Origin of the sequence: Pokkaliibacter sp. CJK22405 (assembly GCF_046614695.1) — a bacterium.
GTDB lineage: Bacteria > Pseudomonadota > Gammaproteobacteria > Pseudomonadales > Balneatricaceae > Pokkaliibacter.
Window position 1 is genome coordinate 57,672 of the sequence record NZ_JBKKHQ010000019.1, and the last position, 57,671, is coordinate 115,342.

Genomic DNA, 57,671 nt, shown 5'->3' on the forward strand with positions numbered 1-57,671 from the left:
TCCCTTGGCAAACAACTGGGTATTTCTGTGGTGGCGGAGGGGGTTGAAACCGAGGGTCAGGCGAACTGGCTCACAGAGCATGGCTGCGACATCGGTCAGGGCTGGTATTTCGGTAAGGCGATGCCGTTGCCGATTTTTATTTCCTGGTTAAAAGAGCGGGGGTAATCATGCCGCAATGGGTGCATTCGCTTCAGGATTTTATGAAAAAGCATCCCCTCTGGTGGGGCTATCTGGTGCCCTGGTGGGTGCTCATTCCGCTGGCTGCCTGGCTGCTGTATCAAAGCGCCATGCACAATGGCCTGATGCAGGTGGAACAAACGGAAGAAGATCAGGTCGTGCGTGATCACATGCTGATCAGCTCACAACTGGGGCGGCTGTCTGATGATGCGGTACTCCTGGCGAATAATACCCGCACTGTTCTTCGTGACACTGACGAGGCAGATCCGCAGCTGCGTGAGGCCCGACTGCAGGCGCTGTATGCCGACTTTATGCAGGCCTATCCCCAGTACATGCAGGCACGCTGGATTACCCCGGATGGTATGGAAAGGGTGCGCGTTGACCGAAACGGTGCAGAGGTGAGCCCTCGGCCTGAATCCATGCTGCAAAACAAGGCCACGCGATACTACGTGCGCAAAGGGCTGATGATGCCGGAAGGGCGGATCTATCTGTCGCCGCTGGATCTGAACGTTGAAAACGGAGAGGTGGAAAACCCTCACCGACCCACCATGCGCGCGGTCACACGGGTTCCTGCTGATGCTGAAACCAGCCAAAATACGGATCGTACCTCCATGGCCTTTGCCAGTGAGATAAGCATGGCAGAAACGCCGGAAACGTCGGAAGCAACGGATGCCGTGCAGGACTCAGGCATTGTGGTGCTCAATCTGGATGCCAGTCAGATACTGAATGACCTGCGCCAAACCTCCTCCAGCATGCTTCTGAACGGTGATGGTTACTGGCTGGTGTCGTCTGACCCGGCGAAAGAATGGGGCTTTATGCGGGGTATGAAAGATGAGCGGATCCAGACGGAGAACCCGTCGGTCTGGCGGCAGATTCTGCGCAACGGCAATGGCCAGTTTATTAACGATGAGGGGTTATGGACTTTCCGGGAAATAACGGCAGAAGGGAACGCTCGGGTTCTGTCTTCCAGCGTTCCTTCCATGTATGTGGTTTCCCTCAGCCGGGCGCCGCTGGTATTGAGCGGGATATTGTTGCCACGTTATCTGGCCATCGGAATTATTCTGCTGGGCGCTATTACCTTGCTGAAAATATTCCTGATGCGCAGTAACTATCGCAATATACGCAAGGGTGAAGAACTGGAAGTGCTGAATGAGGATTTGTCCAAAGCACTGCTGAAACTGCAGCTCTCCCAAAAAGAGCTGGTGCAGGCAGAGAAGCTTTCTTCACTTGGGCTGATGATTGCCGGTGTCGCCCATGAGCTGAACACCCCCATTGGTGCCTCCATGCTCTGTGTGAATACGCTTTCTGACAAGCTCAGTGAGATTAAGGAGCATCTGGATGATGGCGGTATTCGCCGCTCGGAGCTGGAGCAGTTTCTGTCCCTGCAATCGGAAGGGCTGGAAATGGCGGATCGCAACATTAACCGCGCCGCCTTGCTGATTCGACAGTTCCGTCAGGTCGCGACTGACCGGGCCAATGCCGACCTGAACTCGTTCCAGCTGGATGAGCTGGTGCAGGATCTGACCTCCCTGATGCATTCGCACTGGAAGAACACGCCCCATATTGTGCAGGTGAATGTGCCTCCCGGTATTACCATGTTCAGCTGTCCGGGGCCGCTCGGGCAGGTGTTGCAGAATCTGATCCACAACGCACTGCTGCACGGCTTTGATAAAAAGGATTACGGCACGGTGGAGATCAAGGCGCTGCCTATGTCGGATGGTCAGGTGGATCTTCAGGTGACCGATAACGGCTGCGGGATTCCCGAGGCGGATTACGAGCGGGTCTTTGACCCCTTCTTTACCACACGCCGCGCCCGTGGCGGCACAGGCCTGGGCCTGCATATTGTTCATCATCTGGTGACAGAAGTGCTGGGCGGTAAGATCTGGCTCAGCGCGGGTCGGCAAGGGGTGGGCACAACGGTACATATACGCTTGCCGCTGCGGGTGAACCTCCCCGATAACGTTCCGCAAGGCGCCCCGGAACCCTGGCGTCAGGCCACTGCTGTGCACTAGCCAGAGAGAAATTTTTAGCCTTGTTACGACGCCGGTCAGGCTTGCCCTTAGCGACCGGCGTTTTCTTATCTCCCCTTTGGTACAGCCCCGATGGTTACTGGCTGTCAGCGTTTTTAGCTGACGTGATTTTCCCCGCAATAAAGTTTGCAAAAATAGTGAACTACTCCACGCGATTGGACACTTAGGCAACAGGTGTTAACCCGTAATGGCTATCACTGATACTTAGCCCGTGTTGTCGGGCGAGTAGGTGAATTCGGTTCGCGCCAGGATGCGTGAACGCAGGTATTGACGCCAAGCGGTTCAGACCGCCTGGCCGCAGATTAGCCTATTCAAGAAAAACGAAAGCAATAATAACGAAAGCAAGGACACAGCCTTTGCCCGGGCTGTAGTGAGTTTTTTGCGCGACCTTCAGGAATTGAGGTAACGATGGCGAATATAAATAGTGCGTTGATCCATTCGGCTGCCGCCCGTGCGCTGCAGGCCCAGCAACTGACCCAGGGTCATGAGGCGGGTCAGGTGCAGCAAAAGCCTGCGGGCTTTAGCACGCAGCAGATGTTTGATCTTATAGGTTCTGCGCACATTACTAACCGCGAAAAGCTCGATGGCATGCACTATGTGCATAGTCAGGCCCAGCCGATGACCGGCCCGATGCGCCATGCGCTGACCCAGTTTATTGACCACATGACCAACACAGTGGCGTTGTCCTCGCAGGACAAAGCCGAGCTTCGCCTGCTGCTTAAAGCCATGGTATCTCAGCACAGCCTGATCGGCGGGGGCGCGCAGGCCAAAGAAACGGCCAAACTGCAGCATCAGCTCATGGAAAAGCTCAAGCCCTCAGAGCATGAACGCTCGCAGGACAAGGGCTTTAATCTGCTGGCGGAATTGCCTCTGGATAAATTTCAGAAGATTGCCTCCAGGGAGTATCTGGACAGCGACAGCCTGAATGCATTGCGTAAGGCGTCATCGAGTCTGGGGCATTCGCTGGATGATAGAACTCATAAGGATTTGAATGATCGCGATAACTTCAAGGCCGCCATGCGCTCCTTGCCGGGGGATTCCTCGATGGCGAACTCCCGCTCGCTGATGTCCATGAGTTCACTGGGGACGCTGGGGCAAGCGAATGATCCGGCTGCGGTTCAGCGTCAGTGGCAGGGGGTGATGGCGGCGCTGAAAAAGCTGCCGACGGAACCCGCCGAGATCAGTAAAGACGGCAGAGAGCTGCCACCGGGAGAGTCGCCCAGCCATGAGCGCTCACTACGCAGCAGCTTTTTGATGAATGCACTGCATCATGCAGCTCAAAAAAATCAGCTGGGTACGGTGCTGCCGGGGTTGACGGGGGCCATTCTTGAACTGCCTAAGGACCAGGCTGCAGAAGTACTGGCCGAGGGCGTCAGCATTGCCAGTGAAAGCCCACGTACCCATGCGGATCTGCTGAATCACCTGCCGCGTGTGCTGAATGAGAATTTTGAGCCTCATCATCGCCTGATGATCATGAGCGAATATCCCGAGATTGAGGACAATGCCAATCTGGCGGGCGCCGCCATGCTGGCGGCAGGCGGCGGTAACCCGGTTAATGATGTCCAGCAAACCGTGACGCAGTTTGCCAAACAGATGCTCTCTGACTTCAATGACGTACCTGCCGAGCATCAGGGTAATGCAGCGGTGTCACTGATGAAGCTTGCCCATAAAGGTTATCAGGTGAACCTGATGGCCATGCCGGGGAATCGTTCTCCTGAGATGACTCCCGCTGAGGTCGCAGGGGAAGTCGCACCGCAGCTGCGCCAATTGCCTGCCGCGCAGGCATTGAAGGCATTTGCTCAGGTGCGCGATGCCATCATGCATATCCCGATGGCCAGTGATCAGAAAATGCTCGCCGCGCGTGACCTGCTGCTTAGTCTTAAAGACAGCAGCGTACCTGCGCATCAGCGTATCGGACTGCAGTTGCCTTTCATGTCCAACATGGAAAGCATCGAGCAACGCATCGCGGTATTCCTTGAGACGATGGAAACCGCCAACGCCGTTGAAGACCCCGGCCAGCGGGCGCAAACCGCACAGAGCATCCTGCAGCATTTTAAATCCCTGAATCTGGATCACACCCGACAGGAGCCGCACGATCAGCCACAGTACAAGCCTGCGCTGGACTCAATGATAGGCCTTGTCAGTGGTCTGCCGGATAAAGAGCTGACTCCGCAGCTGACGGATGCGCTGGCGGATGTGCAAAACTTCCAGTACGAGTGCAACGAGCAGCAATTCCACGAGGTGTTGGATATTAAAAAGCGGGCGTTGGAGGCGGGCCTGGACGGTGGTCGTATCATGCCGCAGTTCCGCACCCGCGATGCTGATGATTTCACCCTGAGCCGTGCTTATTCCGCCATGGCCAACCTGCAGCGTCAGGCGCCACAGATTATCCCCGATTGCCTGATGCCTTCGTTGCACATGATTGAGAACGTGCAGCGGGCTGACATGGTGACGCGTAACCTTGCCGAGCAGGTTCAACTGCTCTCGACCGTCCCCATGGCGACGCTGATGGACCCGCAAAACCAGCAGGCAATGGCGCTCTCCTTTGCCCTGACCCGGGTGATGCTGGAACAGATGCCGGATAATGTCGCAGAAGTGCGGGACCGTGGGCTGGCGGAGGTAAACCGCATGATGCACCAGTCCATCCCTGATGAACTTCGCCAGAGCGGCGAATTTGCGAATACCCTTCTCAATATTTTAGGGCAGTTCAACCTTACGCCCTGAGGGCTGTAGCGCCTGAAAACATTAGCGATAGGGCCGTAACCCTGGGTTTTTTTAACCCTCGGGTCCTCTGGCTTTTCACTCTTTCAACCCGGCTTAGGCCGGGTTTTTTATTGCCTGCGATCTGGCATTGGGCATTGCCTGGCTACAACTTTGGTCATGGAATGTGCTGATATTTCCATATATGGTGTTACGGCATCCATATATGGATTGATCTGCCTTTTGCTCTCCCACAAAATTCTCACCATGACAACGGAGTCGTAACCGTGAGTTCTGAGCCAGTAATAAAAACACTAAAGGTGCTGGAGCTGCTGTCCGGGGAAATGAAACCCCTTAGCATGATGGATATTGCCCGCAAGAGTGATATCCCGCCTTCAACCCTCTCTCGCATCATGGCCACGCTGGAAGCAGCGGGGTATGTGCAGCGCAATGCCGGACGGGAATACCTCTCGTCGTTCGAGATTCGCAAAAGCCTGGGCTTGTCTCAGGCCTATGATGCGCAGCTCGAGTGGGCGCTGGAAGAGATCGTCGATGCCACCGAGCAGTCGGCGGAAGTGCTTCTCTACGAGAACAAACAACTGGTTTGGCATGCCAAACGCGAGCACAGCGAAATGGCGATCAAGCTGCGTGCCCACAAGGGTTTTCGCCGTACGATCCATGAGCTGGATGCGCCGTCGAGGCTGTTCCTCAGTGCTTACGGCTGGAATCACATTGTCCAGCATCTGGAAACCGATGCCTTCTTCACCACCGGGCTTGAGCGAACCTTTTTAAAGGCGCTGGAAACCCGTCAGCTGATCGATAGGGTTGATCCTGATCAGGTGGCCTTTGATGAAGTGGGTAACGTTCGCGGTGTTCGCCGCTTTGCCAAGCTGGTTCGTGATGTTCAGGGGCGCCCGTTGCACCTGTTATGCATTGCTGAGCCGGCCATCCCCAAACTGGATATGCAGGCTCATATTCGTCATCACGTGGAGGTTCTCGACCGGGTCAGTGACCGACTGGGAGAAACCCTCCGCAAGCTCGCAGGGGAGCAAGCACCATGAAGCCGAACATTCTCTTCATTATGGCGGATGATCACGCCTCAAAAGCGATCAGCTGTTACGGGCAGGGCATCAACCACACGCCGCATATTGACCGTATCGCCAATGAAGGGATGCGTTTGGATCACTGCTATGTGACCAATTCCATCTGTACCCCCAGCCGTGCCAGCATCCTTTGCGGTACCTATAACCACGTGAACGGCGTGGTGACGCTGGACTCCAAAATCAACAAACACCTGCCGAACGTTGCCAAGCATCTGCATACCGATGGCTACCAGACGGCCATGATCGGCAAATGGCATTTGGGGGAAGGTTCTGACCATGAACCCTCCGGCTTTGATTTCTGGTCCGTCGTGCCAGGGCAGGGCGAGTACTTTGACCCTGAAATGATCGAGATGGGCGAGCATATTCGTGTGCCGGGTTATGCCACTGACATCATCACCGACAAATGTCTGGACTGGCTCAAAGCCCGTGATGAGAGCAAGCCATTCTTTATGATGTGCCACCACAAGGCGCCGCACCGTTCCTGGGAATACGACCGCAAGTACGAAGACCTCTACACCGAGGATGTGAGCCTGCCGGATACCTTTGAGGACGATTACAAAAACCGGGCGAAAGCCGCTGCCGCCGCGAAGATGAAAATCGACGGCGACATCACCTACTTTGATCTGGGGCTGGTGCAGCCCGAAGGCGGCAGCGAGATTGGCGAGCCTTCCTTCGTGGGTTCATCGGATCGCAAGATCCCGACGCCGAGCGATCTATCCACCTTCAAGCTGATCGATAAAGACACCGGTGAAGTCTTCCGTTTTGAAACCCAGCAGCAACTGGCGCACTTCAAATACCAGCGTTATATCAAGCGTTACCTGCGCACCATTGCCTCGATTGATGACAACGTCGGCCGCATGCTGGATTACCTCGATGAAGAGGGCCTGACCGATAACACCATCGTCATTTACACCTCGGATCAGGGCTTTTTCCTTGGCGAACACGGTTGGTTCGACAAGCGCTTCATGTACGAAGAATCCTTCCAGATGCCCTTTGTGATCCGCTATCCGAAGGCCATCAAGGCTGGCACGGTGTGCAGCGATATCGTCTGCAACGTCGACTTTGCCCCGACCTTCCTCGATTACGCCGGTAGCACCGTGCCCAACTACATGCAGGGCGCGAGTTTCCGCCCGCTGCTGGAAGGCAATACTCCTGCCGACTGGCCACAGGTGGCGTACCACCGCTACTGGATGCACCGCGACCAGCACCACAACGCCTATGCCCACTACGGTGTGCGTAACCAGCGCTACAAGCTGATCTACTGGTACAACGACGGTTTTGATCTGCCCGGCACCAACCCCGGTGGCGAGAAGCCGGAGTGGGAACTGTTCGATTGCGAAAAAGACCCGCTGGAACTCTTTAACTGCTACAGCGATCCGGCCTATGCCGGGATCGTTCGCGAGCTGACGGATCTGCTCAATTCCAAAATGCGCGAGATCGGTGACGTTCCGGCCCACGCCTGATGCTGTGCTGCCCGGTCAGGACGGCCGGGCAGAATGACACATACCCGGCGGCAGCGCCGCTTCTATAAATCCAAGAATGAGGTATTCCCATGTCATATGAGTCCTATGAGATCGCCCCTGAACAGACTCGCACTCATACCGGTTTGCGCCGTCTGGGCAAAATCAGCCTGCTGTGTGCTGCCATGCTGGGTGCCAGCGCCAGTCAGGCTGCTGATTACAGCCTGATGATGGCAACCACGACTCCTGAAGGTTCGCCCTGGGGCTCGACCCTGAGCACCTTTGAAAAGCTGGCTGAGCAGTACACCAACAACAAGGTGGATATCAAAATCAGCTTTGGCGGCGCTCTGGGTAATGACACCCAGCTGCTGCAGAAAGCCCAACTGGGTTCCACCGTGCAGGGCGCGCAGTCTTCCGGCGCTCAGCTGGGTTCTGTGGTGCCGGTAATCCGTAGTTTTGATGTGCCGTACATTGTCGATAACGTCGATGATGCCATGGGTATCTTCTACAAAGAGGGTCACCTGCAGGGCAAGCTGGTTGATGACCTGCAGGCGCTGATGGCGAAGAAAAACCTGCGTCTCCTGTACGCAACGCCCTTTGAATTCCGTGGTCTGCTGACCAGCAAGCCTGTCGTTAAGCCTGCAGATATGGATGGCATGAAGTTCCGTGTGACCCCAAGCCGGGTTGAGCGCGGCATGATCAGTGATCTGGGCGCCGGTGCCAACACGCTGGGCATCTCAGAGGTCTACACCGCACTGCAGACCGGTACGGTCGATGGTCTGGCAATTCCGCCGATCACCGCGGTGTCCTTTGCGCTGCAGGAAGTGGGCAAGAACTTCAATATGCTGAACTTCCAGCCGCACCCTTCCTTTATGCTGGTGAATGCCCGTACCTGGAACAAGCTGCCCAAGGATGTTCAGGAACAGGTGCAGAAAGCGGCGGATGATGCGGTCGCCCAGACCCGTGGCAACTTTGACAAGGCGCTGACCGACGCGATTGCCAAAATGAAAGCTAACGGTGTCACTGTCCATGAACCCAGTGCTGAAGAAAAAGCCGCCTTTGCGGCCAAAATTACGGATTCTGCAGTGAAAACCGCCACTGATGGCTTCAATGACGATGAAACTGCGTTCTTTGAAGCACTGAAAGCCTCCCTGAAAAAATAAGCTACGCCCCTGAGGTACAAGCGGGGGCCGAACCATTCGGCTCTCGTTGTTCTGCCTTGGCCCTGAGGTGAGTTATGAGAGTATTACGCCTGCTAGAGCGCCGCTTCGAAGAGTTTCTGTGTTCTCTCATGATGGCGGGCATCGCCATTTTGCTGAACCTGGAAGTCATCCGCCGCTATGTATTCAATTCCCCCTCCTCATGGAGTGATGAGGTCTGCCGGACCCTGATGATCTGTATCGTGTTTATTGGTGTGCCCTGGGCTGTGAAAACCAATAGCCACGTCATCATTGACCTGATCCCGGTATCGAATCGCAAACTGCGCGGCTTTTTTGAGATTCTCTCGAAAATCATCTTCATGGTGTTCTGCGGCTTCTTTATTACTTCCTCTGTTTCTGCCATCGAATTTCACCACATGCTTGGCTCCGAGACGGAAGGCTTACAGCTGCCGTACTGGATTATGCTGATGGTGCTGCCACTGAGTTTTGGCCTGACGATTCTGCGACTGCTGCAAAGCATCGTGGAGAGCTATCGCCACACCATGCAAACGCCTGCGTCTGATGCGGAGGTGCAGCCATGAGCGAGTTGCAGGTTGGCCTGATCGTCCTGTTGTTCTTTGTCCTGATTTTCTCGCTGGTGCCCGTTTCGATTGCCCTGGGCGCCGTGCTGCTGGTGGCGTTTTATGCCATGGGCCTGGATACCATCGATATGGCGCTGGATGCCTATCAGTCTCTCGACAGCTTCCCGCTGCTGGCGATTCCGATGTTCGTGCTGGCCGGAACGCTGATGTCCACTGGCGGTGTGGCCAAGCGTATTCTCAATCTGGCCGATGAGTGGGTCGGGCATTTGCCGGGCGGTCTGGCGATTGTCACGGTGTTTGCCTCGGTTCTGTTCGGCGGCTTGTCTGGCTCAGCGCCGGCAACCGTGGCGGCCATTGGTTCGATTACTATTCCTGAGATGATTCGTCAGGGCTATTCCCGTGGCTTTGCTGCCGGTATTACGGCCTGTGCGGGTGTCATCGCCATTATCATTCCGCCTTCGAACCCGATGATCATTTATGCCGTGACCCAGCCCGGCACTTCGGTATCGTCCATGTTCCTCGGCGGCATTCTGCCAGGCATTCTTTTTGCGATTGGCATCATGGTGCCTGCCTATCTGGTCTCGAAGAAGAATAACTGGGGCGGACAGCGTGAGAAGGGCTCCAAAGCCTCGCGCTGGAAGGCGCTGACGGATGCCAAGTGGGCAATCCTGACGCCGGTCATCATCCTCGGTGGTATCTATTCCGGCATCTTTACCCCCACGGAGTCGGCGGCAATTGCTTCTCTGTATGCCTTTATCATCGGCACCTTCGTGCACAAGGAAATTCGTTTGCGCGACATGTACAAGGTCTTCTCCAGCTCGGCGCTGATGACCGTTGTTGCCATGTTCCTGATTCCCTTTGCGGTGGCACTGGGCAAGTTTCTCTCTGCCCAGCAGGTGCCGGAGGCCATGGCGGCGATTATTTCCAGCGGTGTCACCGGCAAGACCCTGACGCTGCTGGCGGTGATTGCCTTGCTGCTGTTTGTCGGCTGCTTTATGGATACTCTGGCATCCATCATCGTTCTGACGCCGCTGCTGTATCCGCTGCTACAACCCTACGGCATTGATCCTTACCACTTCGGCATGATTCTGATCATCGGCCTGGGGATTGGCTTTGTGACGCCGCCGCTGGGAGGCAACCTCTTTATCGCCAACCAGATAAGTCAGACCTCGGTGCAGCGCGTATTTATCGGCGCCTTCCCCATGGTGCTGGGGATGATCATCGCGTTACTGCTGATCACCTTTATTCCCGAGATCACTACCGTTTTCCTCTGAACAAACCTCGTCAGAGAAAAGCAAAAGAGCAGCCAATGGCTGCTCTTTTTTTACCTGCGTCGTGGACGCTTATCCAACTATTAGCCGATGCCTAAGGCGAAAAGCCGGAGGTTGGCTGCGTTGCCAGTTCTTGTAGCATCTTGATGACCGCTCGAACTTTCGGTTGTATGAAGTGTGTTTTGGGCCAGACCGCATGAATAGGCATTTCTCCCCCGGCAAAGTCATCCAGTAATTGCACCAGCCTGCCATTGGCAAGATCGTCGTTCACGAGCCAGGTCGGCATCTGCATAACGCCTGCGCCAGCGATTCCGGCTGCCAGCATGGCTTCCCCATCGCTGAATTCGTGACGAATACGAATTTCCTGTTGTAGCGCACGGCCATCCTGCGCTCGCAATAACCAGGTCTGTCGGGGTGAGCGGCGCGCGCCGATAATACAGTCATGATGCATGAGTGCCTGAGGCTGGGTGATGGGGCCGTGTTTTTCCAGATAGTCGGGAGATGCGCAAATGACCAGCCTCTGCGTTCCCAAATGTCTTGCGACCAGGTTGGCATCATCACCCAAGTCACCAATCCGAACGGCCAGATCATAGCCTTCCTGTACCAGATCCAGTGTGCGCTCTGTAAAGGATACGGAGAGATCGAGCCTGTCGTGGCGATTTGCCATCGCCAGCAGAGCAGTAAGTACATGGCGTCGGCCAAACGCTCCGGGCAAACTCAAATGCACTCGCCCTTGGGGTGTTTTGTCTTTGGGGGCTAGCCCATATTCTGCCAAATCCAACTCGGTCAGAGCGCGATGACATGCGGCAAGATAGGCTTCTCCTTCAGAGGTCAGTGTTAAACGACGTGTCGTCCGATGCAGAAGTTTTAACTCAAGCCGCGTTTCCAGTCGCGTTACGCTTTTGGCCACGCCCGAAGGCGTCATCTCCAGTTCATCGGCCGCGGCGGTGAAACTGCCAGTCCTCGCCGTCGCCATAAAAGCTTCTATCCCTGAAAAGCGATCCGGTAGTGCTTTCATTTTGTCCTGTGATTCCTGAATGTTTTGAGTAGAGGCTAAATTATCTTTTGTTTGAATGGGAATAAAGTAAGGCATCTTATCCCTGTCGCCCACTGACGTGATTCTGACTGGGGGCAGGGATCATCAACAAACGTCATGCATAGGAGGTAACCCATGAACGCCAGACTTGATGCCTTAATCGATCGCGAGGAAATCCGTGAGCTCAGAGTGCGTTATTCACACTGCCTGGATAGCGGTAACATGGATGAGCTTGGGCAGATTTTTGCACCTGATGCACAGGTGGAAGTCACGGTTGGCAAGATGGAAGGCATTGATGCCATTCGCGCAGGACTGGAGGACGCTTTTGCGCTCTTCGACCGTGATGAACGTGGTTACTATCCCTTTATGCACGCGGTGAGTAATCATTCGATTCAACTGACAGGTCCGGACACCGCGGTGGGTCGTTGTTATCTGATCGACTTTGAAACCGCTTCCAAGCCTGATCCAAACCCGCTGTTGTTGCTGGGTCTCTATGTCGATGAGTACCAGCGTATTGAAGGTGCCTGGCGGATTACTCACAGCAGGCTGGATGTGGTGTGGCCCAACACCGCAGGGGAGTGAGGCATGTGCAAGGCTCTAAAAATTAGTCTTCTTGACTATTCGCCTGTGGATGAGGGGCAAACCGCAACTGAAGCACTGGCATCTACCGTTCGACTTGCACAGCAGGCCGAAGCACAGGGCTTCTCACGTTATTGGGTATCCGAGCACCACGGCATGCCTGCCACGGTGAGCAATTCACCTGAAATTCTTATGACTCGTATTGCCGCCGCTACCAAGACTATTCGCGTCGGTTCAGGTGGCGTACTGCTGCCTAATTACAGCAGTCTTAAACTGGCTGAAAACTATCTGCTGCTGGAGGCATTGTTTCCCGGACGGGTGGATCTCGGCTTTGGTCGTGCCCCCGGGGCGGATCAGCGCACGAGTGCTGCGCTGAATGATGAAAAGCGGCGTTCTTTACCGTACACCCAAAAAGTGGCGGACCTGCTGGGTTTTATCACCGGCCAGCATGAGCATGGCTCTCAGTATGAGGGGATGAAAGCGCATCCCGAGAGTGCACATAAACCACAGCCTTTTGTCCTGGGCGCTTCTGGCTCCACGTCTCAGACGGCGGCGAAAGCAGGCATCGGTTTCACCTTTGCTCATTTCATTAATCCGAGTGATGATGGCCCGCTGGCTGCACAAGCCTATCGTGAGGCTTTCCAGCCAACAGGATTTGCACCTGAGCCGCACGTTGTGACTGCTGTCTTTGTCGCCATAGGTGACACACAGGAGGAAGCGGAGCGTTATGCCGCTGCCTTTCATTTATGGCTGATGTATGCCGAAAGCGGCTCTCCTTTTGAACGGGTGCCGTCACTGACGACGACGGCTGATCATCAATGGTCTGTCAGTGAGTTGGCGGTACGTCAGCGAAATGAAGGGCGCCTCATTTACGGAACCGCGCCAGAGGTTGTTGTCAGACTTCGTGATCTTGCTGGGGCTTATGGCACGGACGAGGTGATGATCAATCTGATGATGCCGCAGGCAACCGCGCGGGAGAAAGCGCTCAGTGCGATCAGCGAGGCGCTGAAAACCGCCTGAAAAAAGAGCAGCCATTGGCTGCTCTTTTTTTGTGTCACGATGCCGGAATCGTTTGTGATTCCGCGCGCTTTAGCTATCGGCTGCTTTTTCCCTGGTGCCCATGAAGATCACCAGTGCAACCCCAAGCCCCGCCGCGATGGCTCCCACCAGAAAGGCGCTGGGATAACCGGCATAGCTCACCAGTAGCCCCACGACCGGGGCTGAAAAACCGTAGGCCAGATCCTGACAGGCTGAAAAACCGCCAAGGGCCGTGGCCCGAAGGTTTTCCTCAACCCGGTGCACCACGCGTCGGCCCATCGCCGGGAAAATCATGGAGCAGCCGGTACCGGTCAGGAAGGCGCCGATCAGGGCCAGCATTGGCGAGGGGCTCAGCCAGATCATCACCTGACCGAGGGTTTCCATCACCAGCGACATCAGGGCAATTTTCAGGCTGCTCATGCGATCAGGCAAATGGCCGCAGACCAGACGAATGACCACAAAACCGGCGCCAAAGGCGGTAATCCCGAGGCCTGCATGGCTCCAGTGCTGCTCACGAAAGTGCAGTGCAAAAAAGGCGCCGATCAGGGCAAAGCCAATACCTTGCAGGCAAACCACACCGCCTTCAGCCCAGATACTGCCCATGACCCTGAGGAAGGAAGGGCGCTTTTTCGGCGATGCCTGCGGCGCAATACCTTCTTTGGGAAGGATAGCGATCAGGGCAACGACAGGCAGTACGGCACTGGCCAGCATGGTGCCGGCAAAGCCCAGGTGATCATAAAGAAAGAGGCCAATAGGTCCGCCTGCCGCAAGGGTGCCGTACATGGCAGCACCTGCAAGCGCGATGGCTTTGCCGCTGTTCTTCGCACCCACCGAGCCGATGCACCAGGACAACAAGCTGACCACAGCGAGGCTTTCGCCGACGCCGATCAGCAGGCGGCCGATAATCAGTACCGCAAAGGCCAGGTAAGGCTGATCCGTGAGCAATACGGGGGCGGCGCCAATCAGCGAGCCCACCATATAGACGATCAAACCGCGGATTAATGCAGGCTTGGTGCCGTGCTTATCGGCCCAGGCGCCAGCCGGTCCACGGGTGAGCAAGGTCGCCATAAAGGCGCTTCCCACGGCCAGCCCGGCCCAGGCGCCGTTAAGCTTGAGATCGTGACTGGTGAAAACAGGAACAACGGTCAGGGCGATAGCGACGCAGAGGTAGGCCACCACCATGATAAAGGTCAGAAAATAGAGCTGAAAACGCGCAGAACGCGAGAGGGATGAGGCTGTCATAAGCATTTCCGTCATGGTCGAGTTCATCCCGGACAGCATGGCTGCTGATGCTCTTTTTGAGATCAGCAAAGACCTCCGACAGCGCAAGGCTGACGGGCTTCCGGGGTGCGTTGGTTGACGTGAAACGCTTACGGCCATCGAAAGGATGACAGATCTCTTTGAGCTGACAGTTCTACAAGCCAGGCCTGTTTTATAAACTGCGCCGTTTCTCAAAGAGCAGGCAGTGTAACAGCTGCAGATTGGCGATCGCCAGCCATCTTTTACTGTTCAATGACCTGATGCTTCCTTGCGACTTTAGGCTTCCTTCTACGGGAAGCTCCACCGCTGACGTTCCATCGTTTACCGGGTGGTTCTGAACGCAGCTCTTCGGCCACTTTTTTGTGTATTAACTGAGTCTCTCTGTTTGTGCTAACCGGTCTGAATAGCGCCGTGCTGTTTGCGCTGGCGTTGATGGAGAATCTGTAACAGTCCGATCGATACCAGTGCCAGTAGCGCAGCCAGCCCAAAGGTCGCCTGTGTGGGAAGCGGCACTGACTCCACAAAGGAAGACAGAAACTGCCCCATAAAGATCGCCATGGACAGATAAGCAAGATGTTTACCGCGTACTGCCGGATGGCTTTGCTCAATGGTCATGTGATTCACCAAAGGCACTGAAAAGCCAAAGCCGAGACCTACCAGTATCGCTGCCGCAGTGTAAAAACCGAGACTCTGCGTGGCGGCCAGTATTCCAAGGCCAAGGGCATACCCTACAAAGGCAAGCGCCAGAGTGCGCTGCTCACCGAGGCGTTGTAATACCCGTGGCATCAGCGCAGCGCCGACCACCGCGATGAGCGAGATAAAACTCAGGAAGTATCCACTGCCAGTGGCACTGAGGCCGAGGCTTTTCAAGCTGAAGGGCAGAATGATGACCACGGTGAAAAAACAGGTCATCGACAGCAAGGCCGCGATATACACGCTTTTCAGACTGGCAGGGATTTTTCCTGCATTAACGTTACCCTCTGTGTCTTCGTCTAACTCAGGCGCTTCTGGCACAAAAGCGAGTACCAGCAGCAGGAACACCAGTGCCAGTCCATACAACCCAAAGGGCCATGACCAGTGCAGGCTGGCAAGCGTACCGCCGACTGCAAGCAGTACGACGCCACCCAGCTCAATCGCCATCCCCTGTCGGGCAATCATCGTTAGCCGCGCCTTGCCTTCATAAAAGCTGGAGAGCAGGCCGGTGCCGGATGCCATCACGATGGCGGTTGCGCCGCCGAGTAGCAGCCGGTCGAGAAAAATCCATAGCGGACCACTCAGACACAGCACGCTAAAACCCAGCACAGCGTAGAGCACCAGACCGATCATTAATGCGCTACGAAGCCCGGTACGCTGAATAAAGAAGGCCGCCAGCGGACCGAAAACCACCACGCCCAGCGAAGGCAGCGTAATCAGAAAACTGGCGTGTTCACTCACCCCAAGCGCCGCAGCAATCTCGGGTAAGCCCGGTGCGACAACGCAGCCGACCATGATGGTAAGGCTGGCCACCAGAAGCAGCGTCCAGCCGGTAAGCGGGTGAGGGGTGGTCATGAGTTTATCCTGTGCTTATGATGTTCCATATATCGGAATGGTGTTCCATTTTATACGGGTGAGTATGCTAGACTCCAACCCCTCAGGTCAAAGCAGCGGGAGAAACACTGCGTGGCATCACAGAATGAAAAAGCAAAGGATGAAAGCGCAAAGGAGTCCGGCGGCAGTCAGGTTATTGCCCGTGCGGCTCTCATTTTGCGAACGCTGGAACCTCATGCCGATGGTCTGGCTCTGGGCGAGCTGGCGCGCCAGACCGGGCTACCGAAAACCACCGTGCATCGTCTGCTGGCGGCACTGGAAAGCGAGCAATTTGTGCGTCATACCCGGACCGGTTGGCGCTTGGGTGCAGGCCTGGCGCGGCTGGCGGCCTCTGCTCATACGGATGTTGTCGCACTGGCTCGACCCTTTATGGAAAGCCTGGGGCGCCGTACCCGTGAGACGGTTGATCTCTGTGTCGAGCGGGGTGTGCATGCGGTGCTGCTGGATCATTACCCCTCGGATCAGGAGTTACGGGTGGTCTCGCCCATCGGAACTGCTTTCCCATTGCATAGCACGGCACAGGGCAAGGCCCTGTTGGCGCAGCTCAGTACGCAAGAGCTGGCGTCGCGACTACAGGAACTCAATCTGGAAGGCTACACCGAGTCAACGCTGACTCAGATGGCCGCACTTGAGCACAGTGTTTTGAGGGTACAGGCGCAAGAGGGCATGGGTGTTGATGAACAGGAAAACAGCGAGGGCGTTTGCGCCCTGGGTGTGGTCCTGAAGGTGGCAACCGCTGAGCGCTATACACTGTCGATTGCCGTTCCCGCTCATCGTTTTGCACGACAGCGATCCTTGCTGGTGGATGCACTTTTGCGCTGCAAGGCAGAGATTGAGGCACTGGTGCTGAAACCTGAATAAACGAAAACCCGCGCAAGGCGGGTTTTCATCATGAGGGAATGGCTCCGGAAGCCAATCGTTGTTCAGGAAATCTCGATCTGATAGCGGAAGGTGCCTGCCGCGCCACGGGTCAACCGGTATTCCAGCGGCTGGCGCGCATAACTGAGCGCAGTACGTTCGATAATGGCGATCGGTGCTCCGGTCTCTACCGAGAGCTTTTTCGCGGTGGATTCATCCGCCGTTGAGACGCTTAAGGTTTCCTTGGCCGAGCCAATCAACTGGCCGCAGCTTTCCTCGTAAAACGGGTAGAGCAGATTGCCATACTCGCTTGGGTCAATGTCCATCAAGGGCGCAAAGCTATTTCCAGCCAGCCAGATATCCTCTACAAAGACAACCTCGCCACCCAGCAAACGCTGACGCTCCAGATGGATCACCTGTTCGCCCTCGGCCAATGACAACGCGGCCCTGATCTCCGCTGAAGGTGCCTCCAGCGTGCGGGAGGTGATCAGACTCTGGGGGACTTCATGGCTGCCTGCGGCATTCAGCTGGCGGAAGAAACGAAAGAAGGAGGCGTTGAAGTTGGGGCGGCGAATAAACGTGCCACGGCCCTGATTACGCTCCAGCAAGCCATCCTGCACCAGGGTATCAACGGCTTTGCGCAGGGTGCCGACGGCAACGCCATAGCGCTGCGTGAGTTCAGCTTCCGTCGGGATAGGCTGTCCCGGAATCCATTCCCGGTTAGCGATGCGCGAGAGCATGTCATCGCGAATTTGTTGGTAAAGCGGCAATCGGCTGTCTTGTCCGATAAATGAAGCGGCCATTGGCTTAGTCCAAGCAGGCAAAAAAGGGCAATTTACTCCTATCAACCGGCTGTCGTCCACGGCTGATCCTTTGTCCCCTATCACAATCCTTGTTATTTGAACGAATCATGATCCTGCTCAACCCCGCTCGATACGAGCGTTTTGCTGCTTTTACAGCGATGCTTATTGGACTTTGGTCTTAATTGACTCCGATTCAGTCTGTGGCTATTTTGGTCAATTCATATAGATGAATATATAAATAGATCATTAGAAGGTGCCCCGATGCACCTCATGCCCAGCAGGTAGTAGAAGTATGAGCCACGCACCACGCCCAATTACCGGGGTTGATACCCACGCTCATGTGTTCGCAATGGACTTGCCCATGACCTCCGGCCGTCGTTACAGCCCGGACTACGACGCCACTCTGGCGGCGTACATTCAGCATCTCGATACCCATAATTTTTCTCACGGTGTGCTGATTCAGCCCAGTTTCCTCGGTACTGATAACAGCTACATGCTGGATGCCGTGCGTCAGTACAGTGATCGTCTGAAAGCCGTTGTCGTGGTTGAGCCCAACATTTCTGAACCTGCGCTTGAGCAACTGACTCGCGCTGGTGCCGTGGGCGCCCGCCTCAATCTGATTGGTAAAACACCGGCAGATTACAGCCAGTCTGAATGGCAGAGCTTCTTTAAAAAGCTCAAACAGGTGGGCTGGTCGCTTGAAATTCACCGTCATGCGGATGACATCGCTGACTTTGTTCCGGCGATTCTGGAATCCGGCGTGCAGGTGGTGATTGACCACTTCGGCCGTCCTCAGGGCGAGCTTTCTCCCTTCTTTGAAGGACACCGCGCTTTTCTTGAGCTGCTGGACAATGAGCAGCTGTGGGTGAAGGTGTCTGCCGGCTATCGCAACAACACGGATCTTGATGCCATGCAGCGCATGATGAAACTGCTGCGCGAGGCGATGGGTGGTGTATCCCGAATGCTGTGGGGCAGTGACTGGCCGCACACTCAGTTCGAAGAGGTTACCTCTTACGAAGCGCAATACGGCATTATGGAGGCCCTGTTGGCCGATGCCGAAGAAAGAAAACAGGTGTTGCAGGACAACCCCCGTTCGCTCTTCCATCTGGCCTGAGGGCCGGGCTCCTCGTGCTTACTCAAAGCAGTACTTGATAAAACAAGAAGGATAAAACCATGTTGAGTCTAATCGTTGTCGGGGCCATCGCCCTGGCCATCGTGCTCGGCTACAAGACCCGGATTAACATCGGCCTGTATGCCATTGCCTTTGCCTACATCATTGGCTGCTTCGTCATGGGGATGAAACCCGCGGACGTTATTAAGCTGTGGCCACTGAAAATCTTCTTCATCATCTTCTCGGTATCGCTGTTCTACAGCTTTGCCACCATCAACGGTACGCTGGAGCGTCTCGCTGAGCATTTGATGTACCGCTGCCGCAATGCGCCGCATCTGCTGCCTTATGCGGTATTTGCCACCGCAACCCTGATTTCCGGTCTCGGTGCCGGTTACTACACCGTGCTGGCCTTTATGGCACCGCTGACGCTGCTGCTTTGCCAGCGTACCGGCATGAGCATGATTATCGGCGCGATGTCCGTGAACTACGGTGCGCTGGCCGGTGCCAACTTCGTCTCCAGCCAGAGCGGTATTATCTTCCGTGGCCTGATGATGAATGCTGGCATCAGCGATGAGCAGGCCTTCACCGATGCCTTGGGGATCTTTATCAGTACGCTGGTAATCCCGCTGATCGTGATTACCGGTATGGTCTTCCTGGGTGGCAACCGTGAGCGCATGGCGCAGGCGGATATCGGCTCGGCACTGCCGCAGGCCTTTAACTCCCAGCAGAAAATGACCCTGTTCCTGACCGTGCTGATGATGGCACTGGTGCTGATCTTCCCGATCCTGCACATCGTCCTGCCGGAAAGCAGCGCCATTACTTTCATCAACTCCAAAGTCGATATCGGCCTGATTGCCAGCGTGTTCTCGGTCATTGCCCTGATGCTGAAACTGGGTGATGAGCGTAAAGCGATTGCCTCTCTGCCCTGGGGCACCATCATCATGATCTGTGGTGTGGGCATGCTGATTTCCATCGCGATCAAGGCAGGCACGATTGACTCACTGGCTTCCTGGATTGGCACCACCATTCCTGCGGCGCTGGTTCCTCTGGCCTTTGGTGTCGTGGGTGCGCTGATGTCCCTGTTCGCCAGTACGCTGGGTGTGGTGACGCCGGCGCTGTTCCCCATCGTGCCGTCCATTGCTGCAACCCTGGGTATCGACCCCATGATCATCTTTATCAGTATCGTGGTGGGCGCACAGGCAACCTCTATTTCGCCTTTCTCCTCCGGTGGCAGCCTGATTCTGGGTGCCTGTACTTCGGAAGAAAGCCGTTCCAGCCTGTTCCCGCAGTTGCTGTTCCGTGCGGCGCCTCTGGGCTTCGCGGCAGCGCTGGTCTACAACGTGGCGATGACCTTTATTTACTGAGGTCCGCGACAGGTTTCGGATGCCGGCGGCTAGCCTCACTCGCTACCGGCATCCTTCTTTTTCAGCCCCTTCGGGGGCTTTTTTCGTTACTGGGGAGAGCGTGGCAGGGGCAGGGCTTCGATGTCTCAGGCGTTGGGCGGTAACAGATAGCTCAGCAGTGCCAGGCGATACTCACGAATGATCTGCAGGCGGCGAGTCTGATCGGCATCCCGATAGAGAGGAATCAGGCTTTTGACGATTTGTAGCATCACCGTTGCGGTGAGGGTGGCATTGTCCTGAATAGCGGCGCGGCGTTGAACCAGAAGCTCACCGAGTCTTTCGCGCAGGGCGAGGCGGGCATCCGGGTCGCGCTGATAATTAAGCGGCGCCTCCTGCAGTAGCAAGTAGGCAGGGTGTTCATCGAGAAAGTCGGTCATCAGGCGGATGATGGCATCCACCAGCGCTTCGACACTGTCCGAATGTGGCGCAGCTTCTTCCTGTTCCCTTTCCTGTTCCTTTACGGCTTCAGGGCTATCGCTCTGTTCAATGGCGCTCCAGCGGCTCGCCATTTCCTCGGCGTAATGCTTTCGAAGGGCGAGAGCGACGGCGGCCTTATCGGGAAAGTACTGATACAGCGAGCCAATCGACGTTGCAGCCAGTTCAGCAATCGCCGTCATCGTCGCTTTCTGGTAGCCGTCCCGGACAAAAATCTGCTCTGCCGAATCAAGAATGGTACGGATGCGACGCTCTGCGCGTTCCTGTCGGGGAACACGGCGGGCAGGGGGCTGAGTTTTGGAATGTGATGACATCCTCACATTGTAGTGATAATTTTGTGAGGGTGTCCTCATATTTTGGAGATTTTACGTTATGCCTTCTTCCGCCACCTCCGCCCGACAACCCCTTTCTCTGGATTATTCCGCCACTGCCGTCGTCGTCATCGACCTGCAATTCAGCAACGCTGCCCGTGAGCTCGCGCCACATGATGCGGCAACGGTTATCCGCAATAGCCGAGCCGTAACCGATGCCCTGCGCGCTAAAGGCGCAACCATCCTCTTTGTGCGCGTGGACCCGACGAAATTCCGTGCCATGAATACTGATGCCAGCCTGCCACGCCCACAGGGAAATATGGGGGAGACGCCTTTCGCGCTGGTGCCGGACTGCGGAGTGGAAGACGGTGATGAAGTGATTGTGAAGCGTCAGATCGGTGCGTTTTATGGCACGCCCCTGGAGCAAGTGCTGCGTCGTAACGGCATTACCACGGTCATCATGACGGGTATTGCCACCAATATCGGTGTGGAATCCACCGCGCGACAAGCAGCCGATCTGGGTTTTGATGTGGTCTTTATCGAGGATGCCATGTCGACCATGAGTGAAGCGGCTCATCGTCAAAGTGTGGAAGGGTACTTTCCTTATATGGGCAGAGTGCGAACCACAGAGGCATTGCTTGAGGAAGTGGCTCAGGGCTGAAGCCCTTCACTGAGCGGCTTAACCCAGGTGTATCTGTAAACCCGTCAGGTGATGCTGTCGGGTTTTTTTATGGGTGCTCTCTAATCACTTGTTAACCACGCGTAAGTATTTCTCTGGCTGCGCTGAGTGGTCGCACTGGGGCTTTTAACTCGCCGGCAGGTGCCCCAAGTCACTGAAAATCCTGCCGGTTTTGCCTGTCGTGATCTTTCTCAGAGTCATTTTTGTCAGCTTTCATTGGCTGAATGTCAGGCGTAAACCTTAGTCATCAACGTAATGTGAACGGCAATGTAACGGCATTACAGTGCGTTTCAGCACAGAGTGTGAAACGTCGCAAATAGCACTCAGAAGCGTCGGCTTTGATGCCACTATTAGGCCATGGAATGCCGGTAAAATGCCAGGTTTCTCGTTGTTTCCAGCGAATAACAGAGAGTGTCAAGACAGGGGAATGGCCGGGTCGGCCTCCTTTTTTCAAACTATTTCTAACCACAGTGGTTGAGATATTTTATTTGACCTCTAAGTATTGGGTTGCCATAGTCGTGGCCGTCTTCCTTTAGTGGAAATCTAACTTGGGGTCACGGAAGGATCCGTGACGAACAGGAAACCAATCAAGGTAACATTCATGGGTTCTAAGCTGACGCAGAACAGTAAAATAAACCCGCCGGTGTTCTTCGGATCAGCACTGCTTCTCCTGCTTTTAGTAGGTTATGCGGTGATCTGGCCAGAAGCCGCGCAGGGGTTCTTCGGGGATTTACAGTCTCTCATCATTGATTACGCCGGCTGGTTCTATGTCCTTGCCGTCGCAATCTTCCTGATTTTTGTGGCCTATCTTGGCTTGTCGCGACACGGCGAGATCAAGCTCGGGCCGGATCATTCCGAACCTGACTACAGCTACACCAGCTGGTTTGCCATGCTGTTCTCGGCTGGTATGGGTATCGGTCTGATGTTCTTTGGCGTGGCAGAGCCTGTCATGCACTTTCTGGCACCGCCCGTCGGGGATGGCGGTTCAGTCGATGCTGCCCGCGAGGCGATGAAGCTGACCTTCTTCCACTGGGGTCTGCATGCCTGGGCAATTTACGCGGTCGTTGCGTTGATTCTGGCGTACTTCAGCTACCGTCATAAGCTGCCTTTGACTCTGCGCTCAGCGCTGTATCCCATCATCGGTGATCGTATTTACGGCCCGATTGGTCATGCGGTCGATATCTTCGCGATTCTGGGTACCGTTCTGGGTGTGGCAACGTCACTGGGTTACGGCGTACTGCAGGTTAACTCAGGGCTCGCGCACCTCTTTGGCTTGCCTGAAAACACCACCGTTCAGATCATGCTGATCATCGGTATTACCGGCCTGGCGACCATCTCCGTGGTATCCGGTCTGGATACAGGCATCCGTCGTCTGTCCGAGCTGAACCTGGGCCTGGCTGTCCTGCTGATGCTCTTTATCCTGATTCTCGGCCCCACTGCGCTGCTGCTGAAAACCTTCGTGCAGAACACCGGTGCCTATCTGTCTGACATCGTCGACAAGACCTTCAACCTCTACGCCTACAAGCCTAACGACTGGATTGGCGGCTGGACCCTGTTCTACTGGGGCTGGTGGATTGCATGGTCTCCGTTCGTCGGTATGTTTATCGCCCGTATTTCCCGCGGCCGTACTATCCGTCAGTTCGTGATGGGTGTGCTGTTCGTACCTGCCGGTTTCACCATGATCTGGATGACCGTGTTTGGTAACTCCGCGATTGATCTGATCCTCAATCAGGGTCTGAGTTCACTGGGTGACACCGTTAACCAGAACACCGCACTGGCACTCTTTGCCTTCCTGGAGCAGTTCCCGTTCTCGGGTGTACTGAGCCTGCTGGCGACGCTGATGGTGGTGGTCTTCTTCGTGACTTCTTCTGACTCCGGCTCCATGGTGGTCGACATGCTGGCTTCCGGCGGTCATGACGATACCCCGATCTGGCAGCGTATCTTCTGGTCTTCCAGTGAAGGTATCGTGGCGATTGCACTGCTGCTGGCCGGTGGTCTGAAAGCCCTGCAAACCGCGACTATCGTGAGCGCACTGCCGTTCGCTGCGATCCTGCTGTTTGCCTGCTACGGCCTGCATAAAGCACTGGTGATCGACTCTACCAAGCGTGCGTCTTTCAACTCTGCCAACTCCACGCCTGTATCGCCCATGCTGGCGAGCAAAGGCCCGAACTGGCGCCAGCGCATTCAGTCCATGTCCAGCTTCCCGAGCAAGGGTGAAGTGGAAAACTTCCTGAATAATGAAGTGGCACCAGCGATGAATGCCATGGCTGAGGAATATCGCTCCCAGGGCTACGAGGTGGATGTACAGGCACGCAAAGACCGCGTGGTGCTGGAAATCCTCCACGGTAGCGAGATCGACTTCCTCTACGGTGTGCGCATGCGTCCTTACACGCCACCTTCCTTCCTGATGCCCAACACGTCAGAGAAGGCCAAGGAAGAGAAGCGTTACTTCCGTGCTGAAGTCTTCCTTAGCGAAGGCGGCCAGAACTACGATGTTTACGGTTACAGCCGTGACCATCTGCTGGCAGACGTACTGGATAAGTATGAGAAGCATATGTTCTTCCTGGAGCAGGTTCGCGAAACCTGATCCTGAACTACGCTAGTCTTATCAAAGCAAAAGCCCGCTATTTAGCGGGCTTTTTTATTAAAAGTTGCACCTGTTAATTTTAAATGTTAATAAAATGTATTCTGAATGCTGTCGAATTTTTCTCTATTATGGGGGTGTCATTGGAAGAGTTAATGAAATGGATCTCTTTTCTTTCTAATGTAATGACTGTCCTTGCATCGGGTATTGCGATTTATATCTTTGTTTCTAATAAAGATAAAATTGCATCTGTCTTTACTCTTTTGATGAATTATTCTCAGCAGCTGTCATTATCAGAGTTGAAAGAAAAGATTGAGAGGCTTAATGAATATAACGCTAAAGATAGTGAAGAGTGTGAGAGAATTGTAAATATTTTTAATGAGATTTTAGGCCAGCTAAAAGGTAATGAAAAAATAAAAAGCCATTTTATTGAGATGATTGAAAGTATTGAAAATATGGTTTCTGACAGAAGACGTTTAACTGAACCAAAGAAAAGGGCGCTGGTAAGTGAGTTGAGAGAAAGGCTTAGACATCTTAGTGTAAAAAGTATTGATGACCTAGTTGAGGTATCGAAATGAGTAAGTTTGTTAGAGCTGTTAATGTGATGATATCTAACTCTGGGCTTATTAAGAATGTTATAAAAGGCAGTCATGAAGGTGAGCTATTCTTTAAATATGACTACAAGCACTCTTGGTCAATATGGAAGGGTGAGGATAACTCAATATTTATGTCTTATTATCCACCAGATCAAGATATTCAGGTAACTGCTAGAGTTATTGACCTTGTTGGTGTTCAGTGTATTACATACAGTAGTCGAGAGCTTGGAACTAGAGAGGCTCGCGACTCAATGGCAGAGTTATATCAAGTAGTATCTGAAAAGGCTTATGGCATGGACGAAGTCCTTGACGATATTATTGATACTGATCCTGATCCTTTGCCATTTTAGTAGTTGAAGATTTTTTGAGTTTAATCAGCTTCTCACTCAATCCCTGCCTGCATTTCCGTCATCATCCACTCCTTGAACGCCAGCATTCCGGGCGTCAGGGGGCGGTGTTTTTTATAGACCAGGTAGAAGGCTTTATGAGTATCCAGACGGATATCAAAAGGGGCGACCAGCGCACCTGAGGCCAGTTCGCGGGAGGTGAGTGTAACGTCGGCCAGAGCAACGCCGAGACCTTCCTGCGCCGCTGCGGTTGCCAGCTGGCTGCTTGGCATTTGCAGGCTGCCCTTGGTGTGAGTGAAGTTCACGCCAGCCAGCTCCAGCCAGTCTTCCCATTCGTACTTGCGCTTGTTCACATAAATGAGGGTGTGGTGTTTCAGGTCTTCCGGCGCTTTCAGCGGATGCAGGCCATTAGCCATTTGCGGGCTGCACATGGGCGCTAACAGAACGCTGCGCAGGTAGTGCACCTCGATATCATCCCACTCGCCATTACCGAAATAGACCGCCATGTCCGTGGTCGACTTGTTGAAGTCGATCAAACCCATGGATGCGTTAATCTGCAATTCGATATCAGGGTAGAGCGCCTGAAAGCGGCTCATGCGTGGCATCAGCCAGCGGGTGAGGAAGTTGGGCGCCACACTGATATTGATGACGTTGCCATCCTTGGTGGTCATCAGCCGCTCGGTGGCAATCTCGATTTCATCCAGCGCATGGCGCACGGCGGTCAGGTACTGATCTCCGGCGGGAGTCAGTTCAACCTTGCGCTTGCTGCGGCTAAAGAGTGGCGCACCCAAATATTCCTCAAGGGATTTAATCTGGTGGCTCACTGCCGAAGCGGTGACGAAAAGTTCTTCAGCGGCCGCGGCAAAGCTGCCATTACGGGCGGAAGACTCGAACATGCGAAGCGCATTGAGCGGAGGTAACCGGCGCATAAGCGTATCCCAAATGCTGAGTTAATCTCAGGATTCTGGTTAGAAAGCCTCGCTTTTGCAAGGCCTGTTTCGACCTTAGTATGAGTTATGTAAGTTAACAACATCTGGAGTCGAAAATGGCGATCAACACTGCTGATAACCGTAAAAATGCCGCTGAAGGTGTGAATTATTACTACGATGCAGAGCTGAAGCGTGATGCTTTCGGTAATGTGGATACTGACTACTATGTCGAGCTGTCCCGTGAACTGCAGTACGACTATCTGAGCCAGCTGGCCGGTGCGCTGAAAACCCGCATTAAAGGCCTGTTTGCTCTGCCTCAGACTCGTCACGCTCACTAATCAGTCTAGCTACTGCTTAGGTCACTGACCTGTCTTCTGGGGCCGCAAGGCCCCGAAGCTTTCTCTTCTGTCTTCTTGCCACGCTAATCAGAATCCCTGTGTTTCTTTCCACGTCTTCCTGTCCTGACTGACTCTGCCAATCGCAGCCTGTGCTTATTCCGAGTATCGACTGATCAGCGCCTTTTCGGTGTCTAACCGCGCGAACTTATTTCTCCAAGTGAACCACCCAATCACGACACAGGGTTTCCACACGCCGGGTTTTTTACCTGCGGCTTACATTGCCCGTTCTTTCCTAACTCCTTGATAGATTGGTGAAACATTTAGAACGCAATGTCCGTTGTTACTTTACAGAGCAATCGGGATACTAAACCTAACTCATTCTCATCTTTGGATGGCTCATGACTCAGCGCGACAAAAAAGCTGAGCCAGTGTTGGCAGGCCAGCCCAGAAACAGGTCTTCAGGAATACGTGCCATGACACCATCAACTAAACGCAAATTGATTTCAGCCGGGGTGCTGGTCGTGGTGATTGCCGCGGGCGCCTGGTTTGCGCGTGGCTGGTTCACTCCTGCGGCGCCGCAGTATGTGACCGTACAGGCAGAACCCAGGGATATTCGCCAGACCGTGGCGGCGACCGGCGTATTGAATGCCTCCAAACAGGTGAATGTCGGTGCGCAGGTATCCGGTCAGCTGGAAACCCTGAACGTGAAGCTGGGCGATACGGTAAAGAAGGGTGACTTGCTCGCGGTGATTGACCCAAGCGTCAAAGAGAACGATCTCAAAAACGCCGAGGCATCCCTGAAAAGTGTACAGGCCCAGAAGAAATCCTCCCAGGCGATGCTGCGCCAGTACACCCTCGAATATCAGCGCCAGCTGACCATGAGCAAGAGCAATGCGGCCTCCAAGGCAGATCTGGAATCGGCCAAGGCCAATCTGGACAGCACCACGGCGGATATCGAATCCCTGAATGCGCAGATTACTCAGGCAGAAATTGAAGTGGATACGGCCAAAACCAATCTGGCCTACACCAAAATTCTGGCACCGATGGACGGCGTGGTCGTCGCGGTCGAAGCCGATGAAGGCCAGACACTGGTATCCACCCAGTCGGCGCCGACCATTCTGATTCTGGCGGATCTCGACACCATGACGGTCAAAGCAGAAATCTCCGAGGCGGATGTCATCAAGGTGAAGTCCGGTATGCCGGTGAACTTTAACGTCCTGGGCGACCCGGATACTCAGTACGACAGTACGCTGGAATCTGTCGCGCCTGCGCCTGAATCCATCACCGACGACGATACTTCCGCCTCGACCATCAGTGCCGAAGCCACTTACTACAACGGCCAGTTTGATATTCCAAACCCTGACCATCGCCTGCGCATCTTTATGACCGCTGAGGTCAACATCGTGCTCGGCGAAGCCAAGGATGCGCTGTCGATTCCGCTCTCGGTGTTGGGTGAAAGCCTGGGTGGTGGCAAGTATCAGGTCACGGTGATGAGTGCCCAGAACCAACCGGAGAAGCGCACCATTACCACGGGTCTTAAGGACAACATCTACATTCAGGTAACGGATGGCCTGGAGCAGGGCGACCGTATTCTGGTGGGGGATTCCGTCACTGCCGCAGCCGCCAATTCAAGCTCCGGCAGCCGCCGTCGCGGCCCTGTACCCGGCATGTGAGGTGACTAATGTCTGATGCACTGCTGGAAATTACCAACCTTGAGCGCAGCTTCGCCTCGGGAGATGAACAGGTGCGGATTCTTAAGGGAATCAACCTGTCCATTCAGGCCGGTGAGCTGGTTGCCATCATGGGCGCGTCGGGGTCAGGTAAAAGCACCCTGATGAATATTCTGGGCTGTCTTGATCGCCCAACCTCCGGCTCCTACAAGGTCAATGGCAAAGAGACCGGCGAGCTGGAAACCGATGAACTCGCCGCGCTTCGCCGTAGCCACTTTGGTTTTATCTTCCAGCGCTATCATTTGCTCTCGCACCTTGATGCCGTGGGCAATGTTGAAATGCCGGCCATTTATGACGGTGCGGATGACAAGGCGCGCCGTGAACGGGCAATCGCTTTGCTGGGCCGTCTGGGGCTGGATGAGCGTATTCACCATAAACCGGCGCAACTTTCCGGTGGTCAGCAGCAGCGTGTCAGTATTGCCCGTGCGCTGATGAACGGCGGTGAAGTCATCCTTGCGGATGAGCCCACTGGTGCGCTGGATACCCATTCCGGTGTTGAGGTCATGCAGATTCTGAAAGAGCTGCATGCGCAGGGGCACACCATCATTATCGTGACCCACGACCCGAACGTCGCCAAACAGGCGCAGCGCATCATCCGTATTCAGGATGGCGAGATTCTCTCGGATGAAGCCAACCCGGACTACGTCCCGGCGCAAGCGGTGAAGCGGGAGCGGGGCGAGCGCGTGTCGGCCTCTTCGGCGTTCAAAATTCGCTGGGGGCTGTTTATCGAGGCTTTTCGCATGGCCTGGCTGGCGATGGCCAGTCACCGCCTGCGTACCTTGCTGACCATGCTCGGCATCATCATCGGTATCACGGCGGTGGTAAGCGTGGTGGCGGTCGGTAATGGCGCGCGGGAGAAGGTCATCAGTGACATTAACTCCATCGGCACCAACACCATTGACGTGTTTCCCGGTAAAGGCTGGGGGGATATTCGCTCCTCTCGGGTGCAAACGCTGGTGCCGTCGGATCTGGAAGCACTGCGGGCGCAGGTCTATGTCGACAGCCTGACGCCGAATATCTCCAACTCGGTGCAGCTTCGTTATAAGAGTGAAGTGGTCAGCGCGTCGGTGAAGGGCGTGAGTGATGCCTACTTCCGCGTCAAAGGCGTGGATATTCAGGAAGGGCGCAGCCTGCAAACCATGGATATCGACCAGCGCGCCCAGGTGGCGGTGATTGACCAGAACACCTACAAAAAGCTCTTTCCCAATGGCGGTGATGCCCTCGGCAAAATCGTGCTGGCCGGTAATGTGCCGGTCACTATTATCGGTGTGACGGCCCCCAGTGACAGCGCTTTTAACGATGAGAACCTGAATGTCTGGATGCCGTACACCTCGGTGATGAGCCGACTGACCGGCCAGCAGTATTTCAGCTCCATCACTGTGCGTGTGGCCGATGGTGTCTCCAGCGATGTGGCGCAGCAGGGCATTGAACACCTGCTGACGACCCGTCACGGCACCAAGGATGTGTTCACCCGTAGCTCCGACAGCATTTTGAAAACCGTACAGAAAACCACCACGACTCTGACCCTGCTGATCTCCTCCATCGCGGTGATCTCACTGATCGTCGGCGGGATCGGCGTGATGAATATCATGCTGGTTTCAGTGACAGAGCGTACCCGTGAAATCGGTATTCGCATGGCGGTGGGTGCGCGTCAGCTCGATATCATGCAGCAGTTTATGATCGAGGCCGTGCTGGTCTGCCTGATCGGCGGCACCCTCGGGATTCTGTTGTCCTTCGGTATCGGCGAGATCTTCAGCTACTTCGTTTCGTCCCTGTCGATGGTGTTCTCGGCACTGTCGATTGTCTCAGCGTTTATCTGTTCCACCCTGATCGGCGTGCTGTTTGGCTTCCTGCCTGCGCGGAATGCCTCACGTCTTGATCCTATAGAGGCCTTGGCTCGTGAATAAGCAACCTATGCTGCGCTGGCGGCCACTGTCTGCGGCCATCGCATTGACTCTGACGATGACACTGGGCGGCTGTGCCTCCCTGACGCAAACCACCTATGAGCGCCCGGTGCTGGATATTCCTGCCAGCTGGCACCAGCCCACCACGGGCGAACAGGTGCTGGCGACGGATCACTGGTGGGAAGTCTTTCATGACCCGGTGCTGAATCAATTGATTGACCGCGCACTGGCCACCAATAACGACCTGGCGGCGGCGACCCTGAAAGTTCAGGCGGCGCGGCTGCAGGCCGGGCTTACGGCCACCAACCTCACGCCGGATGTGTCGGTTTCGGCCAGCAGCTCGCAGCAGCGAGATCTGGAAAATGGTGGCAAGTCCGACTCCAGCGGCCTGTCAGGCAACCTGAGTTACGAGCTGGATTTGTGGGGCCGACTGGCCAGCGCTCGTGATGCTGATACCTGGGAAGCGCGTGCGACCGAGCAGGACAAAGCCGAAACCGCGCTGACACTGGTGGGCACGGTGGCGAACTTGTACTGGCAGATTGCCTACCTGAACCAGTCCATTGCCACCTCGCAGGCCAGTATCGAATACAACCAGAAAACCCTGGAGTTGGTGCGGGTGCAGTATCGCGCCGGTGCGGTCACCAATCTGGAGCTGCTGCAGGCTGAGCAGAATGTGGAATCGCAAAAGGCGGATCTGGCCGACCTTGAGCAGCAGAAAGTCGAAGCGCAAAACGCGCTGGCTATCCTGTTTAACCAGTCGCCTGATCACAGCGTGCCTGATCCTCAAAACCTGCCAACGCTGGCCATGCCAGAGCTGAATGCGGCGATTCCTGCTTCGGTACTGGCCAATCGGCCGGATATTCAGGCATCAGAAATGCGCCTTCGCAGCCTGCTGGCGGATGCGGATTCCACCCGCGCCAGCTATTACCCAACCCTGAGCCTGACATCCTCAATTGGTACATCCAGTGCGCAGCTACTCAGCCTGCTGCAAAATCCCGTAGCAACGCTGGGTGCCGGGCTGACGTTGCCCTTTATTGAGTTCAATCAGGCCAGGCTGAATACGGCGATTGCCAAAAACGCCTATGAGCAGGCGGTGGTTAACTTCCGTCAAAGCCTCTATACCGCGTTTCAGGATGTGGAAAATGCGCTCTCCGCGCGGACGCAGTATCAGAAACAGGAAGCGGCGCTTTCTCGTTCCTATACGCTGGCGAAGCAGGCCGAGGCCGTGGCTGAATCCCGCTACCGTGCTGGCGCCACCGGCGTGCAGGACTGGCTGGATCAGCAAAACACCCGTCGCAGCGCTGAGCTTGCACTGGCTCAAAACCGCTATAACCAGCTCACCAATATGATGACGCTCTATCAAGCTCTCGGCGGCGCGCCTTCATTACCCGAGACACCAAGCGCGCAGTAACACCGATAGCTGTTATGACAAAGCCCTGCAGGAATTAATCCGCAGGGCTTTTTTGTTGGTGAATGTATAGGTAATATCCTTATCTGCAATATTTTGTTACATCCCTGTGTGTGATGCTTGTTTGTTCCCTTTATAAAAAATATGAAAAGTATTTCATTTACAGTGAGAGGGCCCTCTCTGTTTTAGCTTTTCAAGGTTAATTGCCAATTGCCTATATTGATGTTTTATAGTTATTTTTTCAAAGAATTAAGCCTTCAAAGACTTATTTATTGAGTGTTGTCCGGATGAAAGAATATCGATTTTCGCGGCCTTGGCCAAAGGTTTATATGAAAAGGTCAATGCTTAGCTTTGCTATAGCTTTTGTGAGTTTGATTTTTATTTTTTATCTATCAGGCGGTGCGTTATTTGATGTCGATAAGTTTTTAGATAGATATTTATATCTGGGTATTTTATTCGTTCTTGCTGTATTTTGTGGTTTTATTTATCTTGGTGAATCTTTTTTTTGTAGAAATAAAGAGCTGGGTGTTGATGAAGACGGCTTATGGTATCTATCCATAGGTAAAGAGTCAGGTTTGCTGCGTTGGGATGATGTTTTTAATATATCTAAAATGAGTGGCTTTTGTGATTTTTTATTAGTGAATAAAAGTTCTGAAAGAAAAGTTTATATTGCTAAAGAACTTTTAGAGTATAAACTGCTCAGAGAAAAAGCACTTAATAAACTTGCCAGTAATTATAGAAACAATGACATTTGGCGGCGTGGTTCATCCCCAGCCTATTGGATATTATGGTTCCTGGAACTGATTGCATTCTCTTTTTGTTCTTGGATCATATATGTCATTGTTTTTTTGTTTTTTGATAGAGTGCTTGGTTGGTATTGTCCAGAAATCGATATATCAATCTTGTTTTTTTTGGTTGCTTTATACAAGTTCGCTTTTGAAGAAACTAAAGTAGTGAGAAAAGAGAGTGCGTTAATAGTTTATTATCCTTTCTTCAAGAGGACGTTGGCTTTAGCGCCTGGTTTTTCTATTGATGTTGATATGCCCACCAAGGGGAAGCTAGTTTTTTTGAAGGTTGATGTGATAGGGCATAACAAGAAAATCAGAAAGCATAAGTTTAAGCGATACGAAGCTGACTACTACCTTTTTTACGCATTTCTTAAAAATGCTCAAGAGTAATTAATGATGGCGTTGATCTTCAGAGTGCTTTTGAGCATTGCTCTTTTTCTTCAAAGTGCATGCGTTTTCGCTGGAGTGGATTTTACCCCGTTGACTCAGAGTACTGACAGTTATGAATACTGCCATAAAAGCCAGTGCTTTGACTTATCAGATGCCGATATCTATTCAGAAGAGGGAGCAGCTGCTGCTATAGGAGATATTGATGGTGATGGGCAACAAGAAATCGCTGTGATTTATAATACTGTCGTCAATGAATGTGCTCAGTTTTATCATAGTGTTGACCACCGTATTCAGCCATTTTTATTTAATGGAGAGGTGCTAATACTCTGTGACTACGATGAAATCAAACAGGGTGTTTTTGTAAGTAATTTCAGAGATGGGCCGGGTACTTTTCAAGCTGTTTATGATCTTAATAGACATAAGGTGATCATCTACTCCCATAACGATATCGGGCTTGCTAATGAAGCCAGACTTTATAGCTTCGGAAGACCTGTTGAGGAGACTGGCGATCGGGAGGTCTATGGAAAGGTATCTTCAGGACAAACTCATTTTTTTGATAGTCAAGGTAAGCAGAAAAAGGCTTATCTCGTAAAAGGGGATACGTTGATTATTCATTCCTTGGATAGAATTAACTCTCAGTGGTATTTCGCCGTCTCTTTTATTACAAAGAATGGAAAAACAGTTAAGGGTTACGTTAATTTTGACAAGGTGATCATTAAAGAATTATCGGGTTTATAGTACTAACGTAAAAAATAGTGAGATAAAGACCGGATATGTTAATCATCACGTGATTATTTTTTGATCACTCATGCCGAAACAAGCGCAACCTTCTGCAACTCCCGCAATTTTCTACAAGTCCGGTCTCTGTCATCAGGCTAAGCTCTGTCCATCATTTGTTGGAGTTAGCCTGATGAGTACTGTAACGACCCCTCTTTCTACTAATGAAAAGATCAATCTGGCGGAGAAGCTGGCTTGTTTCGATAGCCTGTGGACGCCGCATATCGTGGGCACCAGTAATGGCCAGCTGATCAAGATCGCCAAAGGGGAGGGCGAGCTGGTGTGGCATGCTCATGAAAATGAGGATGAACTGTTTATGGTTATTTCCGGCCAATTGACGCTGCAGTTTCGCGATAAAGACGTGGTGCTGAACCCCGGTGAGATGTACATCGTCCCTAAAGGGGTGGAGCATTGTCCAAAAGCGATTCCGGGCACGGCGATTATGCTGATTGAGCCTGCCTCAACCGCGCACACCGGCACGACCGAGTCTGATCAGACGGTCAGCTATGAGAATCAGCGCTGGATTTAACCACGAGCTTATCTGCTGTCCTGAGCATTCTTCCGAAGTGTTTCTACTGAGGCACCTCGGTTGCTTTTTACCCCCGACAGGAATCCTGTCAGGGGTTCATCGCTGTATCTACAAGCCCCTTACAGATCCTTCTGGCTCAAAGTAGTGGCGTGAAAACCACCTCGTCACTGTGGCGGCTCTAATGACGCTTTTTTCTCATTGGTTTCGTGCTCTGGTTTTGTTGCCAGGCTTATCGCTCCCGGTGCCAACCAGGCACGCTGACTCTCCGCACGTCTCATAAAAACCGGGTTTTCTCGTGTTTATAAGAAAAACCTAATAAATTCAGATGTTTGGATTTTGAACAGCCAATCAGCAAAAAACGCTGGCTCAGGAAAAGCCTTAATATGAAGCCCTGGCGCTTACTTGAATGCCTGATGAAGAAACCTCGTCATTCCGGACTAAAAAACGTTCTCGGGTTTGCAGATTCCTATCGTATTCGAAGAGTCTGCCGCAGCCGCTTCCCCTACCATGGTTATCACTGAAGAAGTGAAATGACAGTCGTTTTAAACCAGTTGCTCTTTTTTTAGGTGGTTGGCAGCAGGCGGGCTTAAGCACTTCCCGGCAGAGGCAAAAAGCCTTTGTGGATTCAGGGACATGCATCAAAGGAGCGGTTATGGAGCAACAACCTGCCATGATAGATCCGAAAAGTCAGGAGCGTCTTTTCTCCACCTTCGGGTTTGGCAAGTCCGAATTCCTCGCACGGCTGTCGCGATTTTTTGAAGGCTGGGGCCTGAAAGGCATCAAGAGTATTCCTGCGGGCGTCTATGCCGAGGATATGAGTGGCAAGACGGGCACTCGTAATCCACGCCGGTCCACTACTGCGCTTAACCCACGCCATATGACCGATATGCTTCCTTTACCTGAAACGGTGATTGATGAGGTCGATATGCTTCGCGCCATCAACCGTCAGGACAAGCTTCTCGGTCTGGCGGAGGCGGTGAAGGTGGCTGCCACTTTTGATGCGGATCTCTTTACTTATATCGAAGACCATGTGGAGCCACTGCGCCGCTTCGATGATCGCGAAACCCATTATGTGACCCGCCGCTGTACAGAGCTTTATATCCGCCATATTAACGACAAGTCTGACCCGCTGGATTACGGCCATTGGGGTGCCAAGCGGATAGAGGAAATGTCTCAGCATCGCGTCGCCCATGCAGAAGCGGTCGCGATGGGAATGATGCTGGATGCGATCTACGCCAATAAAGTGCATCTGCTGGCAACGGAAGACTGCGAGCGTCTTCGTCATCTGCTGCGTGAGCTGGGCTTTGATCTTTACTGCCCCGAACTGACCCTGACCGATACTGACGGCCATAAGCTGATGTTGGAAGGGCTGAATGAAGTCAGCCTGCAGTACCGTGGGGACAAGGCGGTGCCCCTGCTGCGCCGCATTGGTGCCATGGTGTACTGCTATCCGGTGGATACCGTGGTGATGTCACAGGCGCTTAGCCAGATGAACCGCGTACCGGCACTTCCCATGACACTCTGAGTGCTGTGTTTAGCCTGTAGTGGCGAACCCGCTGTCTGTTTCTCCTGCGTGCAAGCCCTCGAAAAAAGCCCCGGTGATGTGCCGGGGCTTTTGCTTTCCATTCCGTTGAAGAGTCACCCTGTGCGGGCTACTTTGCCCTGGTCTCTTTCTGCGTAGTGCCTTTCGCAGGTGAAGACGCCTGTCGCAGCAGGAATGAGAAATCCGAGGCCAGTGTATCGCTGCCTGCAATGGTGGCTTTCTGATGGCAGCTATTGCAGCTGTCTTCCTGCGCGTAGGTTTCAAGGGTCGTATTGGCGACTGGAATGCTGTTGGTGGATTCAAAGCTGCCGTAGGCCAGCGGTATCGTTGCGCCACTACCAGGTGCATGAGCTGGCAGGTTGGGGCTGCCATCCCAGAGGACATTCACCAACTGGTAATACTGGAACACGGACTGGTTAGCCGTTGCACTGCCTATCCACTGCTGTACCGCAGTATTGAGGTCGTTAATGGAAGGCGCAATCGGGTTAACCCGCGTTACCTGTACCTTCGCATTGAGCGGATACAGCGCCTTGCACTTACCGTCCTGGCAATCTATACGTGCCTGATTCGGCGTGCAGTCTTCACCCGTCTTGGCGCAGTCAGGGTTATTAAAGCTGAAGCCCTGAGGGGATGTGCCCGTATTGTCAGCCGTAGTCGTGGTGGCAGCAGCGCTGTCCGGAACGTTATCCACCTGCTCAAATGTCGCCCAGACAAAGTCCGGGAAACGCTCGGTTTTATGGATGATATGAAGCCCAACCAGACCGACGACCTGTTCGGTGCAATGGTCGGTAATCGGGTTATAGACCCAGGCGGAGCTGGTGACGTAGCGGTGATAAAGCCCGGTATTGCCGGTCAGAATCCGCCAGGCTGCTTTCAGCTCAAAGGAGCCCAATTCATCCTGATGCTGAGGTGTGCTCGGTGGGTTTCTGAGGTTCAGCGCTTTGCCCGTGGGCAGGTTGATTCCCGCTGGATATTGCCTGGCATCGGTCGCGACGACTTTCTGCTGATCTGCATCGTAGAGTTTGTGTTTTTTGATGTAGTCGAACTCGGCCTTGCCCACTTTCTGTTCGAAGTACACCAGATTACCGGCCTGATCCGTCAGCCAGCCGCCGGTGGCTTCCATGATCTTGTCACCCAGGTCGGTCGTGAAGCTTTCAGGGGTGGAGTGGTTCTTTTGGTGGTGCCCGCTCTTACTGATGGCGCTTAATACCCGTGGGACCAAAACTGTGCCGCTACTTGGGCAACTCGCCGGTTTGGGCGTGGTCACTCCCCAGTCCTCTGGCTCTTTGGCATCCGGCAGGAAGATGGTGGAGGCACTTTTATAGGAACCCCACACACTCGCAGTATTCAGCGGTTTGGATGGGTCGGCAGGAACGCCCCACTGGCTAAAGGTGGCTTTGCGATCAGGCTCACCGGCCAGATCTTTTTTGGCAGGCCAGGCAGGGTCAACCGGCCAGTTCATGCCAATAAACATCTGCCAGGCATAGCAGTTCACATCGGCCTGCGTGGAGAGGTAGGGCGTATCACTGGTGATAAACAACCCGCTATCCGGATCAGTGACCAGCTGAGCCACGCAGCTGTTTGTGGATGTCGGGGCGGCATTGGTGGTTGCTGCTTGGGCATTGGCGCTAAATACCCATACCGAGGTGCTCATCAGCACGCTGCAGGCGAGGGTGAGCCAGCGTGCAGGCGAGGTGATGGCGCAATGGCGCGAAGAGTTAAGACGTTCGATCATGCTAATCCCTTATCAATACGGCGATGGACAGGCCGGTGTTGTGGCTGCCCATCTCACTTAGATGGAGTTATGCGTCTGTCTTTCAGGTCGTCATTAGCTGCTGAGGATGCGTGCCATGCCCTGTGCCCAGGGATGGTCTTCAGCACTTGGGCTGGTGCCTTCGTCCGGGTTCAGAACACGCAGGCTGACCCAGCCGGGCGTCGCGTTTTCCTTAATGCTGATCGTCAGGGTGAACTGCTCGGTAGGGCGACGATCGAGCTGATCCGGCGCCTGCGGGCAATCAAACTCAATGGCTGAAACACTGACGCTGATGTCCGGGTTATCAAACTCGATACGGGCATTAGCGGGTGTGGTATCACGGTTGGCGCACTGGGTGGTGAGAATAAAGGTGTAGCTGCTGCCCGCCATCAGGCGAGTGGGAAGGTCGCTGGCAGAATTGCCGTTAAACAGGGCTTCGCTCATCAGCTGTACCGGCCAGGGTTGCGGGTCCTTGATGCGGTCCTGAACGCGATCAAGGATCACCGGGTCGTAGTTGTCCTCGGCGCGGGCGGTCGCAGAAAGTGCAACACGCAACTGCTGGGCGACCTGGCCTGCGTATTTCACCGGCACCCCGTTAATGGTGATGTCTTCAATGGTGAAGCCTGCACTTTGTGGAATAGCAAAACGTGCCTGCAGAATCTGGTCTGAGCCATCAGGCCCTGTACCTGCGCTACCCCGGCAAACTTCCCAGTATTGGCTCAAATCCTGCCCTTGCGGGCCTTTCCAGCTATCAAAGCTTTCTGGTTGCTGAATATAAAGCCCCACGGGATCGGTCAGGCAGATCGGGCCTTTCATCGCGGCCATATTGGCGTTGTAACCAATGGTGGGGTCGGAGTTGCGTGCCACCATTCCGTACTCTGCTGCGCACAGCAGGGCCTGCGCTGAGATGCAGTATTTTTCGTCACGTTGCATGGAGGCCGCGGCAGCGAGGTAAATCTCGGCGCTTAGGGTGTTCGGACCGGAAGTCAGGTGCATGGCTCCGCCGAATTTTCCGGCGACACGCTGGGTGCCACGATTCCATAGATTGGTGGTGTCGTAAGCCGGCTTGCCGGTGGTGGGGTCGGTAACGGTATTGCCGTCGCTGTCCTTCAGGTACAGGTCTTCCAGCTTTGCCGCTTTGTCGATGTAGGCCTGGTACAGCCGGAGCACGATATTCGGGTCAAAATCCCAGAGCGCCAGATAGTAGGCAGGGTTTTCACAGGTGAAGGTGATGGCCTGCATTTTTCCCTGTTGACCAGCGACACCGCTGTCGTTGTGTTCGATGGACCATTCGCAATACTCATCCAGCCAGCCACGTGGACCAAGAGGTTCGTAATCCACATAGGGGCCAGTCCAGTCGATATGGCAGCACTGATTGCGGGGGATCTGCAGCAGCGTGGAGGACTCACTCGCAGGGTCTGCCTGATAAAGCGCAAACGTGGTGCCATCCAGCGTGATCTGGCCATGATCTGCCAGGTAATAGAGCTCTTCTTCGGTGAGCTTGCGTTTCAGTTGCGGGTTATACTGGGCGCCGTCATGGGAGAAAAACGTCACCATTCGCTGCGGATAGGGCACCCAGGGCACGATAGCGTTAACATCACCGTAGGGGGTTTCCAGCGGGTTGTAATAATTATCCCGTGGGGCGTCGTTCAGATTGGACCAGGGGTTGCCGACGCGGGCGATGGTACTCCAGCCTTCGACGTAGGTACTCCACTCGGCAGTGAAGGCGGGGAGTTTTTGGGGGATACCGAGTAATTCAAAGTCTTTCTTACCCTGATGAGCAGGGGTGCTGTAATAGGGGATTTTCTCTCCCATAGCGACTTTCCTCTGTCCGTTGGATGCAAGCATCCGTGCGAATGATCAGTGTGTTTAGATAGAGCGTTACCTGATATTTCAGTTTTTACGAAAGGTGGCGTGTTAATTTCACTCTAAAATAGTGCTTTACAGTGCTGCACGTTATGTTGCAAATTTAGGGGGAATTTGACGTTATTTTTGCATCCGGGGCATGGAATGGCAGATGCTTTTGATTTAAAGATTCTCGCGAAACTTCAGGAAAACTCCGTGTTGAGCCCTGAAGTCATCAGTGAATCAGCAGGATTATCTTCGGCGAGTTGTTACCGACGTATTAAAAAACTGGAAAGCGAAGGCTACATCAAGGCACGCAGAACCGTGCTGGATGAGAAGAAGCTGGGCTTTCAGGTGACAGCGATGTTCATGATCAAGCTGGCGCAAGACAGCATGGATATCGACAAGCGCATGAAGAAGATCTGCGACAGTCATCCTGAGATTGTGCAGTGTTATCTGGTCAGTAATGACTATGACTTTGTGATGATCGGTAAATTTCGCGAAGCGCAGGATTACACCGAGTACCTCTATAATTTCCTGCAGATCTTCGCTGATATTCCTATCCTGAATTACTCCTCATCCCTGGTGGTGAAGACCATCTGTGACCACAATCTGCTACCACTCTAGGTGGCATTAGCGGTTCCTGAGCAAGCAGCCCACCGTGGCTGCTTTGTTGTTTCTCGATCCTTCGTTTGCAAAACGATATTCCCTTGTTGTTCGTGTAATTCGACGAATGAGTCGCAATTTCATCGGCTTTCTGAAAAACATCCTTCATCTGCTTATGCGACCTTTGTTGTGGTGCACGCGATCAGCATCGTGTGTCCGGGTTTTATCATCGGTCGCTATGGCGGCCCGCTTCATCCGCAGGAGCTTTGCCTGTCATCAGAGCAGGCATGGCTAAGTTTCTACCCTAAGTAAGAACGATTGGAGAGGTAAAAGGATATGACCGCAGCTCCCTATCAGGTCGGCCAGTGGCTGCCTTCGGATCAGCAGCATCTGGAAACCTGGCTGCAGCGCGTAGTCGCCGAAGCCCATAAGCAGTTTCCCCCGCTGCAGGCCGAGGTGCTGGATGCCAATGCCAAAGAATCTCTGGATGTGCTGTTCGACCGGCATCTGCACCCGGTATTGCAGGATTTCAAACTGCTGATCGAAAGCGACGCGACCGTGTTTATGCTGTTCAACATGATGTTCGCGCAGGTGCCGCATAAGCCGCCGTACAACAAGAACCCGAACCAGCGCCCACAGATTCGTAACTACCACACCATGCTGGCGGCGATGAATGTCATCCTGACCCATGCGCCGGAGTTTCTGGTGGTGGATGGTCAGCCCGCCGGGCTGATTGGCTTCCCCATTAATGCCATTCTCAACTGGCCGATGGGTACGGCAGCGGGTTTTGCTGCCTTTATCCAGCCGATGGTCAATGAATGCCTGAAGAATGTGCTGGATGCCTGGGGCCGCTATTTGCTCTCGGCTGATTCTGTGTACGTGCTGAACGACGGCCCCTCAGGCTGGTTTGGCCCGGCTGCACAACAGGCGATGCCAAACTTTGCCGAGCAATTTGTCTGCGATCCATCGGCCCCTCACTACGGCTATCGCTCCTGGGATGACTTCTTCACTCGCGAATTCCGTGAGGGAGTACGCCCTCTGGCCGCCCCTGAGGATGACAATGTTATTGCCAACGCCTGTGAGTCCGCGCCCTTCAATAAAGTGACGGATTTGAAGTGGCGGGATCACTTCTGGATCAAGGGACAGCCCTACTCGCTGGAGCATTTGCTGGCAGGGGATGAGTACGCGGAAGGCTTTGTCGGCGGTACGCTGTATCAGGCATTCCTCAGTGCCCTTAGCTATCACCGCTGGCATAGCCCGGTCAGTGGCACCATCGTGAAAGCCTATGTCGAGCCCGGCACCTATTATTCCGAAGCCTTTATGGAGGGTTTTGCCAATCCGGATGGCCCGGATGATTCCGCGCCCAACGGCTCGCAGGGCTATATCGCCCAGATGGCGGCTCGCGCCTTTATCTACATTGAAGCGGATAACCCCGATATCGGCCTGATGTGCTTTGTCGCCATCGGCATGGCGGAAGTGTCCACCTGCGATATCCGCGTGTATGAAGGTCAGCATATTAGCAAGGGCGAGCAGCTGGGCATGTTCCACTTTGGCGGCTCAACCCATTGCTTGCTGTTCCGTCCGGGTGTTGAGCTGGACTTTGATTTCCACGGTCAAAAACCGGGCCTGGAGAGCCACAATATTCCTGTGCGCTCACGAATTGCGACCGTGGTGAAGCGCTAAGCTATCCTGCGTTGGCAATAAAAAAACGGGAGCCTGAGCTCCCGTTTCTGTTTCATCTGCCGAGTGATTTCTGACTGAACACGTGTCGGTCAGATACCTTCTTTAGGTGGCACGGTAATCCGCAGCTGTCCGCTGATGGGCGCCATAATAAAGGGGCGCGTCACTTCCTTGTCGCCGCAATAGACAGCCAGTGCTTTGCCGATATGGCTCTGGGTGTAATTGTGGAGTTTGTAGCTGCCGGCTTTGGTCAGTGTCATGTCCAGTAAGGAGGATTCGCCGGGGTTTTCCGCTTCCCGACTGGAGATGCTGGAAATATATTCCGGGCCGATCAACGCGGGCTTTATCACCACCCCTTGATTATCAACACCGTAGAGAGAGACCTGCTTGCAGCTGGCGGCAGACTCCCCCCAGGAACGGGTGCAGACCAGCAGGGTGATGATGCCGACCACCAGCCCGATCATCCAGTAAAACCGCAAGTTATGGGTATTCATTGTCAGACGCCTCCTTGCTGACCCTTTCATCCTTGATCATCATTCACTAAAGCCACGCTTAGCCTGCGGTGGCATCCTCGCCCTGCCAGTCTTTCAGCAGTGTTTGTACCTTGGAAAAATCCTTATTCGGGTTAAGCTCTGCGGCCTGATCCACCAGCTGCAACGGGGTCTTTCCGTCTTTATCGACAGCCTTGGTGTCTGCCCCCAGGTGCAGCAACATCCTTACCGCTTCCGGGTCATCACTCAGCGCCGCATAGTGCAGGGCCGTCATTTGCGAGCCGCCTGCTGTATTGTGTGCATTTATTTTTAGACCATGATCCAGGAAATGCTCAAGTATTGCGTTTGCCAGTGTTCTGTTGGGCAGCAGGGTGAACTCCTGAGCTGCTGCACGGGCATTGAGCTTGTCGATGTCCGCTTCACGAGGCGGCATCAGCCACAGCACTGCACTGGCGGCCCAGGTTTGGGGCCAGAAAGAATGCTCGGGATTGGCTTTGATCAGCAGTGTTGCTGGCGGTTCCTGATAAAGGCTGTGGCCGGCGGTAATGCCAGCGCCGATGACCATCACCAGCAGGGCTGTCAGCGTCCATTTGAAGCGTTTTAAAGGTTTCATCAGACTCTCGATAGTCTCTTGATAGTCGATCGTGTCTCGATAGTGGCGGTTGCCAGAGCTTCTTGCCCGGCTGAAACAGCAAAAAGGCTCAGGCAAGTCAGGCGCTTGGCGGCGCCTGACTGCAAAAGCGGGCAAAGTGTACCGGATCACTCCGCCTGATTAAAACGATAACGCTCATCCAGAAGGCTATAACCAAGCCCTGCCTGTTTTTTGACCTGAATCTGCGTCGGGATACGTTCTTTCAGCGCCTCGACATGGGAAATAATGCCGATCATCTTGCCGCTGGCCTGCAGGCTATCAAGGGCATTGAGAGCTTCTTCCAGCGTGTCCGCATCCAGTGTGCCGAAACCTTCATCAAGAAAGAGCGAGTCAATCCGCGTTTTATGGCTGACCAGTTCTGATAAGGCCAGCGCCAGCGCCAGACTCACCAGAAAGCTTTCGCCCCCCGACAGGGTTTGGGTATCGCGCACCGTATCGGCCTGCCAGGTATCCATTACCGCCAGTTCCAGCGGCGCATCCGGCTTGCGCTTAAGCTGATAACGGCCATCAAGACGACCCAGCTGGCGATTGGCCAGATGCACCAGATAATCCAGCGTCAGCCCCTGAGCAAAGCGGCGGAACTTATCGCCTTTGGCAGAGCCAATCAGCTCGTTGAGGTGCTCCCACGTGGTCAGTTCCTGTCGCTGCTGCTTGAGCTGATCCACAAGACTTCGCTGCGCTGAGCGCTGCTCCTGATCGCGCTTAAGCTCGCTGTTAATGGCACCGAGTTCCTCACTCATTTGCGTCAGGCTTTGAGCCAGCGCATCACGGGTTTGCTGCAGCTCGGCCAGCGGTTGCTCGGTTAACACCTCAGAATTGAGGGCTTCCTGCTGCTTTTGCGCTGCACTTAACAGCGCTTGCTGGCGGGTGACTTCATCATCCAGCGTGCGCAGTTGCTCGGTAATCGCCGCTTTCTCATCAGGGGAGAGTGCCGCCGCGAGGAAAGCAGCCTCATCCGCGAAGGGGCTGGCGGTCAGGGCGTTCTGCCACTGCTGGGTGAGCTTCACCAGCTGCGCCTGTAACTGTTTCAGCTCCTCAGCGCGGCGCTGCTGCTGCCCTTGCTGACTTTGCCATTGCTCATTAAGGGTGTTGAGCTGCTGACGGGCGTTCTCACGTTGCTGCTCGGCATCACTCAGCTGCTGCTGACTGCGGGCTTTTTCATCCGCGACGAGCTTGTCACCAAAGAGTGCTCGTCGCTGGTTGATCACCTCATTGCACTGCTGCACCTTGCTTTCGCGCTGGGTGTTCAGCTCGGCCTGCTGCTGCTGAAGATGGGCGAGGGTGGCATTCTGCTGCGTCAGCTGATTGTTGAGTTCGCCGCGCTTTTCTTGTAGCTCATTCAGCCATTGCTGCTGTTGCTGCACTTCATTGAGTGCCTGCTGGCGCTGCTGTAGCCAGTCATCACGCTCCGTTTGTGCCGGTAGCGTTAACTCAACGGCGGCCAGTTCCTGAGTCAGCGTTGTCGCCAGCGTTTCGCTCTGGGTTTGAAGCTCGCTTAACTGCTGTGAGATTTCCTGCGCCTGACGATCATACTGCGCCTTATCTTTCAGCAGACTTTCACGCTCATGACTGAGTTTTTGCAGGGCCTGCTCATGTCTGGCCAATTGCTGCTGTAATTCATGGTACTGATGCTGCTGTTGCTGACGTGCCTGAACCTGCTCCTGCAGGGTTTGACCATGCTCAGCAAAGGTATTGAGCCAGCGTTGCAGACTGGCTTCATCCCCCAGAATCAGCAACTCCGCGTGCAGTTTCCGTGTATGTTCCTGCCAGCGTTGCTGTAGCTCGCCCATCTGGCCTTGCAACTGGGAAAGCCGTGCTCGGCGCTGCTCCATCTCCGTATTCAGCGCGCTTTGCTGGTTACTCAGGCGAGTGCCTTCGGCGAGCAATCCTGCAAGGCGGTCGCTTTCTGTCGCCAGGGTTTGGCTATTCTCATCAATGGAGGGCGACTGCTGATAACGCTGTACCAGCGGGTGCTCCTGTGAACCGCAGAGCGGGCAGGGCTCGCCTTCTTTGAGGTCGGCACGGTGCGCTTCAAGGCTGGCAATCAGGCGAGCTTGCTCAATCAGCTGCTGCAGTTGTTTGACCGACGCATTGCAGTGTTTGTAATCACTTCTTGCCCGCTGCAGCGCTTCTGTAACCTGCTGATGCTCCTGAGTTTTATGCCCCAGCGCCGCCGTTACATCCTTGCTTTCCTGCTCAAGCTCCAGAAAGCGCGCGTTGACGTCCGGCAAGCGCTGGGCGATCAGGTTCAGCGCCTGCCAGTCATGCAGTTGGCTATCCAGCGCGGCGTGTTGCTCGCTGCCATCCTGAGTCTGCGTCGCTTCCAGTTGACGAAGCCCGGCTGTCAGCTGTTGTTGCTGATCCTGCGAGGCCTTGAGCTGTTGCTCCAGCGCTGGCAAGCGCGCTGTCAGTTGTTCGGCTGAAGCCTTATCGGCCGTCAGACGCTGCTGCAGTTTCTCTGCCTGGGTCTGCTGGTGCGTCAGTTCATGGAGCTGGGTTTGCCAACGCTCCAGACTGCGACCGATTTGCGCCTGATGAGGCTGGGACTGAATAAAGGCCTCGGCTTGTTCACGCTGCTGATTAAGGTCGTTCAGTTGCTGTTGCGTGGTGCTGACGGCTTGTTCACTGGCAGTCACGTTGTCATTAAGTGCGGCTAGCTGATCTTTCGCCACGTTAGCCTCCTTCAGCAAACGCTCAGCTTCACTATCCAGCGGGGTGATCTGCTCAAGCAAGGCCAGCAAGGTGTCGTGAGCAGCGCGCTTGTCCTGCAGCTGGGTGTCAGTAGCGGTGACGGCCTCTTTCGCTGCCGCGTGCTGCTGCTCAAGTGCTCCCAGCGATTCCCGCAGTGCCTTTAATGCCGCTTCACTTTCCTGCGTCTGTGCCTGTTGTTTTTGCTGCTCCTGATAAAGCGGCAGCAGTTCACTGGCGGGTTGATGCTGGGCCAATTTCTGCCGCGCAGGTTCTGCCTGAGCTTGTGCCTGTAACGCAGATTGCAGCTGTTCGTTCACGTGCTGCAGCTGGCTCGTGGCCTGCTGACGTTGCTCCTGCCACTGGATAAGCTTTTGCAGCTCTGTGCTCTGCTGCTGGGCCTGGGTGAGTGAGCTTTGCAGTGCCGTCTGGCGATTCGTTTTCTCGGCGATACTGGCCTCATCCAGCAGCTGCACGCCTTTCAGTGTCGCTTCGAGTTCGCGCACCTGTTGCTGACGCTCACGGGTCAGCTCAAAGGTGTGAGTGGAAATCTGGCCGTAAATTTCAGTGCCGGTCAGCTCTTCCAGTAATTCGGCGCGGCTGTTGGCATCGGCATTGAGAAAGGCCGCGAAGCCGCCCTGTGCCAGCAACATGGAGCGGGTGAAGTTCTCAAAATCGAGGCCGGTAATAGTGGTGGTCTGGCTGAGCTTGTCGCCAACTTTGGTAGCGAGAATTTCGCCCTCGAGCGTTGCTAGCTCAACGGCGACGGGCTGCAAATTGCCATCGGCTTTGTTACGTGCCCGTTTTTGCGACCAGAAGGCGCGATAGCCCTGACCCTTCACCTCAAACTCGACCTCGGCCAGACACTCCGCCGTGTGGCGGGTCATGATCTCGTTACTGCTGGTGCTGATATTCAGGCGCGGCGTCTGGTGATAAAGCGCCAGACACAGGGCATCAAGCAGGGTGCTTTTGCCCGCGCCGGTGGGGCCGGTAATGGCGAACAGGCCCTGATCAATAAAAGGCGCGGCGGTGAAATCAATCTTCCACTCGCCCTTGAGGGAGTTCAGGTTCTTGAGGCGAACGCTCAGGATTTTCATGACGGCACCTCCTGATTCACCGCGCGGCCATCGGCGCTGGCAGCGAGTTGTTGCTCCTGTTCCTGCAAGGAATCGAGCACTTCGCGAAAGCAGGCGGTAAGCGCCGGTTGTTGTGCTGCAGGTACATCGTCTGCGCTTAATCGCGTGGAGAAAACTTCCATCGGGCTTAATTCATCCAGCGTGACGGGCTCTTCTTCCTCCATTAACAACGAGGTTTGGCGTACCTTGCCACGGCGAACTTTCAGCACTTCAACGGGCAAATCTTTTACCCGTTCGGCGATTTCCTGTTGCAGGTCAGAGCGGTAGCCCTCATCGAGAATTTCGATATCAAGCCAGGCATCCAATGGCGCTTCAGGCAGCAGGCCTTCCAGACGCTGTTCGAGTAAATCCAGAGTGGTGCTGATGCTAAGAAGTGCGCGCTGGCAGGGAATGTCCAGCAGGCGAATCGCAGGCGTGGCGGACTCACTAAAGTCGAGCAAAACCACTTCTTTTTTCAGCCCTTCATTAAAGCTCAGGGGCAAAGGTGAGCCGCTGTAACGCCAGCATTCATTGCGCGAGACGATTTGCGGCCGGTGCAAATGCCCAAGGGCCAGATAATCAAAGGGCGGGAATAACTGCGCCGGGAAGGCATCCAGAGTGCCGATGTAAATCTCCCGCTCGGACTCGGAGGTTTTGCTGTGCAGGGTGGTCAAATGGCCGGTGCCAATAATCGGCAGGCCTGAGTCAGCGCGCGCGGTTTCCGCTTCTTTATAGAGGTCGGTATACAGCGTTGCGATGGTGTCTTTCAGCTGGCTGGCCTTGGCATCACTGCTGTCGCCCGCCTGGCTTTGCATCATCTCGCGCGGACGCAGATAGGGCAGGGCACATAACCAACCGGCGGTCGCGCCATCGCGATTGTGCAAAGGCAGCAGATGATCGCTCAAGTGCTGCTGACGACCGGCAATCACGCGGGTATTAAGGCAGGCCAGCAGCTGGCGGGACTCATCCAGCGTCGAGACCGCATCATGATTGCCGCCCAGCACGATAGTCTGAACGCCCAGCCCATGGGTGCGCGTCAGGAAGGAATAATACTGCTCACGGGCGTAGCTTGGCGGCGTGGTGGTATCAAAAATATCACCGGCGATGACCAGCACATCGACCTTTTCGGTGTCGAGCTGCTCCAGCAACCAGTTGAGAAAGGCCTGATGCTCAGCCTGACGGCTTTTGCCCATAAAGTGCTGACCGAGATGCCAGTCAGAAGTATGGATAACGCGCATGGGAATCCTTGCCGTAAGCAGACAACCGCGTGCCTGCGAAAATTCAGCCTCCCATTATTTGGAGTTTGGGTGGGATAGCAAGGGAGGATGCAGTGCAGATATTGTTTTGTAACTGGATGTTAACTACTATCTTGCGCATTCTACGGATGGACATCCGGATTACACATGGAGCTCAATTGTGTCGCTAGATCTTATCTTTAAGGAATTGGATTCAGCTAAAGGTGAAAGTGCTTTTACTTGTATAAAAAATCTTAAAGACGTTCGCAGAAATGTTCAGAAAAGAATCATTGAACCCTGGAAAATCCGGCAACGTTACGCTTCTCTCTGTGGCCCTACGGTCTTTATGCAGACTCTCGCCTCTCGTTTTCCAGAGGTATACGCGCAATATGTTGCTGATCTGATTCTTAAAGGCGAAGCCAAAATTGGTAATTTAAAAATTAAACCTGGCAACGACTGCAAGAAATATAATGGCCCAAGCAACATGATTGATCCTGTCGACTGGGTTGCTTTGGCAAGTCTTCGTGATGCCACCAATGGTATGTTCGACTATCAGTCGCCTTCGGATGAGTTCTCAGGTATCACGCTGCCCTCAGCACTGGAAGGCTGGTTCGTGAAAACTGGGCTTTTCCGAACGGTCGATAACAGAACTAATCTTATCTTTGATAAAGGCCTGGGTAACTTTATTGACGCTGTCACCAAGAATGTCAGTAATAATATGCAAGTGTGTTTGTTTATCGGATCCCGATTGCTCAATATGAGCCCGAAAAGCTCTAGTAAAGGTAACTGCCCTGCAGATCACTGGGTTATTCTCTCAAGTAATTCAAGAGTGCTGGTAGATGGACAACCCATCACAAGCTATAAGTCATGGATTAATGACAAGAGTAAAAAAGAAGATCTTGAGAAACTGTATGATAAAAAAATTACCTTTACTGTGCAGACCTGGGGAGAAGCCAATTTTCCGGCAACACAAACGAGAAATAATCTGACCGTTGCAGAGTTTCTGGATTTCTACTACGGCTATGTTTGCGCAGGTTAAGGAATTATGAAAGCTAAAATCGGTTTTGGATTTATTCTGTGCAGCTTGTTTTCATCATTTTCACATGCTGATGAAAATACCTATTCTGTTATAGCCGAAACGACTGTTTCGATGCCTGATACTACCTGGGTAGGGGGCACTCTCTCTAATAACTCACTCTATTTTCCCTCTTATGAAAGTATGAAAAAGATTACTTTACCTCAAGGGGAGGTAATCGAGACTCCAATGCAGAGCTACTCCTCCAGCCAGGCCAATATAAACCTTCCCGATCTGTCGAGTGTGATGATTCCCTACGGCAAGAACCATTGGCTAACTGGAAGTGCGCTGGATGACAGGCACGTTGAAATATGGAATACCGATCTCTCTCAAAAAATTAAATCTGTCGAGTTGCCTGAAGCATGCACTGGAGAAAGATTTAGCTTCAGAATCAGTGAAAGTAGCCAGTATCTTGCTTGCGGCGATGCTGTTCTGAGTTTGAACACCGGTAAAAATTTCGACGTTCATCGTACCGGGCCGGGGACTTATAACGACAGCTTTTTTATTGGTGATCAATACTACGTCGCCTTATCCCAAAATTATCATCCTGACGAAAACGCTATTTTTGTTAGTGATTTAGCAACCAGCAATGTGGTTGATTCTGGTTGGGATGAGAAAGTCCACTATATCGCTGGGCCAGAACAGGGCAACTTTATTGCCGCTGTGATCGACAAAAGCTCCATCTTCTCTGACAGCAATATTCTATGTGTCATGGATGTCAAAAAACTTAAGTGTGAGCAGTTGTACAAGGGCAAGATCAACGGGCTGCGAGTTTCCCCCAGTGGTCACTATATTCTGATCTCTACCGCTGAAGGGTTACTGGTCTTCGAGAAAGGTGAAGGCTTAACCTTCACTCAAAAGGCAGCATTGAATTACACACTGCCCCCCCAGTCGAATTATGTGGTTAATCAGTTCAACGGCTACAACACGCTGGCATTTAAGTCAGATCATGAAGTCTTCGCTGTGACCGAGAATGCTGATGTCGTTCTTCTGGATATCGCAACGGGGAAAGAGTTGGCGCGTAATACCTTTGCCAAGGGAGATACCCCTTTCTCGCTGCAATACAGTGGAGACTACCTCGCCGTGATGTGGAACTCCGGCAAGCTGGATGTGCTTAAAGTTAGCCAGTAATAAGTAGCTAATAGAGAGAGAAAAGGCAGTGAAAACTGCCTTTTTTATTATCATTATGTGTAATGATATTCTCTACTGAAAAAATATTTCAGGCACCAGATCATGGCATAAGTGTTAGTTTTAGATTCATATTTTTTGTTTTTTTTGATAATAGAATCATTTTAAATTCTTCATGAAGAAAATTTCATTTTGCTAATGTGAAAAATGGTCTATGGGAATACTCATCCGATTAAATAAATACGGCGCTTAAAGAAACTCAGGATCCCGTCACTTAGCTATAATTAGGCCTTGTAAAAGCAATCATAATTGGAGTTCTATGTAAAATTGTGATTTCATACATATGCCTCAGTATATAATGTAAAATTTTTAGTAGGTAATTCAAAGGAGAGAACATGGAAGCTTCTTTTTACGTAGTACCTGAGCGTACTTCACTTAAGCAAGTCGCAGAGCGCTTGTATGAGGGGCGAAGCGAGTTATTAAAGAATGACTTTCTTCGTTTCAATTCGGGGGCTGAACCGGTTGAGGGTCTCTTGTTACAGGGACAAATTCTTTATATTCCCGAGCCAGTTTGTTTTGCTGAAGAAGAGGATGTCATGGATTTGATATCTGATATGAACAGTATCGTAACCCAAGCTATGACAACAGATGAACGAAGATCGTTTTCTCAGCATGCCGCAATGGTACAGAATGCAGTTACCTCAAAAGAAATTGATATAACCGGTTATGCAGCAAGTGCCAATACATTTGCATCAAGTATTGTTGGAGGCTTGGCGATACACAATCAGCAAGTGAAAGCAATACTTCAAGAATTCGAAAGGAAATATTTAAATTCGATTAAAGCTAACGGTAAGCTTGGACCTGAGTTCTATAGTTATAGGCGTCAAGTTTTTCAATCTCTAGATAGCGTTGTTACTCGTACCGCCAACAAAGTTAGTGGTTTTGATTATAAGGGTGATATTAAGTCTCATATTAATATTAAAAATAAGTCCGAGATTCTTAGGATCAAGAAGTTAGGTACTTCTAGCACGAGTGATCTAAAAGCGCTTAGACCACATTTTGAGCAATTGGCCAGAGCAAATAAATGGCTTACGCGAGGATCGTATCTAACCATTGGTTTGAATGCTTATCTTACGTACGATAGTGTTGAGACTTTATGTAATAACTCATCACAAGATGCCTGTTATAAAGAGCGAAGTGTTAAGTATACAGGAGCTGCTGCAAGTACGGCTGGTGGAATCCTAGGCGGTGGTGCGGCTGCTTATGCGACATGTAATCTGCTTTTTGGAATTGAGACAGCTGGTACAAGTCTGCTTTGGTGTGGCCTTGTAGCTGGTGCCGTTGGTGGTTATGCAGGTGGAAAAGTGGGTGAAGCAGGTGGTGAAAAAATTGGAAATATAATATACGAAAAAAAATATAAGAAATAAAAGTAAAATCTTTTTGGCTGTTTTGGGATATTTCAATGGTTTTTATGAAAGTGTATTTTCTTCCTTTAATTATTAATGTGATTTTTCTGGGAGATTTTTTTAGCACTGTAACGTACAGTGAAAACAGCCTTGTAGAGAATGTCTCTACGCTCTTTGCGTTTTTTGCTTTTTATAATACTTTACCTCTTGTGGGGTATCTTCTTTATATAATTAAGCGAATAACTCCTAAGACCTTTAAAGCGATAGGTGCTGATAGTTGTGATTATTATCAGGGAGGGATTGAACGACTTTTTTTAGTTCAGTACTGGTATACTCTGCATTTTATTTTTTGTCGGGTTTCTAAAAAAATATATAATCTGACGGTGTATAAGAGAAAACAACTTCCAGAGTTCTCATACTCAAGCCTGCCTAAAGAAATTAGCGCCCCCTATTTGTTGTTTTTTTGGTGGGCTGTATTGCTGGTGATGGCCTTTGCTCTTGTCTTACTTCTAAATGACTAAATAGAAAATAATGAAGTTAACTCTTTTTTCACGGCAGAACGTTTTGATGTGATATTGCCTCCGGCGTTTAGAGATAGAAAGTTTCTTTCTGGCTTGTACCTTAGGTCGTTTTTACATGATTCAGTTCAAGCCCGTGGGCCTAGCTTGATTAACAGGCGTTGTGGGCGAGAGGCACGTTAGCTCATCCTGCCTGTCATCTGAACACTCTTTCCCCTCGACTCCAACTAACTGCAGCTTTGGTTTTCCCCCAAACCTCAGTAAAATCCGCGCAGTTTATTGGCCTGTGTTTGGGCTGTTGAGTTTGTAGCGCTGATCAAGCCTGGCAGGGAGCTGGTGGTCGGCTGCCTTTGCAGGTGATGCTAAATGCCGCGAATGTTAGTGGTAAAAGCCGGTGAAACCTTTCCTCAGGTTGCCAGCACGCTGGGTGATTTTGATCAGCTCTTTATCAATGCCATGGGACTGCCTGCTGAACAGGTCGATGTTTGTGAAGCCTACGCGGTAGACGAACTACCTGATCCTTCGCTGTACCGCGGTATTGTGGTGACCGGTTCCCATGCGATGGTGTCTGACCGCGAGCCTTGGAGTGAGCGCTTGGGTGAGTGGCTGGTGGATGTAGTACACCGTGAGCTGCCACTCTTTGCCGTCTGCTATGGCCATCAGTTACTGGCGCAGGCACTGGGTGGCGAAGTGGGTTATCACCCTGATGGCCCGGAGATCGGTACGGTGGAAGTGAGCCTGACGGCAAACGGTCAGCGTGATGAACTGTTTGGCCTGATGCCGAGCCGCTTCCGTGCCCAATCGACGCATTATCAGACAGTGCTTAAGCTTCCCCGGGATGCCCAGGTGCTGGCCTCGAACAGTTTCGAACCTCATCATTCCTATCGCGTTGGGCCCTGTGCCTGGGCAACGCAGTTCCATCCTGAATTTACCCCGGATGTGATGCGTGGCTATATCGCTGCGCAGGAAGAGACGTTACGCACCAAAGGCATTGAGGCTGCATCTCTGATCGCTGAAGTGGGTGAAACCGTGGATGCGGTGAACCTGCTGCGCGGTTTTGCGCGTTATACCTTGGACTGAGTCTTTTTCAGCGAAGGCAACCAATGTGTTATAAAAGCCACAAATGAACCCATTGTGGCTTTTTTTATTTCTAAAATCGGGGGTTGAGGTAAGGCATGGCGAACAGTCACGACCTTAAAGGGCTATTCAAATTCTTGAAACGCGATGAGTGGGCTAACTGCTTCTCTATGGTGTACGACGAGCACTTGGGAAAAACCCTGCGTGCTGGTGAGATGAGCTTTGAGGAACTGACAAAGCTGATCGGACAGGAAGCGGCGAATACCCTCTGGGGCTGTGCCTTCGAAGACTTTCTCACTCAGGCCTTTCAGGTACCGGGGGAGAATCTGGTGGATGAATACCTGAAGCGCCGTGGCTGGAAAGAGACCACGCGCTCCAAGAGTTATATCCGCTCCCTGAAAACGTCAGTGATGTCATTGTATGTGGTCGACAATGTTGTTCCCGGCCAGCATGTGATTCTGAAAGACGTGCTGCGTGGTGGCGATAAGGTGCTGGTACAGGATGTGAGCGCCTCAAAAAGTCTGTCTTTTGGCCAGCATATTGGCGGGCGCGTGGTTTCCGAGCTGAACAGGCTGGTGCTGACCGGCGGTACGCTGGTGTTCGGTGTGGATGCTACCGAAACCCTGATGGCCAGTCTTAAAGATACCTTTGGCGTTGGCCTTGACCAGCCTTTGCCGATTCCTGCAGACGAAGCCCTGTCTTCGGTTGCTGCACTCTTCACGCTGTCCTGGCTGACCCATGCGCTGGCGCAGAACATGAACATGGATGACATGCTGGAGAGAATGCTTGCCAGTGCCGCGGCCCTTGAAGAGGAAGAAAGTCCTGCTGCGGCCCAGGCGGTTGAGTCTGCCGAGCTCACTTCGGCGACCTCTGAAAAAGTGCCGATGCAGGTGACTTTCCCGTTGGCGAGCAAAGTGTTGCAGAAGGATATTCTGCCAGTACTGGAAGAACTCAAGTGCCTGAGCGTTATCAAAGCCAAGCTCTGGCAATGGCAAAGTCAGGGTTTTAGTGGCGAGCTGGAGTTAAAAGGGCGGGGCATGACCCTGCTGGTGGATTCCGAAGCGGCGGCGAGTGTCGCTGCCAGCGAATTGGCCACGTTGCTCGGGGAACGGGTCAAAGCGCCGGAAATCACCTCTGTCAGCTAACCGCTATTGAGACTTTGTGTTCGCTGATAAAAAAACCGCCTTTGGGCGGTTTTTTTATCGTTACGCTGGCAATGCAGGCTCAGGCCACCAACAGCTTTCCTGCCGCGTGGGCCGCATGCCAGGCAAAGCGCATGGCGGCTTCTCTGGCGATTTCCTGATCCTTGATAAAGCCGACATAGTCGACTGCATCGAAGGACTTGGTCACGCCACAGTACTCCAGCACATAGCCGCTTTCGGTTTCGGTGATGGTGTAGTTCAGGCGCAGGTTCTCACTGGCGGTGTGATCCGTAGCCGCCAGTTCAGTGTTTAGCATGTCGTTGCTGATAATGCGGTTCGTGGGTATCCCTTCCACGGGCACACTCCTTGTCGTTTTGCATCGAGGGCATGAATGTTTCCATCGCGCCCGGCTCACTTCATGGGTGGCATCCTTCCTCAGATTATTCATCCTTGGAGACTTCTGCCGCTGTTGTTGCTTGCTGCGTTGTATCGTCCACCAGGCCTCCGCCCAGTACCCGATACAGAGTAACCCGGTTATCCAGCTCGGTCAGACGAGTGGAAAGCAGGGTCTGTTGAGCACTATAGAGGGTGCGCTGAGCATCCAGCGTATCCAGATAGCTGTCGATCCCGTTTTTGTAGCGGTCGAGGGACAGGTTGTAGCTGTCCTGTGCTGCGGCGACGAGATCTTCCTCGGCATTCAGCTGATCCTTGATGGTACCCCGACGGGCAAGGGCATCAGCGACTTCCTTGAATGCGGTCTGTAGCGTGTAGCGATAGGTCGCCACCATTTTGTCTTTCTCGGCTTTACTGTAGTCCAGCGAGGCGCGATTTGCTCCGCCATCAAAGATGGGCAGGCTCAAACTGGGAGCGACGGTCCAGATGGTCGCTGCACCACCACTGAATAGATCCGCCAGTGCGGCGCTCGCCAAACCTCCGGTTGTCGTCAGGGAGAGGCTGGGGAAGAACGCTGCCCGTGCTGCGCCAATATTGGCGTTAGCGGCCTTGAGGTTATGTTCAGCGGCCAGTACGTCCGGCCTTTCTTGCAGCACCGAAGAGCTGACACCGGCGGGCACTGAGCCGAGCCAGGCGTTCTGGTCCGTCAATCCATCGGGCAGTAAATCAGTGCTGAGGCTCTGGCCTACAAGAAGCTCAAGGGCGTTTCGATCCTGTGCGACGAGGGTAGTGTAGCTGGCAATATCAGCTCGTGCCGTGTGATATGTCGTTTCTGCATTTCGCACATCCACACGCGAGTCGATACCAAGCTTAAGCCGCCGCTGGGTAATCTCGACATCCCGCTGGGCGTTGTCGGCCGTATTCTGCGCAAGCTTTAGCAAAGATTGATCCGTGGCCAGGGTCAGCCAGGCAGAGGCTGTTTCTCCAATCAGGGTGATTCTGGCGGAGCGTGCCGTGTCATTGCTGGCCAGATAGGTCTCCAGCTCGGCATTACTGAGACTGCGGGTTTTGCCGAAGAGGTCTATTTCATAGGAACTTAAGCCCGCGGTCGCTTCATAGCTTTCAGTGGTACCGCTACTTTGGGTTTTGCTACGGCTGGCAGAAATACCGGCATCGACTTCTGGAAACAGGTCAGCACGTTGTTCCTTGTAAGTCGCGCGCGCCATGGCGACATCGGCCAAGGTGCTTTTCAGATCCTGATTATTTTGTAGCGCGAGGCTAATTACCTGCTGTAAGCGCTTATCCTGAATAAAGCTTTTCCAGGGCAGCTCTACGGCCGTCTGCTTTGAGGTGTCTGTCTTGTAAGCCGCGCCACTTGGCCATGCTGAAGGGACGGAAGCCTCCGGGCGCTGGTAATTTGGCGCCAGAGAGCTGCAACCGGCCAGCATCGCCATCGCCACAAGAACACCTGCACGCAAGCTGGTGCGAGACAGCATCGGGGTGCCGGCGTTGGTGTGAGAGGGGAAAAACTTACTCATGATCCACTCCTGCATTGCCCTGATTTCCATTACCCGCAAGTGCCTTGGGGTGAGTGCTGTTGTTCTCTGAGGCAGGCAGCGCCTTGATGCTACCGTCCTCGTTGTACAGTGGCCGACGACCGGGGAAGAGTCGGCGAACCAGTACGAAGAAGAGTGGCACGAGGAAGATGGCCAATGCGGTGGCGGTCAGGGTACCGCCGACGATACCGGTACCGATGGAGATACGGCTGTTGGCACCGGCGCCAGTCGATAGCGCCAGTGGTAGGGTGCCGAAGATAAAGGCCAGAGAGGTCATCAGGATGGGACGCAAACGCAGGCGGGCGCCTTCAATGGCCGCGGCAAACTGATCCTTGCCTTCCTCATAAGCCGCTTCAGCAAATTCGACGATGAGAATCGCATTCTTGGAGGACAGGCCAATGGTGGTCAGCAACGCCACCTGAAAGTAGATGTCATTCTCCAGTCCACGCATCGTCGCTGCCAAAGCGGCACCCACGACCCCCAGAGGAATTACCAGAATCACGGAAAGCGGTACTGACCAGCTCTCATAGAGTGCCGCCAGGCAGAGGAACACCACCAGAATGGAGATGCCATAGAGCATGCCGGACTGACCACTGGATTTCTGCTCCTGATATGAGAGTCCGCTCCAGGAATGAGTCGAGCCCGCAGGGAGCGCATCCGCCAGTTTGACGATCTCTTTCATGGCATCGCCGGAGCTGACGCCACTCGCGCCAGAGCCCTGAATTTCATAGGAAGCCAGACCATTAAAACGGCTCAGGCTTTGTGGGCCGCTGGTCCAATCGACAGAGCTGAAGGCGCTGAAGGGCGTCATGCTGGTGTCGTCGCTGCCACGCACAAACCAGTGCTTGAGGTCATCGGGGCTTGAGCGGTATTTGGCATCACCCTGCACATAGACCTTCTTGATTCGGCCATTGTCGATAAAGTCATTGACGTAGCTGCCCGCCCAGGCGGTACTCAGGGTGCTGCTGACATCCGACAGCGATAGCCCAAGTGAGGTTGCCTTGGCGGAATCGATATTAATCTTGAGTTGCGGCGTGTCGCTTAGGGAGCCAAGACGAATGCCTGACAGCTTGTCATCTTTACTGGCGGCGCTCAGCAGGTCGGTGCGCAGCTTTTGCAGCTCTTCACGAGAGGTTCCGGGCGAAGCCTGAAGCTCGAAGGTAAAGCCATTGCTTTGCCCCAAACCCTGAATGGGCGAGGGTGACATGGCGAAGATACTGGCATCACGAATGGAGCTCAGGTTTTTCATCGCACGGGCATTGATGGCGTCAGCAGAGTTCTCGGTGCCTTCGCGCTCTGACCAGTCCTTAAGCCCGATAAACGCCATGGCTGCATTTTGTCCTGCGCCGCTGAAGTTAAAGCCCGACAGGGTAAAGATATCTTTGACGTTATCTTTTTCCTGATTCATGAAGTAGTTACGCACTTCTTCGGTCGCCGCAACGGTGCGCTTGATGGAGGCACCCGTGGGCAGGTTGACCTGCAGCATGCTTTCGCCCTGATCTTCCTGGGGCAGAAAGCCGGTTGGCAGGCGAATCATCAGCAGGGCCAGTATTGCAACCACGACACCATACACCAGCATCCAGCGCACAGGTCGGTGCACCAGTTTGCCAACGCGACCCTGATAGCGATCAGTCATGGAATCAAAATTACGGTTAAACCAGCCAAAGAAGCCGCGACGTGCTGTGTGGCTACCGGGTTTCAGAATGGAAGCACAGAGGGTGGGGCTGAGGGTCAGGGCAACGATCACCGACAGTACCATGGAAGAGACGATGGTGATGGAGAACTGGCGGTAAATGACCCCGGTGGAGCCGCCAAAGAAGGCCATGGGCAGGAACACCGCAGAGAGCACCACGGCAATACCGATCA

48 protein-coding genes (2 of these 48 cut by a window edge) are annotated in these 57,671 nt (G+C 53.5%); 33 read left to right on the forward strand and 15 right to left on the reverse strand.

The window, feature by feature from the left end; genetic code table 11:
* The 8 genes from ACKC9G_RS14310 to ACKC9G_RS14345 all read left to right on the forward strand — a co-directional run.
* Positions 1-165, forward strand: partial view of an EAL domain-containing protein gene (locus ACKC9G_RS14310; protein ID WP_411406548.1) — the end only. The gene continues 2,175 nt to the left of window position 1, outside the view; the window shows 165 of its 2,340 coding nt (coding positions 2,176-2,340); its start codon lies off the left edge, out of view; it ends in the stop codon at positions 163-165.
* Between the two features lie 35 nt (positions 166-200).
* Positions 201-2,189: a sensor histidine kinase gene (locus ACKC9G_RS14315; protein WP_411406550.1), complete on the forward strand. Its 1,989-nt coding sequence runs from the start codon at positions 201-203 to the stop codon at positions 2,187-2,189.
* Between the two features lie 426 nt (positions 2,190-2,615).
* A complete protein-coding gene (locus ACKC9G_RS14320; RefSeq protein ID WP_411406552.1) occupies positions 2,616-4,931 on the forward strand; it encodes a hypothetical protein in 2,316 nt (771 codons plus the stop codon).
* Positions 4,932-5,194: 263 nt separating this feature from the next.
* Positions 5,195-5,968, forward strand: a complete 774-nt coding sequence (locus ACKC9G_RS14325) for a helix-turn-helix domain-containing protein (RefSeq protein ID WP_411406554.1) — start codon at positions 5,195-5,197, stop codon at positions 5,966-5,968.
* Positions 5,965-7,473, forward strand: a complete 1,509-nt coding sequence (locus tag ACKC9G_RS14330) for a sulfatase (RefSeq protein WP_411406556.1) — start codon at positions 5,965-5,967, stop codon at positions 7,471-7,473. Before ACKC9G_RS14325 ends, ACKC9G_RS14330 begins: the two co-directional genes overlap by 4 nt.
* 89 nt (positions 7,474-7,562) lie before the next feature.
* Positions 7,563-8,633 (forward strand): TRAP transporter substrate-binding protein, encoded by a 1,071-nt coding sequence (locus tag ACKC9G_RS14335; RefSeq protein WP_411406558.1) that lies wholly within the window; start codon positions 7,563-7,565, stop codon positions 8,631-8,633.
* A gap of 74 nt (positions 8,634-8,707) precedes the next feature.
* On the forward strand, positions 8,708-9,211 hold the full coding sequence (locus tag ACKC9G_RS14340) for a TRAP transporter small permease (RefSeq protein WP_411406560.1): 504 nt from the start codon (positions 8,708-8,710) through the stop codon (positions 9,209-9,211).
* Positions 9,208-10,485 carry a TRAP transporter large permease gene (locus ACKC9G_RS14345; RefSeq protein ID WP_411406562.1) on the forward strand — a complete coding sequence of 426 codons (1,278 nt, stop codon included), beginning with the start codon at positions 9,208-9,210 and terminating at the stop codon, positions 10,483-10,485. Before ACKC9G_RS14340 ends, ACKC9G_RS14345 begins: the two co-directional genes overlap by 4 nt.
* 91 nt (positions 10,486-10,576) lie before the next feature.
* On the opposite strand, the gene ACKC9G_RS14350 is transcribed toward ACKC9G_RS14345, so the two are convergent.
* A complete protein-coding gene (locus ACKC9G_RS14350) occupies positions 10,577-11,500 on the reverse strand; it encodes a LysR family transcriptional regulator (RefSeq protein WP_411406564.1) in 924 nt (307 codons plus the stop codon).
* Between the two features lie 153 nt (positions 11,501-11,653).
* On the opposite strand from ACKC9G_RS14350, the gene ACKC9G_RS14355 reads away from it, so the two are divergent.
* Together ACKC9G_RS14355 and ACKC9G_RS14360 are read left to right on the forward strand one after the other, a co-directional pair.
* Positions 11,654-12,100 carry a nuclear transport factor 2 family protein gene (locus ACKC9G_RS14355; protein WP_411406566.1) on the forward strand — a complete coding sequence of 149 codons (447 nt, stop codon included), beginning with the start codon at positions 11,654-11,656 and terminating at the stop codon, positions 12,098-12,100.
* Positions 12,101-12,103: 3 nt separating this feature from the next.
* Positions 12,104-13,117: an LLM class flavin-dependent oxidoreductase gene (locus ACKC9G_RS14360; RefSeq protein ID WP_411406568.1), complete on the forward strand. Its 1,014-nt coding sequence runs from the start codon at positions 12,104-12,106 to the stop codon at positions 13,115-13,117.
* Positions 13,118-13,186: 69 nt separating this feature from the next.
* Here ACKC9G_RS14360 and ACKC9G_RS14365 read toward each other — a convergent pair whose 3' ends face one another.
* Together ACKC9G_RS14365 and ACKC9G_RS14370 are read right to left on the reverse strand one after the other, a co-directional pair.
* A complete protein-coding gene (locus ACKC9G_RS14365; RefSeq protein ID WP_411406570.1) occupies positions 13,187-14,377 on the reverse strand; it encodes an arabinose transporter in 1,191 nt (396 codons plus the stop codon).
* A gap of 408 nt (positions 14,378-14,785) precedes the next feature.
* On the reverse strand, positions 14,786-15,943 hold the full coding sequence (locus tag ACKC9G_RS14370) for an MFS transporter (protein WP_411406572.1): 1,158 nt from the start codon (positions 15,941-15,943) through the stop codon (positions 14,786-14,788).
* A 111-nt stretch (positions 15,944-16,054) separates the two neighbouring features.
* Between ACKC9G_RS14370 and ACKC9G_RS14375 the strand changes: the two genes are divergently transcribed.
* A complete protein-coding gene (locus ACKC9G_RS14375; RefSeq protein WP_411406574.1) occupies positions 16,055-16,843 on the forward strand; it encodes an IclR family transcriptional regulator in 789 nt (262 codons plus the stop codon).
* A gap of 62 nt (positions 16,844-16,905) precedes the next feature.
* Here ACKC9G_RS14375 and ACKC9G_RS14380 read toward each other — a convergent pair whose 3' ends face one another.
* Complete coding sequence (locus ACKC9G_RS14380; protein ID WP_411406576.1) at positions 16,906-17,643, reverse strand: GntR family transcriptional regulator; 738 nt, start codon at positions 17,641-17,643, stop codon at positions 16,906-16,908.
* Between the two features lie 292 nt (positions 17,644-17,935).
* Between ACKC9G_RS14380 and ACKC9G_RS14385 the strand changes: the two genes are divergently transcribed.
* Both ACKC9G_RS14385 and ACKC9G_RS14390 read left to right on the forward strand, forming a co-directional pair.
* Positions 17,936-18,757: an amidohydrolase family protein gene (locus tag ACKC9G_RS14385; RefSeq protein ID WP_411406578.1), complete on the forward strand. Its 822-nt coding sequence runs from the start codon at positions 17,936-17,938 to the stop codon at positions 18,755-18,757.
* A gap of 59 nt (positions 18,758-18,816) precedes the next feature.
* Complete coding sequence (locus tag ACKC9G_RS14390; protein WP_411406580.1) at positions 18,817-20,118, forward strand: SLC13 family permease; 1,302 nt, start codon at positions 18,817-18,819, stop codon at positions 20,116-20,118.
* Between the two features lie 125 nt (positions 20,119-20,243).
* Here ACKC9G_RS14390 and ACKC9G_RS14395 read toward each other — a convergent pair whose 3' ends face one another.
* The gene (locus tag ACKC9G_RS14395) at positions 20,244-20,906 is read right to left on the reverse strand and encodes a TetR/AcrR family transcriptional regulator (protein WP_411406582.1); all 663 of its coding nucleotides are present in this window, start codon (positions 20,904-20,906) and stop codon (positions 20,244-20,246) included.
* A 58-nt stretch (positions 20,907-20,964) separates the two neighbouring features.
* On the opposite strand from ACKC9G_RS14395, the gene ACKC9G_RS14400 reads away from it, so the two are divergent.
* From ACKC9G_RS14400 to ACKC9G_RS14415, 4 genes are all read left to right on the forward strand, one after another.
* Positions 20,965-21,564 (forward strand): isochorismatase family protein, encoded by a 600-nt coding sequence (locus tag ACKC9G_RS14400; RefSeq protein ID WP_411406584.1) that lies wholly within the window; start codon positions 20,965-20,967, stop codon positions 21,562-21,564.
* Between the two features lie 619 nt (positions 21,565-22,183).
* Entirely contained in the window at positions 22,184-24,169 is a 1,986-nt protein-coding gene (locus ACKC9G_RS14405; RefSeq protein WP_411406586.1) for a BCCT family transporter, read from the forward strand.
* Positions 24,170-24,321: 152 nt separating this feature from the next.
* The gene (locus ACKC9G_RS14410) at positions 24,322-24,744 is read left to right on the forward strand and encodes a hypothetical protein (RefSeq protein WP_411406588.1); all 423 of its coding nucleotides are present in this window, start codon (positions 24,322-24,324) and stop codon (positions 24,742-24,744) included.
* Entirely contained in the window at positions 24,741-25,112 is a 372-nt protein-coding gene (locus tag ACKC9G_RS14415; RefSeq protein WP_411406590.1) for a hypothetical protein, read from the forward strand. Before ACKC9G_RS14410 ends, ACKC9G_RS14415 begins: the two co-directional genes overlap by 4 nt.
* Before the next feature lie 32 nt (positions 25,113-25,144).
* Here ACKC9G_RS14415 and gcvA read toward each other — a convergent pair whose 3' ends face one another.
* Positions 25,145-26,038: a transcriptional regulator GcvA gene (gene gcvA, locus ACKC9G_RS14420; RefSeq protein ID WP_411406592.1), complete on the reverse strand. Its 894-nt coding sequence runs from the start codon at positions 26,036-26,038 to the stop codon at positions 25,145-25,147.
* A 116-nt stretch (positions 26,039-26,154) separates the two neighbouring features.
* On the opposite strand from gcvA, the gene ACKC9G_RS14425 reads away from it, so the two are divergent.
* The 8 genes from ACKC9G_RS14425 to ACKC9G_RS14460 all read left to right on the forward strand — a co-directional run bounded on the left by ACKC9G_RS14425 (position 26,155) and on the right by ACKC9G_RS14460 (position 35,427).
* A complete protein-coding gene (locus ACKC9G_RS14425) occupies positions 26,155-26,376 on the forward strand; it encodes a hypothetical protein (protein WP_411406594.1) in 222 nt (73 codons plus the stop codon).
* Positions 26,377-26,849: 473 nt separating this feature from the next.
* Positions 26,850-28,049 carry a macrolide transporter subunit MacA gene (macA, locus tag ACKC9G_RS14430; protein ID WP_411406596.1) on the forward strand — a complete coding sequence of 400 codons (1,200 nt, stop codon included), beginning with the start codon at positions 26,850-26,852 and terminating at the stop codon, positions 28,047-28,049.
* Positions 28,050-28,057: 8 nt separating this feature from the next.
* Positions 28,058-30,013: a MacB family efflux pump subunit gene (locus ACKC9G_RS14435; RefSeq protein WP_411406598.1), complete on the forward strand. Its 1,956-nt coding sequence runs from the start codon at positions 28,058-28,060 to the stop codon at positions 30,011-30,013.
* Positions 30,006-31,421 (forward strand): efflux transporter outer membrane subunit, encoded by a 1,416-nt coding sequence (locus ACKC9G_RS14440; protein ID WP_411406600.1) that lies wholly within the window; start codon positions 30,006-30,008, stop codon positions 31,419-31,421. The genes ACKC9G_RS14435 and ACKC9G_RS14440 overlap by 8 nt, the downstream gene beginning before the upstream one ends.
* A gap of 284 nt (positions 31,422-31,705) precedes the next feature.
* On the forward strand, positions 31,706-32,596 hold the full coding sequence (locus ACKC9G_RS14445) for a hypothetical protein (RefSeq protein ID WP_411406602.1): 891 nt from the start codon (positions 31,706-31,708) through the stop codon (positions 32,594-32,596).
* Between the two features lie 3 nt (positions 32,597-32,599).
* Complete coding sequence (locus ACKC9G_RS14450) at positions 32,600-33,334, forward strand: hypothetical protein (RefSeq protein WP_411406604.1); 735 nt, start codon at positions 32,600-32,602, stop codon at positions 33,332-33,334.
* Positions 33,335-33,506: 172 nt separating this feature from the next.
* The gene (locus ACKC9G_RS14455) at positions 33,507-33,902 is read left to right on the forward strand and encodes a cupin domain-containing protein (protein WP_411406606.1); all 396 of its coding nucleotides are present in this window, start codon (positions 33,507-33,509) and stop codon (positions 33,900-33,902) included.
* Positions 33,903-34,554: 652 nt separating this feature from the next.
* Positions 34,555-35,427, forward strand: coding sequence for a hypothetical protein (locus ACKC9G_RS14460; RefSeq protein ID WP_411406608.1), 873 nt, complete (start codon positions 34,555-34,557; stop codon positions 35,425-35,427).
* 127 nt (positions 35,428-35,554) lie between these two features.
* On the opposite strand, the gene ACKC9G_RS14465 is transcribed toward ACKC9G_RS14460, so the two are convergent.
* Together ACKC9G_RS14465 and ACKC9G_RS14470 are read right to left on the reverse strand one after the other, a co-directional pair.
* Positions 35,555-37,180 carry a hypothetical protein gene (locus tag ACKC9G_RS14465; protein ID WP_411406610.1) on the reverse strand — a complete coding sequence of 542 codons (1,626 nt, stop codon included), beginning with the start codon at positions 37,178-37,180 and terminating at the stop codon, positions 35,555-35,557.
* Between the two features lie 93 nt (positions 37,181-37,273).
* Positions 37,274-39,013, reverse strand: a complete 1,740-nt coding sequence (locus ACKC9G_RS14470) for a hypothetical protein (RefSeq protein ID WP_411406612.1) — start codon at positions 39,011-39,013, stop codon at positions 37,274-37,276.
* A gap of 195 nt (positions 39,014-39,208) precedes the next feature.
* On the opposite strand from ACKC9G_RS14470, the gene ACKC9G_RS14475 reads away from it, so the two are divergent.
* Positions 39,209-39,670 (forward strand): Lrp/AsnC family transcriptional regulator, encoded by a 462-nt coding sequence (locus ACKC9G_RS14475; protein WP_411406614.1) that lies wholly within the window; start codon positions 39,209-39,211, stop codon positions 39,668-39,670.
* Positions 39,671-39,985: 315 nt separating this feature from the next.
* Positions 39,986-41,332 (forward strand): phosphatidylserine decarboxylase family protein, encoded by a 1,347-nt coding sequence (locus tag ACKC9G_RS14480; RefSeq protein ID WP_411406616.1) that lies wholly within the window; start codon positions 39,986-39,988, stop codon positions 41,330-41,332.
* 89 nt (positions 41,333-41,421) lie between these two features.
* Here the strand turns inward: ACKC9G_RS14480 and ACKC9G_RS14485 are convergent, their stop codons facing one another.
* The 4 genes from ACKC9G_RS14485 to sbcD form a co-directional block, all read right to left on the reverse strand.
* Positions 41,422-41,823 (reverse strand): hypothetical protein, encoded by a 402-nt coding sequence (locus tag ACKC9G_RS14485; protein WP_411406618.1) that lies wholly within the window; start codon positions 41,821-41,823, stop codon positions 41,422-41,424.
* A 58-nt stretch (positions 41,824-41,881) separates the two neighbouring features.
* Complete coding sequence (locus ACKC9G_RS14490; RefSeq protein WP_411406619.1) at positions 41,882-42,433, reverse strand: ankyrin repeat domain-containing protein; 552 nt, start codon at positions 42,431-42,433, stop codon at positions 41,882-41,884.
* Positions 42,434-42,579: 146 nt separating this feature from the next.
* Positions 42,580-46,257 (reverse strand): AAA family ATPase, encoded by a 3,678-nt coding sequence (locus tag ACKC9G_RS14495; RefSeq protein WP_411406621.1) that lies wholly within the window; start codon positions 46,255-46,257, stop codon positions 42,580-42,582.
* Positions 46,254-47,513 (reverse strand): exonuclease subunit SbcD, encoded by a 1,260-nt coding sequence (gene sbcD, locus ACKC9G_RS14500; protein ID WP_411406623.1) that lies wholly within the window; start codon positions 47,511-47,513, stop codon positions 46,254-46,256. The genes ACKC9G_RS14495 and sbcD overlap by 4 nt, the downstream gene beginning before the upstream one ends.
* Positions 47,514-47,691: 178 nt before the next feature.
* Between sbcD and ACKC9G_RS14505 the strand changes: the two genes are divergently transcribed.
* The 6 genes from ACKC9G_RS14505 (at position 47,692) to ACKC9G_RS14530 (ending at position 53,859) form a co-directional block, all read left to right on the forward strand.
* Positions 47,692-48,549 (forward strand): hypothetical protein, encoded by an 858-nt coding sequence (locus ACKC9G_RS14505; protein ID WP_411406625.1) that lies wholly within the window; start codon positions 47,692-47,694, stop codon positions 48,547-48,549.
* Between the two features lie 6 nt (positions 48,550-48,555).
* Entirely contained in the window at positions 48,556-49,716 is a 1,161-nt protein-coding gene (locus ACKC9G_RS14510) for a hypothetical protein (protein ID WP_411406627.1), read from the forward strand.
* Positions 49,717-50,108: 392 nt separating this feature from the next.
* Positions 50,109-51,140 (forward strand): hypothetical protein, encoded by a 1,032-nt coding sequence (locus tag ACKC9G_RS14515; RefSeq protein WP_411406628.1) that lies wholly within the window; start codon positions 50,109-50,111, stop codon positions 51,138-51,140.
* 35 nt (positions 51,141-51,175) lie between these two features.
* Positions 51,176-51,640: a hypothetical protein gene (locus ACKC9G_RS14520; RefSeq protein ID WP_411406630.1), complete on the forward strand. Its 465-nt coding sequence runs from the start codon at positions 51,176-51,178 to the stop codon at positions 51,638-51,640.
* 363 nt (positions 51,641-52,003) lie between these two features.
* Positions 52,004-52,717, forward strand: a complete 714-nt coding sequence (locus ACKC9G_RS14525) for a glutamine amidotransferase (RefSeq protein ID WP_411406632.1) — start codon at positions 52,004-52,006, stop codon at positions 52,715-52,717.
* Between the two features lie 95 nt (positions 52,718-52,812).
* Positions 52,813-53,859: a hypothetical protein gene (locus tag ACKC9G_RS14530; protein ID WP_411406634.1), complete on the forward strand. Its 1,047-nt coding sequence runs from the start codon at positions 52,813-52,815 to the stop codon at positions 53,857-53,859.
* A gap of 79 nt (positions 53,860-53,938) precedes the next feature.
* On the opposite strand, the gene ACKC9G_RS14535 is transcribed toward ACKC9G_RS14530, so the two are convergent.
* The 3 genes from ACKC9G_RS14535 to ACKC9G_RS14545 all read right to left on the reverse strand — a co-directional run.
* Entirely contained in the window at positions 53,939-54,211 is a 273-nt protein-coding gene (locus tag ACKC9G_RS14535) for a hypothetical protein (protein ID WP_411406636.1), read from the reverse strand.
* Positions 54,212-54,296: 85 nt separating this feature from the next.
* Entirely contained in the window at positions 54,297-55,787 is a 1,491-nt protein-coding gene (locus tag ACKC9G_RS14540; RefSeq protein ID WP_411406638.1) for an efflux transporter outer membrane subunit, read from the reverse strand.
* Positions 55,780-57,671: the 3' portion of an efflux RND transporter permease subunit gene (locus tag ACKC9G_RS14545; RefSeq protein ID WP_411406640.1), read on the reverse strand. The gene runs 1,327 nt beyond the window's last position; the window shows 1,892 of its 3,219 coding nt (coding positions 1,328-3,219); its start codon lies beyond the right edge, outside the window; the stop codon is at positions 55,780-55,782. The genes ACKC9G_RS14540 and ACKC9G_RS14545 overlap by 8 nt, the downstream gene beginning before the upstream one ends.

Coding starts and splice junctions, on each gene's coding strand:
- ACKC9G_RS14400 (WP_411406584.1), top strand. CDS start 20,965: ATGCCTTCTTCCGCCACCTCCGCCCGACAACCCCTTTCTCTGGATTAT.
- ACKC9G_RS14320 (WP_411406552.1), top strand. CDS start 2,616: ATGGCGAATATAAATAGTGCGTTGATCCATTCGGCTGCCGCCCGTGCG.
- ACKC9G_RS14455 (WP_411406606.1), top strand. CDS start 33,507: ATGAGTACTGTAACGACCCCTCTTTCTACTAATGAAAAGATCAATCTG.
- ACKC9G_RS14390 (WP_411406580.1), top strand. CDS start 18,817: ATGTTGAGTCTAATCGTTGTCGGGGCCATCGCCCTGGCCATCGTGCTC.
- ACKC9G_RS14340 (WP_411406560.1), top strand. CDS start 8,708: ATGAGAGTATTACGCCTGCTAGAGCGCCGCTTCGAAGAGTTTCTGTGT.
- ACKC9G_RS14540 (WP_411406638.1), bottom strand. CDS start 55,787: ATGAGTAAGTTTTTCCCCTCTCACACCAACGCCGGCACCCCGATGCTG.
- ACKC9G_RS14345 (WP_411406562.1), top strand. CDS start 9,208: ATGAGCGAGTTGCAGGTTGGCCTGATCGTCCTGTTGTTCTTTGTCCTG.
- ACKC9G_RS14445 (WP_411406602.1), top strand. CDS start 31,706: ATGAAAGAATATCGATTTTCGCGGCCTTGGCCAAAGGTTTATATGAAA.
- ACKC9G_RS14480 (WP_411406616.1), top strand. CDS start 39,986: ATGACCGCAGCTCCCTATCAGGTCGGCCAGTGGCTGCCTTCGGATCAG.
- ACKC9G_RS14425 (WP_411406594.1), top strand. CDS start 26,155: ATGGCGATCAACACTGCTGATAACCGTAAAAATGCCGCTGAAGGTGTG.
- ACKC9G_RS14415 (WP_411406590.1), top strand. CDS start 24,741: ATGAGTAAGTTTGTTAGAGCTGTTAATGTGATGATATCTAACTCTGGG.
- ACKC9G_RS14395 (WP_411406582.1), bottom strand. CDS start 20,906: ATGTCATCACATTCCAAAACTCAGCCCCCTGCCCGCCGTGTTCCCCGA.
- ACKC9G_RS14315 (WP_411406550.1), top strand. CDS start 201: ATGAAAAAGCATCCCCTCTGGTGGGGCTATCTGGTGCCCTGGTGGGTG.
- ACKC9G_RS14460 (WP_411406608.1), top strand. CDS start 34,555: ATGGAGCAACAACCTGCCATGATAGATCCGAAAAGTCAGGAGCGTCTT.
- ACKC9G_RS14465 (WP_411406610.1), bottom strand. CDS start 37,180: ATGATCGAACGTCTTAACTCTTCGCGCCATTGCGCCATCACCTCGCCT.
- ACKC9G_RS14510 (WP_411406627.1), top strand. CDS start 48,556: ATGAAAGCTAAAATCGGTTTTGGATTTATTCTGTGCAGCTTGTTTTCA.
- sbcD (WP_411406623.1), bottom strand. CDS start 47,513: ATGCGCGTTATCCATACTTCTGACTGGCATCTCGGTCAGCACTTTATG.
- ACKC9G_RS14355 (WP_411406566.1), top strand. CDS start 11,654: ATGAACGCCAGACTTGATGCCTTAATCGATCGCGAGGAAATCCGTGAG.
- ACKC9G_RS14435 (WP_411406598.1), top strand. CDS start 28,058: ATGTCTGATGCACTGCTGGAAATTACCAACCTTGAGCGCAGCTTCGCC.
- ACKC9G_RS14485 (WP_411406618.1), bottom strand. CDS start 41,823: ATGAATACCCATAACTTGCGGTTTTACTGGATGATCGGGCTGGTGGTC.
- ACKC9G_RS14330 (WP_411406556.1), top strand. CDS start 5,965: ATGAAGCCGAACATTCTCTTCATTATGGCGGATGATCACGCCTCAAAA.
- ACKC9G_RS14495 (WP_411406621.1), bottom strand. CDS start 46,257: ATGAAAATCCTGAGCGTTCGCCTCAAGAACCTGAACTCCCTCAAGGGC.
- ACKC9G_RS14530 (WP_411406634.1), top strand. CDS start 52,813: ATGGCGAACAGTCACGACCTTAAAGGGCTATTCAAATTCTTGAAACGC.
- ACKC9G_RS14490 (WP_411406619.1), bottom strand. CDS start 42,433: ATGAAACCTTTAAAACGCTTCAAATGGACGCTGACAGCCCTGCTGGTG.
- ACKC9G_RS14520 (WP_411406630.1), top strand. CDS start 51,176: ATGGTTTTTATGAAAGTGTATTTTCTTCCTTTAATTATTAATGTGATT.
- ACKC9G_RS14370 (WP_411406572.1), bottom strand. CDS start 15,943: ATGACCACCCCTCACCCGCTTACCGGCTGGACGCTGCTTCTGGTGGCC.
- ACKC9G_RS14450 (WP_411406604.1), top strand. CDS start 32,600: ATGATGGCGTTGATCTTCAGAGTGCTTTTGAGCATTGCTCTTTTTCTT.
- macA (WP_411406596.1), top strand. CDS start 26,850: ATGACACCATCAACTAAACGCAAATTGATTTCAGCCGGGGTGCTGGTC.
- ACKC9G_RS14515 (WP_411406628.1), top strand. CDS start 50,109: ATGGAAGCTTCTTTTTACGTAGTACCTGAGCGTACTTCACTTAAGCAA.
- ACKC9G_RS14525 (WP_411406632.1), top strand. CDS start 52,004: ATGCCGCGAATGTTAGTGGTAAAAGCCGGTGAAACCTTTCCTCAGGTT.
- gcvA (WP_411406592.1), bottom strand. CDS start 26,038: ATGCGCCGGTTACCTCCGCTCAATGCGCTTCGCATGTTCGAGTCTTCC.
- ACKC9G_RS14475 (WP_411406614.1), top strand. CDS start 39,209: ATGGCAGATGCTTTTGATTTAAAGATTCTCGCGAAACTTCAGGAAAAC.
- ACKC9G_RS14385 (WP_411406578.1), top strand. CDS start 17,936: ATGAGCCACGCACCACGCCCAATTACCGGGGTTGATACCCACGCTCAT.
- ACKC9G_RS14405 (WP_411406586.1), top strand. CDS start 22,184: ATGGGTTCTAAGCTGACGCAGAACAGTAAAATAAACCCGCCGGTGTTC.
- ACKC9G_RS14410 (WP_411406588.1), top strand. CDS start 24,322: ATGAAATGGATCTCTTTTCTTTCTAATGTAATGACTGTCCTTGCATCG.
- ACKC9G_RS14365 (WP_411406570.1), bottom strand. CDS start 14,377: ATGACAGCCTCATCCCTCTCGCGTTCTGCGCGTTTTCAGCTCTATTTT.
- ACKC9G_RS14350 (WP_411406564.1), bottom strand. CDS start 11,500: ATGAAAGCACTACCGGATCGCTTTTCAGGGATAGAAGCTTTTATGGCG.
- ACKC9G_RS14335 (WP_411406558.1), top strand. CDS start 7,563: ATGTCATATGAGTCCTATGAGATCGCCCCTGAACAGACTCGCACTCAT.
- ACKC9G_RS14380 (WP_411406576.1), bottom strand. CDS start 17,643: ATGGCCGCTTCATTTATCGGACAAGACAGCCGATTGCCGCTTTACCAA.
- ACKC9G_RS14470 (WP_411406612.1), bottom strand. CDS start 39,013: ATGGGAGAGAAAATCCCCTATTACAGCACCCCTGCTCATCAGGGTAAG.
- ACKC9G_RS14360 (WP_411406568.1), top strand. CDS start 12,104: ATGTGCAAGGCTCTAAAAATTAGTCTTCTTGACTATTCGCCTGTGGAT.